56 protein-coding genes, 3 tRNA genes and 1 pseudogene (1 of these 60 only partly in view) are annotated in these 55,662 nt (G+C 67.2%); 35 read left to right on the top strand and 25 right to left on the bottom strand.

The features are described from left to right. Both CXY79_RS05600 and CXY79_RS05595 read right to left on the bottom strand, forming a co-directional pair. A protein-coding gene (locus tag CXY79_RS05600; RefSeq protein ID WP_104100163.1) for a hypothetical protein crosses the window boundary here: on the bottom strand, positions 1-310 show its 5' portion. Its footprint begins 128 nt before the window's first position; 310 of the gene's 438 nt are visible here — the first part of the coding sequence; it begins with the start codon at positions 308-310; its stop codon lies beyond the left edge, outside the window. A 169-nt stretch (positions 311-479) separates the two neighbouring features. Continuing rightward, positions 480-552, bottom strand: a tRNA-Lys gene (locus CXY79_RS05595). 119 nt (positions 553-671) lie between these two features. Between CXY79_RS05595 and CXY79_RS05590 the strand changes: the two genes are divergently transcribed. The 4 genes from CXY79_RS05590 to CXY79_RS05575 all read left to right on the top strand — a co-directional run bounded on the left by CXY79_RS05590 (position 672) and on the right by CXY79_RS05575 (position 3,949). Then, complete coding sequence (locus CXY79_RS05590) at positions 672-1,301, top strand: DNA-directed RNA polymerase subunit beta (RefSeq protein ID WP_104100162.1); 630 nt, start codon at positions 672-674, stop codon at positions 1,299-1,301. Positions 1,302-1,547: 246 nt separating this feature from the next. Next, on the top strand, positions 1,548-2,132 hold the full coding sequence (gene sigK, locus CXY79_RS05585; protein WP_104100197.1) for an ECF RNA polymerase sigma factor SigK: 585 nt from the start codon (positions 1,548-1,550) through the stop codon (positions 2,130-2,132). Next, positions 2,129-2,977, top strand: a complete 849-nt coding sequence (locus CXY79_RS05580) for an anti-sigma factor domain-containing protein (RefSeq protein ID WP_104100161.1) — start codon at positions 2,129-2,131, stop codon at positions 2,975-2,977. Before sigK ends, CXY79_RS05580 begins: the two co-directional genes overlap by 4 nt. Positions 2,978-3,046: 69 nt before the next feature. After that, positions 3,047-3,949 carry an aminodeoxychorismate lyase gene (locus CXY79_RS05575; RefSeq protein WP_104100160.1) on the top strand — a complete coding sequence of 301 codons (903 nt, stop codon included), beginning with the start codon at positions 3,047-3,049 and terminating at the stop codon, positions 3,947-3,949. 177 nt (positions 3,950-4,126) lie between these two features. Here CXY79_RS05575 and pstB read toward each other — a convergent pair whose 3' ends face one another. The 8 genes from pstB to CXY79_RS05535 form a co-directional block, all read right to left on the bottom strand. Further along, positions 4,127-4,906, bottom strand: coding sequence for a phosphate ABC transporter ATP-binding protein PstB (gene pstB, locus CXY79_RS05570; protein ID WP_104100159.1), 780 nt, complete (start codon positions 4,904-4,906; stop codon positions 4,127-4,129). 41 nt (positions 4,907-4,947) lie between these two features. After that, positions 4,948-6,048, bottom strand: a complete 1,101-nt coding sequence (gene pstA / locus CXY79_RS05565; RefSeq protein ID WP_104100158.1) for a phosphate ABC transporter permease PstA — start codon at positions 6,046-6,048, stop codon at positions 4,948-4,950. Continuing rightward, on the bottom strand, positions 6,048-6,992 hold the full coding sequence (gene pstC / locus CXY79_RS05560) for a phosphate ABC transporter permease subunit PstC (RefSeq protein ID WP_104100157.1): 945 nt from the start codon (positions 6,990-6,992) through the stop codon (positions 6,048-6,050). Before pstC ends, pstA begins: the two co-directional genes overlap by 1 nt. A gap of 144 nt (positions 6,993-7,136) precedes the next feature. Then, positions 7,137-8,225, bottom strand: a complete 1,089-nt coding sequence (gene pstS / locus CXY79_RS05555) for a phosphate ABC transporter substrate-binding protein PstS (RefSeq protein WP_369827942.1) — start codon at positions 8,223-8,225, stop codon at positions 7,137-7,139. Positions 8,226-8,401: 176 nt separating this feature from the next. Then, a complete protein-coding gene (locus CXY79_RS05550; protein ID WP_104100156.1) occupies positions 8,402-9,340 on the bottom strand; it encodes an NUDIX hydrolase in 939 nt (312 codons plus the stop codon). Next, positions 9,337-11,511 (bottom strand): RNA degradosome polyphosphate kinase, encoded by a 2,175-nt coding sequence (locus CXY79_RS05545; RefSeq protein ID WP_104100155.1) that lies wholly within the window; start codon positions 11,509-11,511, stop codon positions 9,337-9,339. The genes CXY79_RS05550 and CXY79_RS05545 overlap by 4 nt, the downstream gene beginning before the upstream one ends. A gap of 56 nt (positions 11,512-11,567) precedes the next feature. Beyond that, complete coding sequence (gene mshD, locus CXY79_RS05540; protein WP_233191277.1) at positions 11,568-12,488, bottom strand: mycothiol synthase; 921 nt, start codon at positions 12,486-12,488, stop codon at positions 11,568-11,570. Beyond that, positions 12,463-13,155, bottom strand: coding sequence for a response regulator transcription factor (locus tag CXY79_RS05535; protein ID WP_104100153.1), 693 nt, complete (start codon positions 13,153-13,155; stop codon positions 12,463-12,465). Before CXY79_RS05535 ends, mshD begins: the two co-directional genes overlap by 26 nt. Positions 13,156-13,229: 74 nt before the next feature. Between CXY79_RS05535 and CXY79_RS05530 the strand changes: the two genes are divergently transcribed. The 4 genes from CXY79_RS05530 to CXY79_RS05515 all read left to right on the top strand — a co-directional run bounded on the left by CXY79_RS05530 (position 13,230) and on the right by CXY79_RS05515 (position 16,401). After that, positions 13,230-13,493, top strand: coding sequence for a hypothetical protein (locus CXY79_RS05530; protein WP_104100152.1), 264 nt, complete (start codon positions 13,230-13,232; stop codon positions 13,491-13,493). 206 nt (positions 13,494-13,699) lie between these two features. After that, entirely contained in the window at positions 13,700-14,314 is a 615-nt protein-coding gene (locus CXY79_RS05525) for an FABP family protein (protein WP_104100151.1), read from the top strand. Between the two features lie 66 nt (positions 14,315-14,380). After that, the gene (locus CXY79_RS05520; RefSeq protein WP_104100150.1) at positions 14,381-15,568 is read left to right on the top strand and encodes a folate-binding protein YgfZ; all 1,188 of its coding nucleotides are present in this window, start codon (positions 14,381-14,383) and stop codon (positions 15,566-15,568) included. Positions 15,569-15,648: 80 nt separating this feature from the next. Further along, positions 15,649-16,401, top strand: a complete 753-nt coding sequence (locus tag CXY79_RS05515; protein ID WP_104100149.1) for a phosphoglyceromutase — start codon at positions 15,649-15,651, stop codon at positions 16,399-16,401. 86 nt (positions 16,402-16,487) lie between these two features. Here the strand turns inward: CXY79_RS05515 and phoU are convergent, their stop codons facing one another. Further along, positions 16,488-17,144 (bottom strand): phosphate signaling complex protein PhoU, encoded by a 657-nt coding sequence (gene phoU, locus CXY79_RS05510; RefSeq protein ID WP_104100148.1) that lies wholly within the window; start codon positions 17,142-17,144, stop codon positions 16,488-16,490. Positions 17,145-17,324: 180 nt separating this feature from the next. Between phoU and CXY79_RS05505 the strand changes: the two genes are divergently transcribed. Together CXY79_RS05505 and CXY79_RS05500 are read left to right on the top strand one after the other, a co-directional pair. Then, on the top strand, positions 17,325-18,479 hold the full coding sequence (locus CXY79_RS05505) for a cell wall metabolism sensor histidine kinase WalK (protein ID WP_104100147.1): 1,155 nt from the start codon (positions 17,325-17,327) through the stop codon (positions 18,477-18,479). Next, the gene (locus CXY79_RS05500; RefSeq protein ID WP_104100146.1) at positions 18,476-19,156 is read left to right on the top strand and encodes a response regulator transcription factor; all 681 of its coding nucleotides are present in this window, start codon (positions 18,476-18,478) and stop codon (positions 19,154-19,156) included. The genes CXY79_RS05505 and CXY79_RS05500 overlap by 4 nt, the downstream gene beginning before the upstream one ends. A gap of 70 nt (positions 19,157-19,226) precedes the next feature. On the opposite strand, the gene CXY79_RS05495 is transcribed toward CXY79_RS05500, so the two are convergent. Then, on the bottom strand, positions 19,227-19,703 hold the full coding sequence (locus tag CXY79_RS05495) for a hypothetical protein (protein WP_104100145.1): 477 nt from the start codon (positions 19,701-19,703) through the stop codon (positions 19,227-19,229). Positions 19,704-19,868: 165 nt separating this feature from the next. Here CXY79_RS05495 and CXY79_RS05490 point away from each other — a divergent pair, with 165 nt between their 5' ends. The 4 genes from CXY79_RS05490 to rlmB all read left to right on the top strand — a co-directional run bounded on the left by CXY79_RS05490 (position 19,869) and on the right by rlmB (position 24,319). After that, the gene (locus CXY79_RS05490; protein ID WP_104100144.1) at positions 19,869-20,351 is read left to right on the top strand and encodes a CarD family transcriptional regulator; all 483 of its coding nucleotides are present in this window, start codon (positions 19,869-19,871) and stop codon (positions 20,349-20,351) included. Positions 20,352-20,556: 205 nt separating this feature from the next. Continuing rightward, positions 20,557-21,795, top strand: a complete 1,239-nt coding sequence (ispD, locus tag CXY79_RS05485) for a 2-C-methyl-D-erythritol 4-phosphate cytidylyltransferase (RefSeq protein ID WP_104100143.1) — start codon at positions 20,557-20,559, stop codon at positions 21,793-21,795. Then, entirely contained in the window at positions 21,792-23,207 is a 1,416-nt protein-coding gene (gene cysS / locus CXY79_RS05480) for a cysteine--tRNA ligase (protein ID WP_104100142.1), read from the top strand. Before ispD ends, cysS begins: the two co-directional genes overlap by 4 nt. Beyond that, positions 23,207-24,319, top strand: coding sequence for a 23S rRNA (guanosine(2251)-2'-O)-methyltransferase RlmB (gene rlmB / locus CXY79_RS05475; protein WP_104100141.1), 1,113 nt, complete (start codon positions 23,207-23,209; stop codon positions 24,317-24,319). Before cysS ends, rlmB begins: the two co-directional genes overlap by 1 nt. Before the next feature lie 125 nt (positions 24,320-24,444). Here rlmB and CXY79_RS05470 read toward each other — a convergent pair whose 3' ends face one another. Continuing rightward, a complete protein-coding gene (locus CXY79_RS05470; protein WP_104100140.1) occupies positions 24,445-25,773 on the bottom strand; it encodes a DUF4032 domain-containing protein in 1,329 nt (442 codons plus the stop codon). A gap of 93 nt (positions 25,774-25,866) precedes the next feature. Continuing rightward, positions 25,867-26,964, bottom strand: a complete 1,098-nt coding sequence (locus CXY79_RS05465; RefSeq protein WP_104100139.1) for an ABC transporter ATP-binding protein — start codon at positions 26,962-26,964, stop codon at positions 25,867-25,869. A 252-nt stretch (positions 26,965-27,216) separates the two neighbouring features. On the opposite strand from CXY79_RS05465, the gene CXY79_RS05460 reads away from it, so the two are divergent. Together CXY79_RS05460 and CXY79_RS05455 are read left to right on the top strand one after the other, a co-directional pair. Then, entirely contained in the window at positions 27,217-28,131 is a 915-nt protein-coding gene (locus CXY79_RS05460) for a thioredoxin domain-containing protein (RefSeq protein ID WP_104100138.1), read from the top strand. A 73-nt stretch (positions 28,132-28,204) separates the two neighbouring features. Continuing rightward, positions 28,205-28,277, top strand: a tRNA-Thr gene (locus CXY79_RS05455). A gap of 16 nt (positions 28,278-28,293) precedes the next feature. On the opposite strand, the gene CXY79_RS05450 is transcribed toward CXY79_RS05455, so the two are convergent. Together CXY79_RS05450 and msrB are read right to left on the bottom strand one after the other, a co-directional pair. Beyond that, positions 28,294-28,872 carry a nitroreductase family protein gene (locus CXY79_RS05450; RefSeq protein WP_104100137.1) on the bottom strand — a complete coding sequence of 193 codons (579 nt, stop codon included), beginning with the start codon at positions 28,870-28,872 and terminating at the stop codon, positions 28,294-28,296. 3 nt (positions 28,873-28,875) lie between these two features. Then, positions 28,876-29,277: a peptide-methionine (R)-S-oxide reductase MsrB gene (gene msrB, locus CXY79_RS05445; protein ID WP_104100136.1), complete on the bottom strand. Its 402-nt coding sequence runs from the start codon at positions 29,275-29,277 to the stop codon at positions 28,876-28,878. A gap of 190 nt (positions 29,278-29,467) precedes the next feature. Between msrB and CXY79_RS05440 the strand changes: the two genes are divergently transcribed. From CXY79_RS05440 to groL, 5 genes are all read left to right on the top strand, one after another. Continuing rightward, a complete protein-coding gene (locus tag CXY79_RS05440; RefSeq protein ID WP_104100135.1) occupies positions 29,468-29,779 on the top strand; it encodes a DUF3263 domain-containing protein in 312 nt (103 codons plus the stop codon). A 62-nt stretch (positions 29,780-29,841) separates the two neighbouring features. After that, a complete protein-coding gene (locus CXY79_RS05435; protein ID WP_104100134.1) occupies positions 29,842-30,426 on the top strand; it encodes a LytR C-terminal domain-containing protein in 585 nt (194 codons plus the stop codon). A 212-nt stretch (positions 30,427-30,638) separates the two neighbouring features. Next, on the top strand, positions 30,639-30,842 hold the full coding sequence (locus tag CXY79_RS05430) for a cold-shock protein (protein WP_104100133.1): 204 nt from the start codon (positions 30,639-30,641) through the stop codon (positions 30,840-30,842). Positions 30,843-30,933: 91 nt separating this feature from the next. Continuing rightward, positions 30,934-32,013 (top strand): DUF3048 domain-containing protein, encoded by a 1,080-nt coding sequence (locus CXY79_RS05425; RefSeq protein WP_158250231.1) that lies wholly within the window; start codon positions 30,934-30,936, stop codon positions 32,011-32,013. Positions 32,014-32,144: 131 nt separating this feature from the next. Next, positions 32,145-33,764, top strand: a complete 1,620-nt coding sequence (groL, locus tag CXY79_RS05420) for a chaperonin GroEL (RefSeq protein ID WP_104100131.1) — start codon at positions 32,145-32,147, stop codon at positions 33,762-33,764. Between the two features lie 142 nt (positions 33,765-33,906). Here groL and CXY79_RS05415 read toward each other — a convergent pair whose 3' ends face one another. From CXY79_RS05415 to CXY79_RS05405, 3 genes are all read right to left on the bottom strand, one after another. Continuing rightward, positions 33,907-34,197: a WXG100 family type VII secretion target gene (locus tag CXY79_RS05415; RefSeq protein WP_104100130.1), complete on the bottom strand. Its 291-nt coding sequence runs from the start codon at positions 34,195-34,197 to the stop codon at positions 33,907-33,909. A gap of 142 nt (positions 34,198-34,339) precedes the next feature. Continuing rightward, positions 34,340-36,055, bottom strand: coding sequence for a cell wall metabolism sensor histidine kinase WalK (locus CXY79_RS05410; RefSeq protein ID WP_104100129.1), 1,716 nt, complete (start codon positions 36,053-36,055; stop codon positions 34,340-34,342). A gap of 30 nt (positions 36,056-36,085) precedes the next feature. Further along, entirely contained in the window at positions 36,086-36,778 is a 693-nt protein-coding gene (locus tag CXY79_RS05405) for a response regulator transcription factor (RefSeq protein WP_104100128.1), read from the bottom strand. Positions 36,779-36,886: 108 nt separating this feature from the next. On the opposite strand from CXY79_RS05405, the gene CXY79_RS05400 reads away from it, so the two are divergent. The 3 genes from CXY79_RS05400 to CXY79_RS05390 are packed head-to-tail and all read left to right on the top strand — an operon-like array spanning position 36,887 to position 39,778. After that, positions 36,887-38,131, top strand: a complete 1,245-nt coding sequence (locus tag CXY79_RS05400; RefSeq protein ID WP_104100127.1) for an NAD(P)/FAD-dependent oxidoreductase — start codon at positions 36,887-36,889, stop codon at positions 38,129-38,131. Between the two features lie 10 nt (positions 38,132-38,141). Next, a complete protein-coding gene (folP, locus tag CXY79_RS05395) occupies positions 38,142-39,050 on the top strand; it encodes a dihydropteroate synthase (RefSeq protein WP_104100126.1) in 909 nt (302 codons plus the stop codon). 2 nt (positions 39,051-39,052) lie between these two features. After that, entirely contained in the window at positions 39,053-39,778 is a 726-nt protein-coding gene (locus CXY79_RS05390) for a pyrimidine reductase family protein (RefSeq protein ID WP_104100125.1), read from the top strand. Between the two features lie 19 nt (positions 39,779-39,797). Here CXY79_RS05390 and CXY79_RS05385 read toward each other — a convergent pair whose 3' ends face one another. Genes CXY79_RS05385 through CXY79_RS05375 form a run of 3 tightly spaced genes read right to left on the bottom strand, consistent with a single transcriptional unit; the run spans position 39,798 to position 43,646 of the window. Then, the gene (locus CXY79_RS05385) at positions 39,798-41,453 is read right to left on the bottom strand and encodes a DNA repair helicase XPB (protein WP_104100124.1); all 1,656 of its coding nucleotides are present in this window, start codon (positions 41,451-41,453) and stop codon (positions 39,798-39,800) included. 40 nt (positions 41,454-41,493) lie between these two features. After that, entirely contained in the window at positions 41,494-43,368 is a 1,875-nt protein-coding gene (locus tag CXY79_RS05380) for a helicase-associated domain-containing protein (protein WP_104100123.1), read from the bottom strand. A gap of 2 nt (positions 43,369-43,370) precedes the next feature. After that, on the bottom strand, positions 43,371-43,646 hold the full coding sequence (locus CXY79_RS05375; protein WP_134342241.1) for a hypothetical protein: 276 nt from the start codon (positions 43,644-43,646) through the stop codon (positions 43,371-43,373). Between the two features lie 93 nt (positions 43,647-43,739). Between CXY79_RS05375 and CXY79_RS05370 the strand changes: the two genes are divergently transcribed. Both CXY79_RS05370 and CXY79_RS05365 read left to right on the top strand, forming a co-directional pair. Then, the gene (locus tag CXY79_RS05370; protein WP_104100195.1) at positions 43,740-44,120 is read left to right on the top strand and encodes a cold-shock protein; all 381 of its coding nucleotides are present in this window, start codon (positions 43,740-43,742) and stop codon (positions 44,118-44,120) included. Then, positions 44,113-44,751: a DUF3027 domain-containing protein gene (locus CXY79_RS05365; protein ID WP_233191276.1), complete on the top strand. Its 639-nt coding sequence runs from the start codon at positions 44,113-44,115 to the stop codon at positions 44,749-44,751. The genes CXY79_RS05370 and CXY79_RS05365 overlap by 8 nt, the downstream gene beginning before the upstream one ends. On the opposite strand, the pseudogene CXY79_RS05360 reads toward CXY79_RS05365, so the two are convergent. Both CXY79_RS05360 and serC read right to left on the bottom strand, forming a co-directional pair. Continuing rightward, positions 44,677-44,847: pseudogene (locus tag CXY79_RS05360) on the bottom strand (DUF2530 domain-containing protein); the annotation flags it as partial. The gene CXY79_RS05365 and the pseudogene CXY79_RS05360 overlap by 75 nt on opposite strands. A gap of 8 nt (positions 44,848-44,855) precedes the next feature. Further along, positions 44,856-45,974, bottom strand: a complete 1,119-nt coding sequence (gene serC / locus CXY79_RS05355; RefSeq protein WP_104100120.1) for a phosphoserine transaminase — start codon at positions 45,972-45,974, stop codon at positions 44,856-44,858. 73 nt (positions 45,975-46,047) lie between these two features. Here serC and CXY79_RS05350 point away from each other — a divergent pair, with 73 nt between their 5' ends. The 7 genes from CXY79_RS05350 (at position 46,048) to CXY79_RS05325 (ending at position 51,019) form a co-directional block, all read left to right on the top strand. Next, entirely contained in the window at positions 46,048-46,755 is a 708-nt protein-coding gene (locus CXY79_RS05350) for a metal-dependent transcriptional regulator (protein WP_104100119.1), read from the top strand. Between the two features lie 428 nt (positions 46,756-47,183). Beyond that, positions 47,184-47,894, top strand: coding sequence for a C40 family peptidase (locus CXY79_RS16160; protein ID WP_233191274.1), 711 nt, complete (start codon positions 47,184-47,186; stop codon positions 47,892-47,894). Positions 47,895-48,257: 363 nt separating this feature from the next. Further along, positions 48,258-48,755 (top strand): HNH endonuclease, encoded by a 498-nt coding sequence (locus CXY79_RS05340; protein ID WP_104100118.1) that lies wholly within the window; start codon positions 48,258-48,260, stop codon positions 48,753-48,755. Positions 48,756-48,862: 107 nt separating this feature from the next. Then, positions 48,863-49,891 carry a CHAP domain-containing protein gene (locus tag CXY79_RS05335; protein ID WP_146068091.1) on the top strand — a complete coding sequence of 343 codons (1,029 nt, stop codon included), beginning with the start codon at positions 48,863-48,865 and terminating at the stop codon, positions 49,889-49,891. Between the two features lie 57 nt (positions 49,892-49,948). Next, positions 49,949-50,023, top strand: a tRNA-Arg gene (locus tag CXY79_RS05330). A gap of 116 nt (positions 50,024-50,139) precedes the next feature. Further along, positions 50,140-50,451 carry a hypothetical protein gene (locus CXY79_RS16405; RefSeq protein ID WP_233191272.1) on the top strand — a complete coding sequence of 104 codons (312 nt, stop codon included), beginning with the start codon at positions 50,140-50,142 and terminating at the stop codon, positions 50,449-50,451. Positions 50,452-50,650: 199 nt separating this feature from the next. Next, entirely contained in the window at positions 50,651-51,019 is a 369-nt protein-coding gene (locus CXY79_RS05325) for a YihY/virulence factor BrkB family protein (RefSeq protein ID WP_369827943.1), read from the top strand. Between the two features lie 138 nt (positions 51,020-51,157). Here the strand turns inward: CXY79_RS05325 and CXY79_RS05320 are convergent, their stop codons facing one another. Beyond that, positions 51,158-51,943, bottom strand: coding sequence for an acetoin reductase (locus CXY79_RS05320; protein WP_104100116.1), 786 nt, complete (start codon positions 51,941-51,943; stop codon positions 51,158-51,160). 250 nt (positions 51,944-52,193) lie between these two features. Between CXY79_RS05320 and CXY79_RS05315 the strand changes: the two genes are divergently transcribed. Together CXY79_RS05315 and CXY79_RS05310 are read left to right on the top strand one after the other, a co-directional pair. Then, positions 52,194-53,048 (top strand): Cof-type HAD-IIB family hydrolase, encoded by an 855-nt coding sequence (locus tag CXY79_RS05315; protein WP_158250230.1) that lies wholly within the window; start codon positions 52,194-52,196, stop codon positions 53,046-53,048. Between the two features lie 114 nt (positions 53,049-53,162). Then, positions 53,163-55,662 (top strand): amino acid adenylation domain-containing protein (locus CXY79_RS05310; RefSeq protein WP_369827937.1); only part of this gene is annotated, 2,500 nt, incomplete at its 3' end.

Here is a 55,662-nt window from a genome sequence, read left to right as displayed (position 1 = left end):
CCCCGCGACCGATCCGCACATAGCTGCCCAGCCGCGCGGCGCTGCCGACGACGGCGTCCGCGCCGACGTGCACGTTCTGGCCGATGAACACGTGAGAACCGATGACCGCGTCCTGGTCGATCCAACTGCCGGGGCCGATCCACGCCTCCGCCCCGACCCGCGCGCCGCTCTCCACGTAGGCGGTTCGGGATACGAACGCCTCGGGGTGCACGCGTGCGCTGGGGGACACCAGGCCGCGTCCGTTGGGGTGACGCCGGTACCGGGTGATGATCCCGGTCTCGATTTCAACTTCTTCATTCACTCTGCCCACGGGGCCTCCTTCTCAGGTCGCCGGCATCGGGCGTCCCGGCACCATGTCAGAGAAGTATGGAGGAGCTACCCGAACGCCGCCCGAATCATCGCTGGGTGCTCGCCGGGAGTCCGGAGTCGATGCTGGGCCCACGCGAGACCCGGGTCTGCACCGACGCTGATCCTGTGAGTGGGCCCCGTCGGGCTCGAACCGACGACCCAAGGATTAAAAGTCCTTTGCTCTACCAACTGAGCTAGAGGCCCGCGGTTAATAATGTACAGGGGATTTCGGATCCGTTTTTCTAGGTACCGTGGGAGAGGGTTTTCTGCAGACGAGACGGATGTGCCCACAGCGAACACGAAACCGAGCCCAGGAGGATGCCATGGCCGAGAATTTCCACAAGCCGACCCAGTTCTCCGGCAGCAAATTCGAGTCCTTCCAGGGGGGCGAAGACCCGGCACTGATCAGCCGGGTGGCGCATGAAACCGCGCACGCGCTTTTGGCCCGCGTGCGCAGCGACCCTGACCCCGACATCGTCGAGCGGCTCGTGACCTACACCGACGAGAACGGCGTCGACGCGGTGGCCGAACTCTGGTCGCGGGCAACGCCGCGCAGCCTGCCCGGGGCGCTCTGGCGGATCTACCTGGTGCGGTTGCTCATCCGCCAGGATCCCGAGGGCACGGCGTTCCTCTACCAGCGCGGAACCGAAGTCACGGTGGCGATCGACCCGGTCATTGCCGGGGCCGCGGTGCCCACGGGCACGGCGGAGATCATCGTCCTGGCCGACCAGATCCTGCGGGGGATCTTCACCGGGGATTTCGCCGTGGCACTCGACCGCGCGGCGGCGTTCTGCCGCGTCATCTCCGTCGGCTGCACCAGCGTCGCGGACGACCTGGAGACGACCGAACCGCTCCGGTCCACCGAACTGACTACCCGTGCCCTCCGGTTCTCCACCACCGCCCAGGAGTTCGGCTCCTGCGCCCGGCTCTGGCGCAGTGACTCGCTGGACTGACCTGTCTAACTGATCGGCCGCGAGCCGTCCCGCCGGGTGCGCGATCCGCATCCGGGTCGTTTACACTGGAGTCTGGTCGGGCCGCAGTAACCCCGGGCTCCAATATTCGCCGCTGTGAGCGGCCTCGCGCCGAGAGGCGTTCTGCGGTCCGGCCGTCACTCCTCCTCTGCCTGGTGTGACACACCAATCCGATTCGGTCTCCGCGCCGAACCATGGACGTGGACAAGACCTGAGATGCTTGTTCTCATGAGTGCTGAATTCAACGTCAACCGGGAGGGGACTGTTCCTGTCTCCCATGAGGAATTGCTGGGCCGGGTGGCGCAGGGAGACGAAGGAGCATTTGGAGAGCTGTATGACCGGATGGCCTCGCGTGTTCTCGGTCTCGTTCGACGTCTTCTGGTTGACCCCTCGCAGTCGGAGGAAGTGACGCAGGAGATCTTCCTGGAGATCTGGCAGACGGCGACGAGGTACGAGGCCCAGCGCGGCGGGGCGGCGACCTGGATCCTGACCATGGCGCACCGCCGGGCGATCGACCGGATTCGGTCGTCGCAGGCCAGCCGCGACCGGGATATTAAAATCGGCATCCGTGATCTTGCGGTTGCCTACGACGAGGTGTCCGAAACGGTCGGAGTACGAATCGAGCACGAAAGAGTGGAAAAGGCGATGTCCAGATTGACGGAACTGCAGCGCCAGGCGATCAGCCTCGCCTACTACGGCGGCCTCAGCCAGAGTGAAGTCGCCGAGCGGTTGCAGATCCCTCTCGGAACTGTGAAAACGAGGCTGCGCGACGGCATGATCCGCCTGCGCGACGAGTTGGGAGTGGCGTCATGAGCGACAACACCTGGAATGACGAAACCCGCAACGCCGCAGGGCAGAACCCGGGCGAGCTCGCCGGCGCCTACGCCCTCCACGCCCTGGGCGCGGAAGAGGCCGCCGTCTATGAGGAGCACCTCAAGGCGTCCGAGCCGGCCCGCATCGAGGCGGCCGAGCTGAGTGACACCGCGGTGGCGCTGGGCCTTGCCGCCACCCCCGTGCAGCCCTCGGCCGGACTCAGGGCCTCCCTGATGGCCAAACTTGCCGCCACGCCGCAGCTCGCGCCCCTGCCGGCCGATCAGACGGCACCGGCCACCCCCGCGCCGCGCGTCGATCCCGCTCCGATCCGAGGCGCCACTGCAGCGGGCAGCGCCTCCGAGCGCGCCCGCCTGCGCTGGTTCCAGCGGCCCGTCGGCGTTCTCGCGGCGGCCGCCGCGGCCGTCGCCCTCTTCGCGGGCGGCACCTTCGTCGGCCAGTCTCTGGAGTCCGACCAATTCGAACAGGACCAGGCGGCCGGTCTCGTGCAAATCACGGCGGCCGCTGACATCCAGCGCGCGTCGGCGACCACCGCCGACGGTCAGGAAGCCACCCTGGTCTGGTCCGAAGAGAGCGGACTCTCAGCGCTCCTGGTCGACGACCTGCCGGACTTGCCGTCCGACCGGGACTACCAGCTCTGGTACATCGGCGGCTCCGGCCCGGTTCCCGCCGGAATCTTCGACTCGTCCGGCACCGGCACCGGCACCGTCTGGCGCGTGCTCGACGGCAGCCTCACCGCCGGCGACACGATCGGCGTCACGGTCGAGCCTAAGGGCGGCTCGGAGCAGCCCACCAGCGACCCGATCCTCGCCATCCAGAGCTCCTGAGCTGCTTGATCTGAGTCGATCCCGACCTGATCCTGACCTGCTCCTGACCCGATCCTCTATGCTCGTCAAATGACTGTTCGGCGAACGACGCTGCCCTTCACCCTGCTCCTCGACCCGGTTCCCGCCGGCGCGCCGCAGACGGAATTCGACGACACGTTCCACGAGGTGGACTCGGATGCCCCGGCGTTGCGGGTGGGGGAGTTGAGCGCCCAGCGGGGCGACGGCGTCTTCGAGACACTTGGCGTGGTCGGCGGCCACCCTCAGGCGGTCGGCCCACACCTTGCCCGGCTGGGCACCTCGGCCGCGACCTGTGAGCTGCCCGAGCCGAACACGGCTCAGTGGCTGGCCGCGATCGCGCACGTGGTCGACCGCGTCCCGCACGAGGGCGAAGTTGTGCTCAAACTCGTCTACAGCCGCGGCGTCGACTCCGGCCCGGCACCCACGGCCTGGCTTCACGCGACCCCCGCGCCCGACTTCGCCGTCGTCCGCGAGGACGGCATCCGGGCGGTCACCCTGGACCGCGGCTACCCGCACGGCGTCGCAGAGCAGGCGCCCTGGCTCCTTATGGGCGCGAAGACGCTCAGCTATGCGGTCAACATGGCCGCCCTCAGGGAGGCCCGCCGCCGCGGCGCCGACGACGCGATCTTCCTCACCCACGACGGCTTCGTGCTCGAGGGGCCCACCTCGACCGTGATGCTCTGCAGGGGCGATGTCTACGTCTCTCCCCTGCCGAGCGGAGCAATCCTGCACGGCACCACCCAACAGAGCGCGTTCGAGCACCTTCGGGCGGCAGGGGAGCGCACGGAATACCGCGACATGAGCGTCGACGAGCTACGGTCGGCGGATGCCGTGTGGCTGCTCTCCAGCCTGCGCCTGGCCGTGCACGTGACCGAACTCGATGGCAGACCAATGCCCGTCGACTCCGAGCGCACCCGCACCCTCAACGCCGCCCTGCTCGCCCGCACCGTCTGACGCCCCACCGCAGCGCGTCGCCCCGCAGCCGGCTTGCTAACCAGTTCGACGGAGATTCTGCTCTAATCGTGCCGTTTCACGCGTAATCGGCGCGTTCAGGGCAGAATCTCCGTCGAATTCGTTCGGGGCGCGGAGCGAGGGCGCAGTGCTGTCCGCGCGCCAGGCACGGAACCGGGCTTAGCCGAAGCGGCCGGAGACGTAGTCCTCGGTGGCCTGCTCGCTCGGGTTGGAGAAGATCGTGGTCGTGTCGTCGTACTCGATCAGCTTGCCGGGCTTGCCGGTGCCGGCGATGTTGAAGAATCCGGTGCGGTCGGAGACCCGGGATGCCTGCTGCATGTTGTGAGTGACGATCACAATCGTGTAGTCGGCCTTCATCTCCTCGATCAGGTCCTCGATCGCCAGCGTCGAGATCGGGTCGAGGGCCGAGCACGGCTCGTCCATAAGGATGACGTCGGGGTGCACCGCGATCGCGCGTGCGATGCAGAGGCGCTGTTGTTGGCCTCCGGAGAGGCTCGAGCCGGGCTTGTCGAGGCGATCCTTGACCTCTTTCCAGAGGTTCGCGCCCTGCAGCGACTTCTCGATCAGGTCGTCGGCGTCGGACTTGGCCATCCGGCGGTTGTTGAGCTTCACGCCGGCCAGTACGTTGTCGCCGATCGACATGGTCGGGAACGGGTTCGGGCGCTGGAACACCATGCCCACCTGGCGCCGCACGAGCACCGGGTCGACTCCCTGACCATAGAGGTTGTTGCCGTCGATGAGTACATCGCCCGTGACGTACGCCCCGGGGATGACCTCGTGCATGCGGTTCAGCGTGCGCAGGAACGTGGACTTGCCGCATCCGCTGGGCCCGATCAGGGCCGTCACGGTTCGAGGCTCGATCACCAACGACACGTCTTCGACAGCCAGAAACTTGCTGTAGTAGACGTTGAGGTCGTTGACTTCAATGCGCTTGGACATGCATTCCTTTGGATCAGACGGCCGAGGCCGGGAGGTGGAGCCTAGCGGCCGAGCTTGGGGGAGAAGATTTTGGCGATGACGCGCGCGCCCAGGTTCAATAGCATCACGATCAAGATGAGCGTCAGGGCGCCGGCCCAGGCACGGTCGAGGTAGGACTGGGTGTCTGCGCCCTGGTTGGCGTACTGGGTGTAGACGAACACGGGCAGGGTCATCATGCGCTCGTTGAACAGGTCGTAGTTCATGCTGGCCGTGAACCCGGAGATGATCAGCAGCGGCGCCGTCTCACCGATCACGCGGGAGATCGAGATCATGATCCCGGTCACGATCCCGGCGAGGGATGTCGGCAGCACGACCTTGACGATGGTCAGCCATTTCGGCACACCGAGCGCGTACGCCGCCTCGCGAAGCTCGTTGGGAACAAGCTTGAGCATTTCCTCGCTCGAACGAACGACGACGGGGATCATCAACACTGTGAGGGCGATGGCGCCGCCGAATCCGAAGCGGATGCCGGGGTCGTCGAACAGAAGAGAGAACAGGGCGAACGCGAAGAGTCCCGCGACGATCGACGGGATGCCGGTCATGACGTCGACGAAGAACGTGATCGCCCGAGCCAGCCGACCTCGGCCGTACTCGGTGAGGTAGATCGCTGCCAGGAGGCCGATCGGCACCGAAATGAGCGTGGCCACACCGGTGATCAGCAGCGTGCCGATGACGGCGTGCAAGGCGCCGCCGCCCTCGCCCACGACGTTGCGCTGGGATTGGGTGAAAAAGCTCGGGGTGAGGAACGCCGGCAGTCCGTTGACCAGGGTGGTTATGACGAGCGAGAAGAGCGGCAGAAGGGCGACCGCGAAGGCCACGGTCACGAGGGCGGTGACCAGGCGGTCCTTGGCCTTGCGCACGCCCTCGACGAAGTACGAGAGCAGGTAGATGGCGACGCAGTAGACGACGGTGCCGAAGAAGAGCGTTCCGACGATGTTGAATCCCTCGGCAGCGCCGGAGAGCATCACCACGAAGAAGAACGCGCCTGTGACCAGCCAGCTGGCCAGGAGCACGGCCAGAGAGGTGTGCCGAGGAAGCTTGCCCGCGGTGAGGGAGTTCGTCAGGGGCGCGGCCGTGTTCGAGGTCGTGGTCGTCAGGCTCATCAGTTCGCTCCGGAGAATGCCTTGCGGCGGTTGATGATGACGCGGGCGATCATGTTCACCACGAGCGTGATGACGAAGAGAATGAGACCCGTCGCGAGCAGAATATTGACGCCGACGCCGTGCGCCTCCGGAAAGTTGAGGGCGATGTTCGCGGCGATTGTGGTGGGGTTCTGCGAGGTCAGGAGCTGGAAGATGACGTCCCGGCTCGGTGAGAGCACCATGGCGACGGCCATGGTTTCACCCAGGGCCCGGCCGAGGCCGAGCATCGAGGCGGAGATGATCCCGGCACGGCCGAAGGGCAGCACGGCCATGGCGATCATTTCCCAGCGGGTTGCGCCGAGGGCCAGTGATGCTTCCTCGTATAGCACGGGGGTCTGCAGGAAGATCTCCCGGGACAACGCCGTGATGATCGGCAAGACCATGACAGCCAGCACGATGGCGACCGTGAGCGTCGTGCGCCCGGTGCCGGAAACCGGGCCGGCAAAGAGGGGGATCCAGCCGAACCACTCGACCAGGTTCGTGTAGAACGGCTGCACGAGCGGCGCGAGCACGCCGATGCCCCACAGCCCGAAGACGACGGAGGGCACGGCGGCGAGAAGGTCGATCAGGTAGCCCAGGCCCTGCGCGAGCTTGCGGGGGGCATAGTGCGAGATGAAGAGCGCGATGCCGATGGCGACGGGCACGGCCATGATCAGCGCGAGGAACGCCGCCCAGAGTGTGCCGAACGCGAGCGGCCAGACATACGACCAGAAGTTGGTGGTGTCGCCCTTGAACTCCTCCGGGTCGGCGAGGAAGGCCGGCAGGCTCTGCACAAGCAGAAAGGCCGCTACGGCGGCGAGAATTGCCAGGATGAGGCTGCCGGCCACAATCGTGCTCGTGGCGAAGATGCGGTCGCCGGGGCGTTCCTTGGCCTTGAGCGAGGGTCGCTCTACTGCGGTCGTCATGCCGGGTATCTCCCTGGGAGGGTTGGGGCAAAAGCTAAGAAAGAGAGGTTCAGGTCACAGGCCACGAACCCCAGTCTGCCCGACCCGGTGCTCGCAAGCCATGCGAGTCCCGGATCGGGCAGCTGAGGAACGGCGAAACAGGAGCTACTTGATGGTCTCGAGAACCGCTGCGACCTTGTCCTGGAGTTCGGTCGTCATCGATGCCGCGCCGGCGGATGCTACCGCTTCGGCCTGGCCCTCGGCGCTGGCCATGTAGCCGACGTAGGCCTTGACGAGCTCAGCCTGGGCGGGGTCGGCGTACTCGGTGCAAACGATCGCGTAGCTGACCAGGACCAGCGGGTACTCGGCCGGGTTGTCGGTCATGCGGTTGAGGTCGAACGCGAGGTCGTTGGCTTCGCGGCCCTCGACGAGAGGAGAACCGTCGACGACGGCGGCGGCGGCTTCGGCGCTGTACGCGACGAACTCGTCGCCGACCTTGAGCTTGGCGACCCCGAGGTCTCCGGCGCGCGACGCGTCGGCGTAGCCGATCGTGCCCACGCCGTTGGTGACGGCGTCGACGACGCCCGAGGTGCCCTGCGCACCCTCACCGGTCTGGAACGGGAAGGTGTCGGAAGCCTTCTCGGTCCACACGTCCGGGGCGTTCTGGCCGAGGTAGTCCGCAAAGTTCTTCGTGGTGCCCGAGTCATCCGAGCGGTGCACGGCGGTGATCGCGGTCGACGGGAGCGAGACGCCCTCGTTCAGTGCGACCAGGGCCGGATCGTTCCAGGTGGTGATGGCGCCGGAGAAGATCTTGGCCAGCGTGTCGGCGTCGACGTTGAGGTCGTCGACCCCATCGACGTTGAAGATCACGGCGATGGGGGAGATGTAGACGGGCAGGTCGACCGCGGTGGTGTCCGCTGCGCAAGAACCGAAGGTGCCGGCGAGCTCGTCGTCGCTCAGGTAGGAGTCGGAGCCTGCGAAGTCGGAGCCACCGGCGATGAACGCCTCCCGACCTGCGCCGGAACCGGACGGGTCGTAGTTGATGGTGACGTCCGGGTTTGCGGTCTGGAACGCTGAGATCCAGGCTTCCTGGGCTGAGCCCTGGGAGGACGCGCCACCGGCGTTGATCGTGCCGGTGAGGGCGCTGGCGGAGTCGGACCCCGGTGCAGCGCCCTCGTTCGCGGCGCAGGAAGACAGTGCCAGTGCGGCGACGACGGCGATGACCGCGGGTCGGCCAAAACGCATGAAATTCACAGATATCCCTTTCGAGGGTTGACTTCATAACAAGTGACTGCAGGTTCGAGGCCGGTGCTGGCCTCACCGTGACCATATTCCGCCTGGTTAACGACACCCCTGCGAAAAGGTTAACGGAAGGTGAACGCGGCGGGGCAGGCCGAAAGAAGCAGCGGGGCATTCACCGAATACCGTGGTCAGAGGGCAGGCGAGTGTGTTTCGATCGCGACGATTCCCGCGCTCGGATTGTCGGCGGAGAGGTGCACCACCGAGAACGACCCGGTTTCGAGGGCCGCCGCGTCGGAGATGTACGCACCGTGGGTGGTGCCGGTGGCCAGGGCGATCTCGTGCAGGATCTCGGGGAGAACCGGCCCGTGGCTACAGATCACAGCAGTCTTTCGCGACCGCACCCGCTTGCCGATGCCGGAACGGACATCCGCCAGGCCCTGCTCGAACGCGTCCTGGCTGTAGCGTTCGGTGCGCTTGATCTGGATGCCGGTGGCCGCCGCGAGCGGGGCCACGGTGGTCACGCAGCGGGTCGCCGTGCTCGACACGATCCGCAGGGGCTGCCAGGCGGTGATCGTGGGCACAATGGCGGCGGCCTGCTTGACGCCGCGCTCGGTCAGCGGCCGGCTGCAGTCGGGGCCGTCCCAGTTGCCGGGCTGCACGGTCTTGCCGTGGCGGAGCGCGATCAGGGCGAAGGTGCGGGTGACACCGGTGTCGACGAGCTTGGCGAATGCGTCGATGATCTCCACGTCGGGCGTGTAACTGAGGTAGGTGCGGGCCTTCTTGATGGTGACCCACTCGATCGCCGCGACCTCGCCGTTGGGCACGAAGGTCGAGTGCTGGATGGCCGCGGGCGTGATCTCTGCGGCCCAGTAGTGAACGATCTTCTCGCGGCCGTTGAGCAGCGAGTAGGCGGAGATGCCCAGTGGCACGCCGAGGGCCACGGCCAGGCCGGTCTCCTCCCCGATCTCGCGCACGGCCGTCTGCGGCAGGGTCTCGCCTGGGTCGACCTTCCCTTTGGGAATGGTCACGTCGCCGTACACGGTGCGATGGATCAGGAGAACGTGGATCTTGCCGTCGATCAGGCGCCAGCAGACGGCGCCCGCAGCGTAGATGGCAGGGTCGCTCATCGGCGCCCCGCCGGGCGCTTGCGGAGGGAGATTTGTTGCATGAGCCTGTTCTGCATGTCGTCGAGCGGATGGCCGGAACCGTCCAGGTGGTGGCGCGTCCATTCGCCCGAGCTGTCCAGCCACCACGATGAGGTTCGGTCGTCCATGGCCCGGGTGAAGAGGGCGTCGATTTCGGTCAGGTGGTCAGGGTCGACGAGGCGCACCAGCGCCTCGACCCGGCGGTCGAGGTTGCGGTGCATCATGTCGGCGCTGCCGATGTAGACCTGCGGGTCACCGTTGGTGTGGAACGAGAAGATCCGGGAGTGCTCCAGGTATCGCCCGAGAATCGAGCGCACCTTGATGGTCTCGCTCATCCCGGGGACCCCGGGCTTCAGGCTGCAGATGCCGCGCACCCAGATCTCGATCGGCACGCGCGCCTGGCTGGCCCGATACAGTGCGTCGATGATGGCCTCGTCGACCATGGAGTTCACCTTGATCCGGATGCCCGACGGCTTGCCGGCCTGGGCGGCCGCGGTTTCCGTCGCGATGCTCTTGAGCAGGGCGCGGCGCAGGTGCAGCGGCGCCACCAGCAGGCGCTTGAACTTCTTCTCGATCGCGTAGCCGGAGAGTTCGTTGAACAGACGGGTGAGGTCCTTGCCCACCTGCGGGTCCGCGGTCAGGAGCCCGAGGTCTTCGTAGAGACGGCTGGTCTTGGGGTTGTAGTTGCCGGTGCCGATGTGGCTGTAGTGGCGCAAAACGCCGTCTTCGTTCCGCACCACGAGCGCGAGTTTGCAGTGCGTCTTCAGGCCCACGAGGCCGTAGACCACGTGCACGCCGGCCTTCTCGAGCTTGCGGGCCCAGGTGATGTTGGCCTGTTCGTCGAAGCGGGCCTTGATCTCCACCAGGGCGAGAACCTGCTTGCCCGACTCGGCGGCTGCGATCAGCGCCTCGACGATGGGGCTGTCGCCCGAGGTACGGTACAGGGTCTGCTTGATGGCGAGCACGTCCGGGTCGGCCGCGGCCTGCTCGAGGAACGCTTGCACGCTGGTTGCGAACGACTCGTACGGGTGGTGCAGCAGGATGTCCCGGCGCGAGATGGCGCTGAAGATGTCCGGTTCCGCGTTCGGTTCCGGGGCGAGCAGCTGAACGGCCGTCGTCGGCACGTGCTTCACATAGCGCAGGTCCGGGCGGTCGATCCGCAGGTCGAACAGGCCGCCCAGGTCGAGCGGGGCCGGCAGGCGGTACACCTCCTGATCGGTGACGTCCAGCTCGCGCACGAGCAGGCCGAGGGTGACCTCGTCCATGTCTTCGGTGATCTCGAGACGGATGGGCGGGCCGAACCGGCGGCGCAGCAGCTCCTTCTCGAGGGCCTTGATCAGATTCTCGGTCTCGTCCTCTTCGATCTCGACGTCTTCGTTGCGGGTGACCCGGAAGACGTGGTGCTCGAGGATGTCCATGCCCGGGAACAGGTCTCCGAGATGGTTCGCGATCAGGTCCTCGAGCGTGATGAAGCGTACGCTGTCTGCCTTCTCGCGTCGGTCCACGCGCACGAAGCGGGGGAGCATGGTGGGCACCTTGAGCCGGGCGAACTCCTGCTTGCCGGTTTTGGAGTTGCGAACCCGGACCGCGAGGTTCAGCGAGAGCCCGGAGATATAGGGGAATGGATGCACCGGGTCGACCGCGAGGGGCATCAGCACCGGGAAGATCTGGTTCGAGAAGTAGTCGCGCAGGGAACGGCGGTCGGCGTCGTCCAGGGTGTCCCAGTTGACGATGTCGATCCCGGCTTCGGCGAGGGCCGGGCTGACGAGGTCCTGGAAGGCGTGGGCGTGCCGGGCCTGCAGAACGTGGGCCGTGGTGGAGATGTCGGAGAGGGCGTCCTGCGGGGCGCGCCCGATGTTGGTCGGCACGGCCAGCCCGGTGAGGATGCGGCGCTTCAGGCCGGCGACCCGCACCATGAAGAATTCGTCGAGGTTGCTGGCGAAGATGGCCAGGAAGTTCGCCCGTTCCAGAGCCGGGAGATCGGGGTCCTCCGCGAGCTCGAGCACCCGCTGGTTGAAGGCCAGCCAGCTCAGTTCCCGGTCGAGGTAGCGCTCGGTAAGGAGCGCCGGATCGTTCACGCCGATCAGGGGATCGAAATCATCGTCAAAGTCGCTGCCCAGGCCCGAGTCGGTCTGAATGTTATCGCCGTCCATTCAACCATCTTGACACTGCGGACCGCGCGAATGCGACGATCTTGGATGAACACTGGTCAACGCGGGCTGCGGCGGTACTGCACATCGATCGTTCGCTCGGTGAACCCGAGCGAACGATACAGGGCCACCGCGGCGGCGCTGTCGGCCTCCACATACAGGTCCGCGGTACGGCACCCGCGTTCGCGGAGGCGGTCGAGCCCGGCCAACATGAGGCGGCGGCCGACGCCGCGACCGGCGGCATCCGGGTGCACGCCGACGACGTAGATCTCGCCCACCGGGGAGCCCGACTCGATCTTCAACCAGTTGTAGCCGACCATCCGACCGGTGCCAGTGCCGGCGTCGCGGGCCACCAGGAAATCACCGGCCGAGAACCACGGTTCGGCACAGCGGGCGGCCAGATCGCTCGCGGTCAGAGCCCCCTGCTCCGGGTGCGCGGCGAACACCAGCGCGTTCAGCGCTACCCATTCCGCGTCGTCCGGCCCGGGCCGGAACGCGTCGATCTGGACGGCGGCACGGATGCCGGTGCGGGCAGGGCCTCCGGGCTCGGCCGGCGCGCTGCCGGCTGTCTCCTTCGACAGGTCCAGCCGCAGCTGCAGCAGGGTGCGCTCGGCCGTGAAAGCGAACCGATCGGCGAGCGCCCGGGCAGCGGGGTGGTCGCCGTGCGACCAGATCGTCAGCTCCCCGGGCGCGTCGGCCAGGATTTCGGCCAGGGCGGCCGTGCCGTACCCGTGCCGGCGTCGGGCCGGGTCGACGACGAGGTCGAGTTCGCCGGCGCCGAGGATGCCCGCACCCACGACGACGTTCCCGTCCTTCTCCACGACCAGGAACGGGGCGCGGTGCCCCGCGGCCACGTCGAAAAGGGACTGTTCGTTGAACGGCGCGTAGCCGTCGCCCTGGGTAGCGGTGGCGCTGACCCGGTGGAACTCGGCCGCGAAGGCGGCATCCGTCAGATCAGGCGCAAACCGGATGAATGCCACGGGTGCCGTCCTGTTCCTGCACATTGAAGCGGTAGCCCACGTTGCGCACGGTGCCGATCAAGGATTCCTGGTCGCCGAGCTTGGCCCGCAGTCGCCGCACGTGCACGTCCACCGTGCGGGTGCCGCCGAAGTAGTCGTAGCCCCAGACCTCGCTGAGTAGCTGTTCCCGGGTGAAGACCCGCGACGGATGCGCGGTGAGAAAGCGCAGGAGCTCGAATTCCTTGTAGGTGAGGTCCAGCGGCCGGCCGTGCACCTTGGCGGAATAGCTGGCCTCGTCGATGATGACCCCGGCGGCGCGGATGGTGGCGGATTCCTCCGTGCGGGGCACGCGCCCGACGGCGAGGCGGATGCGCGCATCCACCTCGGCCGGCCCGGCCGTCTCGAGGATGACGTCGTCGACGCCCCAGTCCGGGCTCACCGCGGCCAGGCCGCCCTCCGTGATCACGAGCAGCAGCGGAACGGTGTTTCCCGTGGTGCGCAGAATCTGGCAGAGCGACTTGGCCGCCATCAGATTGGAGCGGGCATCGACGAGCATGAGGTCGGCGTCGGGCGCCGTCACGAGCTGGTCCGGCTGGGCGGGGATGGTGCGCGTGCCGTGTGACAGCAGGGCGAGGGCGGGAAGAACGTCACTGTTGACCGCCGAGGTCAGGATCAACAACTGGGCCACACTCACCCTCCAAGGATTGTGCGCCCCATCCTAGCGTGCCGCGGAAAGGGTCCCGGGCAGGGCAGAATGAGAGGGTGAGCTGGCAGTGGAAGAGCGTCGTCGTGGTGTGGTTGTTCGCGTTCGCGTGCGCCGTGCTGGCCGGATGGCTGTCCCTGCCCGGCCAGCATCTGATCTGGATGAGCCTCTCCTTCGCCGGCTGCACGATCGGAACCCTGAGCGTACAGCTCGCGACCGGACGCAAGGAAGGTTACGTGGACCGGGTGACGACCAGCCTCGTCGGTGCCGTGGCCGTGCTCGCCGCCGCCACCGGAATCTTCGCTCTCGCCGGGCTCCTCTGACTCTGATCTGAGTCAGCCCGTGCTCGTGTGGTTCTGCTAAGGCGTGCCGAGGGGTTATCGCGCGCGAGCGGGCTAGAGTAAGACGTATGTCTATCCTCGCTATCGAAATCTTCTTCCTGGGGCTGCTCGCGCTGGCGAGCCTGTCGATCGCCTGGGTGTCCGGCTTGGTTCTGTTCAAGCTGTACCGGGGGCAGCGGTAGCCCTCGATGTTTGAGCTGCCCCCTCAGCTCCCCTCCGAACTGGTGCCGCTGTCGTGGCTCCTCGGGGTGTGGGAAGGTTCGGGAATCATCGACTATCAGATCGGCGAAGAGTCCGTCAGCCGGGAGTTCGGTCACCGGTTGAGCTTCAGCCACGACGGCCTGCCGCACCTGAATTACAGCTCCTACACCTGGCTCGAGCCGACGCCCGACTCCGACGGCGGTGAGTCGACGCCGCTGATGACGGAAACCGGGTACTGGCGGCTGAGCCGTGCCCAAGGGCTCGGCGATCCCGGTCCGGGTCTGCTGCCGGCCGTGGGTGAGCATCCGTTCGTCACCGCTGCTGCGGTCGAAACCCTCCGCAACGCCGACAACGGCTTCGATATCGACGTGACCATCGTGCACCCCGGCGGAGTCGCGGAAATCTACCTCGGCCAGGTCAAGGGTCCGCGCATCGACCTGGCGACGGATGCCGTGATGCGCACCCAGGGTGCCAAACCCTACTCGGCGGCGACGAGGCTCTATGGTCTGGTCGACGGCCATCTGCTCTGGGCCTGGGACATGGCCGCCTTAGGTCAGAGCCTGCGCACCCACGCGTCCGGCCGCCTCAAGCGCGTCGAATAAACCGGGCATCCCTGCGCGTCACATCCAGGTGCCCCGGCGCCGAACCGTCCGTTGGAAAGAGTTCCCATGACCGATGCACCCGTGTCCCCTCTCCCGTCCTCGCCGCTCAGATCCCCGCTGCTCGAACTCGACGGCGCGGTGCAGGCCGAGGGCATCGATGCCGGCGTGGCCGCGCACTACGGCGGACCTCTCACGGAGCAGCGCCGGCTCCTCGCCGGCGGAGCCGTCGTCGACCTGTCCCACCACGGCGTGCTGAGCGTCGCCGGACCGGACCGGTTGACCTGGCTCAACTCCATCTCCAGCCAGGAGCTGCGCCGCCTGGCGCCGGGGGAGTCCACCGAGACGCTCCTGCTCGACCCGAACGGCCACGTCGAATACGCCATGGCGGTCATCGACGACGGGGTGGAGACCTGGCTGCTGGTCGAGGCAGCCCAACTGCCCGGGTTGCACGCGTGGCTCGACACGATGCGCTTCACACTGCGGGTGCAGGTCGTCGACCACACTCTCGCCTACGCCGTGATCGGGTCGATGGGTGACCCGTCGGTGTTGCCGCTCACACCGGCCGCGCCGAGCGGAGTGCCTCTGGTGTGGCACGACCCCTGGACCCAGGTCTCCGCGGGCGGATACCAGTACGCGCCTGGACCGGCGCACCCGGCCGCCGCGTGGCACTGGACCGAGACCCTCGTCCCCCGCGCGTCCCTGCCGGCTCTGCGCGACGCCGTGCGGAACGGAGGGGTCGCCGCGGCCGGCCTTCTCGCCGTCGAGGCCCTCCGGATCGCGGCGTGGCGCCCGCGCCGGGCCACGGAGGTCGACGAGAAGAGCCTGCCGCACGAACTCGACTGGCTGCGCAGCGCCGTGCACCTGAACAAGGGCTGCTACCGCGGCCAGGAGACCGTGGCCAAGGTACACAACCTCGGGCATCCGCCCCGCCGCCTGGTGCTGCTGCACCTGGACGGCTCCGACGCGGTGCTCCCCGTGCACGGGGACGAAGTGCAGGCCGTGAAGCAGCTGGCCGACGGAACCACCGAGCACCGCGGGATCGGCCGGATCACCTCCAGCGCCATCCATTACGAGCTGGGCCCGATCGCGCTCGCCACGGTGAAGCGCACCGTTCCCGCCACGGTCACCCTGTACGTGGCCTCCCAGGACATCCTCGTCGCGGCCGCGCAGGAGGTCATCGTGCCTCAGTCGGCGGGCTCGGTGGCCGATATCCCGCGCCTGCCCCGGCTCGGCATCCGCACGCCCGGCCACTGACGCCGGTCACTGACCCCGGCCACTGACCCCGGCCGCCGACCCAGCCCCGGCGCGCTCGCCACGTCGGTAGAGTTGGACTCATGTCAGATGCATACAATCTCATCCTTCTCCGTCACGGCCAAAGCCTATGGAACCAGGAAAACCTTTTCACCGGCTGGGTGGATGTCAGGCTGAGCGAGCAGGGCGCGGGCGAAGCCAAGCGCGCCGGCGAGCTTCTCGCCGAGTCGGGCCTGCTGCCCGACATCCTGCACACCTCATTACTTACCCGCGCCATCCAGACCGCGAATATCGCTCTGGAAGAAGCCGACCGGCTGTGGATCGACGTCAAGCGCTCCTGGCGGCTCAACGAGCGCCACTACGGCGCCCTGCAGGGCCTCGACAAGGCGGAGACCCTCGCCAAGTTCGGGCCCGAGCAGTTCCAGCTGTGGCGCCGCTCCTTCGACGTTCCGCCGCCCGTGCTGGCCGACGATTCCCGCTGGTCTCAGGCGCACGACCCGCGTTACGCGGCGCTCGGCGACGACCTGCCCCGCACCGAGTGCCTCAGCGACGTCGTCGACCGGATGCTGCCCTACTGGGAATCCGACATCACCCCCGACCTGCGTGCGGGCAAGACGGTTCTCGTCACCGCCCATGGCAACTCGCTGCGCGCGCTGGTCAAGCACCTCGATGGCATCAGCGACGCGGACATCGCCGAGCTGAACATCCCCACCGGCATCCCGCTGGTCTACCGCCTCGGCGCGGACATGATGCCGCTCGGCCCCGGCCGTTACCTTGACCCCGAGGCTGCCGCCGCCGGTGCTGCCGCCGTCGCGGCCCAGGGAAACAAGAAGTAGCGTCCAACCCACCAGGAACGAGAAAGCCCCGGAAGCAACTGCTTCCGGGGCTTTCTCGTTCCTGGTGACGCCGGAGCGCCTGGACTCTAGGCGTTCGTGTTCTGCTGCCAGGCGCCGGTGCCGAGGTACTGCACCTTCTTCGCGATCGAGACCGCGTGGTCGGCGAAGCGCTCATGGTAGCGGCTGGCGAGGGTGGAGTCGACCGTGTCGGCCGCCTGGCCCTTCCAGGTCGCCCCGAGCACGGCGTCGAACACGCTGAGGTGCAGCGCGTCGACCTTGTCGTCTTCGTTGCGGATGGTTTCGGCCAGCTTCATGTCCTCATTGGTCAGAAGCGCGGTGAGCATGTGCGCGATTGCCGTGACGAGCGTGCCCATCTCGGCGAAGGTGGCGCGCAGGCTTTTCGGCACGACCTTGTCGGGGAACCGGTAACGGGCCAGCTGGGCGATGTGCGTGGACAGATCGCCCATCCGTTCGAGCGACGCGCTGATGCGCAGGGCGCTGACGACGATGCGCAGGTCGCGTGCGACCGGCTGCTGGCGGGCCAGGATCGTGATGGCCAGCTCATCGAGTTCGATGGTCAGCTCGTCGATCTTCTCGTCTTCGGAAATCGCTTCTTCCGCCAGACCGACATCGGACTCGTTGAAGGCGCGCGTCGCCTTGTCGATGGAGATCGCCACGAGTCGGGAGATCTCGACAAGGCGATCCTGCACTTCGGCGAGTTCCTGCTGGAATACTTCACGCATGGTGTGTGGTCCTTCCTGGGCGCGCGTAACACGCAGACGCGTGAGACCCACCTGGCCCCACCGAATCATGGGGGAGGGAGGTTAACGGCAGGTGCCGTGGTCTTGAACTCTACCTAAAGTAGCCTGCGCGCCGGGACGGCCCTGTCACCCACCCGGAATAAACGTCAGTATTCTTGATGAATGGAATCGACAGGGCTTGTGCTTCTGGCGCTGGCCCTCGGCCTGACTGTCGGGGCCGGTTTCATGACGCTGCTGCACGTGGCCGAGCGTCACGGTCGGCGCGCCGCCGAGGTCGTCAACCCGGCCGTCCCCGACGGAATCGACCAGGTGCTCGACGCGCTGGAGACGGCCGGTGCCGTCGTCGACCCGTCCAACAACGTGATCAAGGCATCCCAGGCCGCGGTGTCGATGGGACTGGTCTGGAACCGGCAGCTGGTGCACTCCGAGCTCCTGAACCTGATCAGCCAGGTGCGCCGTTCCGGCGAGCCGATCTCGGACCATCTGGTCCTCTCCCGCGGGCCCTTCGGTGATGCCAGCATGCGGGTGCGGGTGCGGTTGGCCCGGCTGGGAACACGGTACGTTCTGGTGCTGGCGGAGGACCGCACCGAGGCCTTCCGGCTCGACGAGGTGCGCCGGGACTTCGTCGCCAACATCAGCCATGAGTTGAAGACGCCCATCGCCGCCGTGGGGCTGCTGGCCGAGGCGCTCACCCAGGCGGCGGACGAGCCGGTGCAGGTGCGCCGCTTCGCGAACCGCCTCACCACTGAGTCCGGTCGCCTCAGCCGCCTGACCCAGGAGATCATCGAATTGTCCCGCCTACAGGCGCAGGATTCCCTGACCGAGCCCGAGATCGTCAACGTCGACGTCATCGTGGCCACGGCGGTGGACCAGAGCCGGGTCACCGCGGAGGCGGACCGGATCACGATCGCCCTCGGCAAGAAATCGGGGGCTGAGGTGAGCGGCGACGAGCGGCTCCTCGTGATGGCCGTGCACAATCTCGTGGCCAATGCAGTGAACTACTCAGCAGAGGGTTCCCGCGTCGGGGTCGGGGTGCGCAAGAACGCCGGAGTCGTCGAGATCAGCGTCACCGACCAGGGCGTGGGCATCGAGGAAGCCGATCTTGATCGGATCTTCGAACGCTTCTTCCGGGTCGACCAGGCCCGCTCGCGGCACACCGGCGGTACGGGGCTCGGCCTCGCGATCGTCAAGCACATCGTTCAGATCCACGGCGGCGACATCCGCGTCTGGTCGCAGCCGGGCAGCGGTTCGACCTTCACCATCCGCCTCCCGGAGGCGCCGCACCCCGCTTCGGCGGCGATAGGAGACACCCCATGACCCACATCCTTCTAGTCGAAGACGAGAGCGCGCTCAGTGAGCCGCTGAGCTTCCTGCTCGAGCGGGAGGGGTACGAGGTTACCGTCGCCGAAGACGGTCCGAGCGCCATCAGCGAGTTCGACCGCACCGGTGCAGACCTGATTCTGCTCGACCTCATGCTCCCCGGCATCCCAGGCACGGAGGTGTGTCGGGAGATCCGCACGCGGTCGTCAGTGCCGATCATCATGCTGACCGCCAAGGACTCCGAGGTGGACATCGTGGTCGGGCTCGAGCTCGGCGCCGACGACTACGTCACCAAGCCGTATTCGACCCGGGAACTGCTCGCCCGCATCCGTGCCGTTTCCCGGCGCCGCACCGACGAGGTCGGGGAGGACCTGAGCCTGCTGTCGGCGGGCACAGTGCGGATGGACACCGAGCGGCACACCGTGACAGTGTCCGGCGAGATCGTGAACCTGCCGCTGAAAGAATTCGAGCTGCTGGAGTTCCTGCTCCGCAATGCCGGCCGGGTGCTCACTCGAGGTCAGCTGATCGACCGGGTCTGGGGCAGCGACTACTTCGGGGATACCAAGACCCTGGACGTGCACATCAAGCGGATCCGGTCGCGGATCGAAGCCGCCCCCTCGGATCCGACCATGCTGGTCACCGTGCGCGGCCTGGGCTACCGCTTCGACGCCTGAGGCCGGGGGCGACGGAGGGCGCCCGCGCGGGAATGCGTGCCGCGATCCGGAGCGGCCGGTCGCCCTCGCCCTACGGGGCGGAGGTCGGCAGCAGCGTCGAGTACTCCTCGAGCGAGCCGTCGAGCACCGGGACGAGAACTTCGACGCCGGTCTCGTTGCCGTACTGGAAGAAGACTGGGAACAGCGATCCCGGCGCGACGTCGGCCGCGACGGTGACGGTCGGGGCATCCGGTGTGCCGAACGTGACGCTGGAGTTCGCGTCCACGTTCACCTCCTGGGTGAATTTCTCGGTGCCGTCGTCGTACTGCACGTTCAGGTTGTGTGCCGAATCGCCCGAGTTGACGACGGTGACCACGAGGTTGGCGATGTTGCCGTCGTCCGACAGAAGCATGGCGTTGCGGATGGCGAGGTCGCCGACATTGCCGCTGACTCCGTCGCTCGCGTCGTATTTCGCGGTCGTCGACTGCGGTGCCAGGAGATTGCAACCGCTGGTCCCCAGAAGGATGCCGGTCGCCACAACGACGGACACGATGATACGAGCTTTCACAACGCCTCCAACAGATCACCGTTCCGCCTGACGGCCAAACGCTGCAAATTTAGCTTTCCCCTTCAGCCTACCGGCTCCCGTCGGGCTGAGCCGCGCGCGCCCGGGCGCGGCGCACCTTACCACTGGCGGCTGTGGTATCCTCGACGTTGCTGAAGGGATACACATATGCTGTTTGAGGTTGGCGAAACTGTCGTTTATCCCCACCATGGTGCTGCGACGATCACCGAGGTGAAGACGCGCATGGTCAAGGGTGAAGAGAAACTGTACCTGAAGCTGAATGTCACCCAGGGCGATCTCACCATTGAGGTTCCCGCCGAGAACGTCGACCTGGTCGGCGTCCGCGACGTGATCGGCCAAGAAGGTCTCGACAAGGTGTTCGAGGTGCTGCGCGCTCCCTTCACCGAAGAGCCCACCAACTGGTCCCGCCGGTACAAGGCCAACCTGGAAAAGCTCGCATCCGGCGACGTCATCAAGGTGTCGGAGGTCGTTCGTGACCTGTGGCGCCGCGACCAGGACCGGGGCCTGTCCGCCGGCGAGAAGCGGATGCTGGCCAAGGCCCGTCAGATTCTTATTTCAGAGCTGGCCCTGGCGGAGAAGACCGACGAAGAGAAGGCCTCCACGGTCCTCGACGAGGTCTTGGCGTCCTAACCGGCATAGCCGGAACCGGCAGAACCAGAACCCACGTAACCAGACTTGCTTTCGATGGAGGGCGGCGCCGCGAGGTGCCGCCTTTCGCATTTCGTGCTTCCGACGCCCGCACCGACGCGGTCTTTTGCCGCAGTACCTCCCGCACCACCTCGTACTCACCGTCTCGCGTCCATTCGTCGCCGACCTCACCAGATAGCGTCCAGATATGACTGAAACCCCTGCGCCCCAGGTCGCAGTCATCGTCGTCGCCGCCGGGAGTGGCAGCCGGCTCGGGCACGCCGAGCCGAAGGCGTTCGTCTCGCTGGCCGGACGCACGCTGCTCGAACGCGCGCTTGCCTCTGTGTTCGGGATGCGGGACCCGGTGCAGGTCATCGTCGTCGCGCCCGCCACCCACCTGGCTCACGCCCGCCGGGTCGCCTCGAGGGCGGGCGGGGCAGCATCCGTCGACGTGGTGGCCGGCGGCGCCACCCGACAGGAATCGGTGAACCGCGGCCTGGCCGCGCTGCACCCCGGCGTGCGCACCGTCCTGGTGCACGACGCCGCGCGTGCCCTCACGCCCGCCGCGCTCTGCGACGCCGTCGTCGACGCGGTGCAGTCAACCGGTCACGGCATCGTTCCCGGCCTGGCCGTGGTCGACACCATCAAGAAAATCTCCGCTGCCGGCGAGATCCTGGGCACGGTGGACCGCGCCGCACTCTCGGCCGTGCAGACCCCGCAGGGCTTCCCGAGGGAGATGCTCACCGCCGCGGCCGCCGCGGCATCCGCCGGCTCGTCGCTCGCGGCGACCGATGACGCGGGCGTGGTGGCCGCCGCCGGCTACCCGGTCAGCGTGATCGCCGGGGACCCGCTCGCCTTCAAGATCACAACCCTGTGGGACCTGGGCCGGGCCGAGGCCCTGCTCGGCGCGCGCGTGCCGGCCCAGTCCGCGCCCCGCACCGACACCGCGCCCCGCGTGGGCACCGGGCTCGATGTGCACGCCTTCGACGACGACTCCGAACTGTGGCTCGCCGGCCTGCACTGGCCGGGGGAGCGCGGACTGTCCGGGCACAGCGATGGCGATGCCGCCGTGCACGCCATCTGCGACGCCCTGCTCTGCGCCGCCGGGTTGGGCGATATCGGTGGTGTCTTCGGCACATCCGATCCGCGCCTCGTCGGCGCCCATGGCGACGTGTTCCTCGGCGAGACCCTGCGCCTGCTGGCGGCCGCCGGATTCCGGGTCGGCAACGTCACGGTGCAGATCATCGGCAACCGGCCCAAACTCAACACGCGCCGGGCCGAGGCGGAGGCGCTGCTCGGATCGCTGCTGAAGGCGCCGGTCGCCGTGTCGGCGACCACGACGGATGCCCTGGGCTTCACTGGCCGCGGCGAGGGCCTCGCCGCCATCGCGACGGCGCTCATTCTCCCCGAACCCCCGGCAGACCCTGACCTAAGCTGGGAAGCGTGACCATGCGACTCTACGATTCCAGGGCCCAGGCCCTCCGCGACTTCATACCCCTCACGCCCGGCGCGGTGGGTATTTACGTTTGTGGACCCACCGTGCAGTCCTCGCCCCACATCGGCCACCTGCGCAGCGCCCTCGTCTACGACCAGCTGCGCCGCTGGCTCACCTACCGCGGCTTCGATGTCACCTTCGTGCGCAACGTCACCGACATCGACGACAAAATTCTGGCCCACGCGGTCGGGGGCACCGAGCAGTGGTGGGCGCTCGCCTACCGCTACGAGCTGGAGTTCACCGCCGGATACCAGCGGCTGGGCATCCTCGCCCCCAGCTACGAACCCAGGGCGACCGCCAGCATCCAGCAGATGCAAGACCTGATCACCCGACTGATCCAACTCGGGCACGCCTACCCGGCCGATGACGCTTCCAGCGACGTCTACTTCGACACGGCGAGCTGGCCCGACTATGGTGACCTCACCCGCCAGCGGCGCGGCGACATGGAACCGGCAGCGGATGCCGACCCGCGTGGCAAGAATGACCCACGCGACTTCGCCTTGTGGAAGGGTCGCAAAGTCGACGAACCGGAGTCCGCCTCCTGGCCGTCCCCGTGGGGAGCCGGCCGTCCCGGCTGGCACATCGAGTGCTCGGCCATGGCGTCCCGCTACCTCGGCTCCCACTTCGACATCCACGGCGGCGGGCTCGACCTGCGCTTCCCGCACCATGAGAACGAGCTGGCCCAGTCCGCCGCCGCCGGCGACGGCTTCGCGAGCTACTGGGTGCACAACGGTCTCGTCAACGTGAACGGACAGAAGATGTCCAAGTCGCTGGGCAACTCGGTCTTCGCGGCGGAGCTGCTCGACCAGGCGCGCGCCATCGTCGTGCGCTACTACCTGGGGGCGGCCCACTACCGGTCCACCATCGACTACCACGAGGGTTCCCTCGTGGAGGCCGAAGCGGCCCTCGAAAGAATCGAGAGCTTCCTCGACCGCGCCGACCGCCGCCTGGCGGACACCCGCTTCGCCGGATCCGGCGTCGAGATCGTCCCGGACGAATTTGCGTCCGCCATGGACGACGACCTGGCGGTGCCTCAGGCTCTGGCCGTGTTGCACGACACCGTGCGTACCGGCAACGCGGCGCTGGACGCCGAAGATCTGCACGCGGCCGCCGCCGCGCGTGGTCACGTGCTCGCCATGAGTGAGGTTCTCGGAATCAACCCGCTCTCACCGGGCTGGTCCGTGGCCACGGACGAACCGGCCATGATCGCACTCACCGCCCTCGTCGAGCGCCTGCTCGACGATCGCGAAATCGCAAGGCAGGGCCGCGACTATGCGGCCGCAGACCGTATCCGGGACGAGCTCGTCGCCGCCGGAATTACCATCGAAGACACCCCCTCGGGTGCCCATTGGAGTTTTGACTGATGAAGAACACAGACCGTAAGTCCCGCACCGGGGCCGTGCGCAAGGGCAGCCGGGGACCACAGGTCGGTTCCGGCGGCCAGGGACGCCAGGCGCTCGAGGGCAAGAAGCCCACGCCCAAAGCGGAAGACCGCCCCTACCACCCCGCCGGCAAACGCAAGCTCGCCCAGGACCGCTTCGTCGCGGCCGGCGGCGGCCGCAGCCGCGGTTCCGCGGGTCCCAAGAGCGCGCCGCGCAGCGCCACCACCGGCAACACCGGCGGCGGCGGAGCGTCCACCCGCCGGGCCAAGCAGATCGACGAGCATGAGGTTGTGACCGGGCGCAACTCCGTACTGGAAGCGCTGCGGGCGAAGATCCCCGCCACGGCCCTGTACATCGCCACGCGCATTGAAATGGATGAACGGGTGAAGGAGGTCCTCACCCTCGCGACGACCCGCGGCATCCCCGTCCTCGAGGTCATGCGCCCGGAGCTCGACCGCCTGGCCGGCCGGGACTCGGTGCACCAGGGTCTCGCGCTCAAGGTGCCGTCCTACGAGTACGCCCAGCCCCTCGAGCTGCTGGAACTGACGATCAGCCGCGGCCACAAGCCGCTCTTCGTCGCCCTCGACGGCATCACCGACCCCCGCAACCTCGGCGCCATCATCCGCTCGACGGCCGCGTTCGGCGGACATGGCGTGATCGTGCCGCAGCGTCGGTCCGTCGGCGTGACCGCGTCGGCGTGGAAGACGTCGGCCGGCGCCGCTGCCCGACTTCCCGTCGCCATGGCCACCAACCTGACCCAGTCGCTCAAGGCGCTCAAGGAGCGCGGCGTGCTCGTCATCGGCCTCGCCGGTGATGGCGACACCCAGCTGCCCGAGCTCGGCATCGGTTTCGCCGAGCGCCCCATCGTGATCGTGGTCGGCAGCGAGGGCAAGGGGCTGTCCCGCCTCGTCACCGAGACCTGCGACGCGATTGTGTCGATCCCGATCAGCGCCTCGACCGAATCCCTCAACGCGGGGATTGCGGCCGGCGTGACACTGTACGAGGTCTCCCGACTGCGCGCGGCTGCCAAGGCCGCCAAGGTCGCGAAGCAGGCAGCCGCCGCGACGGCGGCAGCCGCCTCCGCAGCCTCTTAACCCGACCCGCCGGCCGGGCGCCCACCAGGCAGGCCGAACCGCGAGAAAAGCCCCTTAATCCCACAATCGGCGGCCTTTTCTCACGGTTCGGCTGGGTACACGGACCAGGCGGAGCGCCGGCCGGATCAGACCTTGAGGCGCCAGTCGGCCGCGTCGTCGGCGGCCGACTCGGCCGCGTCCGCCAGTGCGGCGGTCTCATCGTCGGTCACGTCGATCGGGATCGTGATCTCGCCGGTGGCCGGCTCGATCACGGTGGCCTCGTCGCGGCGGTGCCGGAGCACGTCCTTGACGTAGGAGGTGACGGCTTCGGCCAGCGGGATGTCCCTGGACTGGTTCTGGGCCATGAACCAGCGGTGGTCGAGCAGCTGGTGGAAGACCTCGGCCGGTTCCAGCTTGCCCTTGAGATCGCGGGGAATGGCCCGGATGACGGGTTCGAAGACGCGCACCAGCCACTCGTGCGCCAGCATCTCCTCGTCGGCCTCCGGGTCGCCGTAGGAGACCCGGTAGGAGTCGAGGTCGTTGAGCAAGCGCCGGGCCTGGTTCTCCTCGGCGTCGAGCCCGGTCAGCCGCAGCAGGCGCCGCTGGTGGTGGCCGGCGTCGACGACCTTCGGCTGGATGCGCACGGTCGTACCCGTGTTGTCCGTCTTGATGGCCAGTTCCTCGATGTCGAACCCGAGGTCGTTGAGGCGTTCGACGCGTTCCGTGATGCGCCAGCGTTCGGAGCTGGAGAAGGATTCCGACCCGGTGAGCTCTTTCCAGAGCAGCCGGTAGGCGGCCACGATCCCATTGCTGACCCGAATGGGATCCAGCTCGTCGGCCGCTCGACCGCCGGCCTCGAGGTCCATGAGCTCACCGGCGATGTTGACGCGCGCGATCTCCAGGTCGTTCTCGCGCTGGCCGTTGGAGAGCCCGCCTGGATATAGCTGCCCGGTCTCGGCGTCGACCAGGTAGGCGGCGAACGCGCCGGCGTCACGGCGGAAGAGGGTGTTGGACAGCGACACATCACCCCAGAAGAGGCCGGCCATGTGCACGCGTACCAGCAGCAGGGCCAGGGCGTCGACCAGCCGGGTGGCGGTGTCGGGCCGCAGGGTCTGCGAGTAGAGCGCGCGGTAGGGGAGCGAGAACTTGAGGTGCCGGGTGACGAGCACCGAATTCAGCGGCTCGGCGTCGTCATCGGTGCGGTTCGTGATCACGGCGAGCGGCTCGACGCAGGGAATTTCCAGGCCCTGCAGGGTACGGAGCATCTCGTACTCGCGCTTGGCCATCTCGCTGGTGGTCTCCTTGATGGCGACGACACGACCGCTCAAATGAGCGAAGCGCACAAGGTGGCGGGAGATGCCTTTGGGCAGGGCTGCGATGTTCTCGTTCGGCCAGGCATCCAGCGGGAGGTGCCAGGGAAGGTCAAGTAGGGCTGGATCGGCAGTGGCCGATGTGATGTTGAGTGAACCGCTCATCCGTCGAGTTTACCGGTGTGCTCCGCAGTCGGGGAACGACAAAACGGCCGAACGGAGCATGCTCTATCCGGCCGTTCGTTGAGGAGCGGGTGCCTAGTCGGCGACTGCTCCACCGAGGCGCAGGCCGGTCTCGGCGTCGAAAACGTGCATGTGGTGCGGCGTCGGGGTGAGGTAAACGGTGTCGCCGGCGGACGAGTGCGAACGGCCATCGACGCGAGCGACGATATCGGTGCGCTTGCCCTCGACCGTGGAGTGACCGTAGAGGTAACCGTCGGCGCCGAGCTCCTCGACCAGGTCGACGGCAACTTCGAGGCCCTCGCCATGCGTGGTGGACAGGTGGATGTCCTCGGGGCGAACGCCGATCGTGACCTTCTTGCCGGTGGAGCCGGCCAGGGTCTCGCGGGGCACGGGGATTGTTGCGGTGCCGAATTTGACGCCACCGTCGACGGTGTCGGCCAGGAACAGGTTCATGGCCGGGCTGCCGATGAAGCCGGCAACGAAGACGTTGTTCGGCTTCGAATACAGGTCGCGAGGCGTGCCGACCTGCTGGAGCACGCCATCCTTGAGGACCGCGATGCGATCGCCCATGGTGAGGGCTTCGGTCTGGTCGTGGGTCACGTAGACCGTCGTGACGCCGAGGCGGCGCTGGAGCGAAGCGATCTGGGTGCGGGTCTGCACGCGCAGCTTGGCGTCGAGGTTCGACAGAGGCTCGTCCATCAGGAACACCTGGGGCTGACGCACGATCGCACGGCCCATGGCGACGCGCTGACGCTGGCCACCGGAGAGTGCTTTCGGCTTGCGGCTCAGGTACGGCTCGAGGTCGAGCAGCTTGGCGGCCTCGAGAACGCGGGCGGCGCGCTCATCCTTGTTGACGCCGGCGATCTTGAGCGCGAAGCCCATGTTCTCGGCGACCGTCATGTGGGGGTACAGGGCGTAGTTCTGGAAGACCATGGCGATGTCGCGGTCTTTTGGCGGGACATCCGTCACGTTGCGCTCACCGATGAAGATGTTGCCGTCGTTGACTTCTTCAAGGCCGGCGAGCATGCGCAGGGACGTGGACTTGCCGCAGCCGGACGGGCCGACCAGCACGAGAAACTCGCCGTCGGCAACCGACAGGTCGAGCTTGTCAACGGCGGGAATAGAGGAACCCGGATACAGGCGGGTCGCCTTGTCGAACGTGACTGAAGCCATGGTTGATTACTCCTTCACCGGCAGGTACGTGCCGGACGATCCGTTGTGATGGGTTACTACGCCTGCCACACGTCATGTGCCACAGGTCAACTATCTAAGTATGTCATGTCGGGGGATCGCGGCGACGGCGGGAATTCTGCGGCGGAGCCCGCCCACAGGCCCCGTCTGGACGTTTCCCAGAAAGGGGACCTACTATTTGGGAGGCATTCGCAAATGGCTTGCCTCTGCACTAACTACTCGGAGCGAGCATTCATGACTATTGGCGGATCGGGCGACAGCCGTCCCTCTAAGAATCAGCGACGTGACGCGGTGCGCACCAAGGCCAAGCGGATCCGCGAGGAGCAGAAGAAGAAGGACCGCCGTTACCGGGTCGCCTTGCGCAGCGGAATCGCCGTCGCCGGCGTCGCCATTGCCGCGGTCATCGTCGTGGTCATCATCAACTCGATTCCCCCGGTCGGCCCCGGTCCGGCGAACATGGCCAGTGACGGCGTGCTGATCTCCGAGGGGATGACCCCGGTCACGACCTCCGCGCTCCAGCCCGAGGCCAAGCCGATACCGTCCAAGCCGGATGCGACCGGCACGGTCGCCGACATTCGCGTCTACGCCGACTACCTCTGCCCGTTCTGCAGCGAGTTCGATGCCGCCAACAGTGACCAGATCAGCCAATGGGTCACGTCGGGTGCCGCGACCGTGGAGATCCACCCGGTTTCGATCCTGACCCACAAGTCCTCCGGCACGAAATACTCGCTTCGGGCTGCGAACGCCGCCGCATGTGTGGCCAATTACGCCCCCGCAAACTTCTACGACTTCAACGCCATCCTGTTCCAGGAACAGCCCAAGGAGGGCACTGCCGGTCACGACGACGCGGCCATCAAGGGCCTCGTGAAGGACGCCGGCGTGAGCGACCGGGTGTCGCAGATCAACGCGTGCATTGACGATACGACCTTCAAATCGTGGGTCATCGCATCCACCGACCGGGCTCTGTCCGGTCCGTTGCCGAACACCGAGGTCGAGGCCATCACCGGCACACCCACCGTGCTCGTCAACGGAAAGCAGTACGTCGGCGCACTCGACGACCCGAGGGAGTTCGCGGCCTTCGTGCTACAGGCGGCCGGTGCGACCTACTCCACCTCGACGCCGACCCCCGAGCCGGCACCGGCAGGGTAGTCGCCCCGCTTCGATGGCGGCACAGCACGGGTTCGTCATTTAGGATAATTAGTCAAGGCGTCAATCGCCTCATGCCGGCCTGGCGCAATTGGTAGCGCACCACTCTTGTAAAGTGGGGGTTACGGGTTCAAGTCCCGTGGCCGGCCCTGTTCTCTCATCGCTTCAGATCGTGATTCTCTCGGTGACGGTTTCCTCGAGGGCGCTGAGAAAATCCGTCGGATCGATCGGCGAGCGCACGCCCGGTTTTGCATCGGCCGGAATGCCCCCGACGTACAGCCAGCCGAGCAATTCTTCCGAGGCCGCGAGGCCGTGGGTTTCGTTCACCGGCTGCGTGCGGGCCAGGGCGCCGGAACGCCACATGACGCCCCAGCCCTGGGCGGCGAGGAGAAGGCTCAGCATGTGGGCGACACCGGCCGCGACGGCGTCCTGTTCCCAGACCGCCACCGTGTCGCTTTCGCGACGGCTCGCGACCACGGCGATCAGAAGTTCGGCGCGCAGCGGCTTAGCGGCCAGCCTGGCGGCTTCGGCGCCGTTCAGCCCGGCGGCCTCGACCATGGCCTCGCCCAGGCGGCGCCGGGCGTCACCGCGCAACTCGATCAGCCGCCACGGACGCAGAGCGCCATGGTCGGCGACACGGGCCGCGACAGCCACCAAAGGCAGCAGTTCCGCATGGCTCGGTGCCTGCCCGGTGACCTTGGAGTGGGAGCGTCGATGATTGACCGTATCAAGGAGGTCGGGCAACGCTTACTCGACCGGCTTGAAATTGAGCGAGATGGAGTTCATGCAGTACCGGTCGCCGGTGGGCGTTCCGAATCCGTCGTCGAAAACGTGGCCCAGGTGAGAGCCGCACTTAGCACAGCGCACCTCGGTGCGCACAACCCCGAGGGTGCGGTCTTCGAGGAGTTCAACGGCCTCGGGACGCACCGATTCGTAGAAGCTCGGCCAGCCGCAACCGGAGTCGAACTTCGTGCCGCTTTTGAACAGCTCGGCATTGCAAGCCCCGCAGGTGTAAATCCCGGAGCGGCCCTCATCGAGGAGCTCGCCGGCCCACGCCCGCTCGGTGGCGGCGCCGCGCAGTACGGCGTACTGCTCGGGGCTCAGCTCCGCGCGCCACTGCGCATCCGACTTCTCGACCTCGTAGTCCATGTTCCGTTCCTTCCTGCTCGACCCCGGAGAGGCCGAAATCTGTCCGTATCAACACTAAACTCGCCAGACCGCGGTGGTATTCCTCGATCAGGAGCCCGGCAGGATTTTCCACCTTGGACAGCACGGCCAACGGCCCAGCGAGTACGCAGGCATCGACAATTAGGATTGCAGAGATCGAGGGAGGTGGCACGTGGACGGAGCTCCCGGCTCGTCGACTCCCGCGGAGCCTGCCTCGGAGTCCTCCTCGCCGGCAGGCTTGTCCGCGCGCGACCGGTTGATCCTCGCCTTCGAGCGGCAGTGGTGGAAGCATGCCGGCGCCAAGGAACAGGCGATCCGGGCCGAGTTCGGCCTCTCGGCCGCCCGGTACTATCAACTACTGGGGGTTGTGATCGACTCGCCGCTGGCCCTGGCCCACGACCCGATGCTGGTGAAACGCCTGCAGCGGCTGCGCGACGCCCGGTCGGAGGCAAGGGGCCGCCGGTCGCTACAGTCCACCGATTGACTCCCTGACCTGCACCCTTCCCGTGTCTCATCACCACTACAAAGGATCTGACCAGCCTCACGATGCCGAATTCCTACGCTAAAGACCGCTTCGACCACTTCCCGCACTTCCTGGAGCGGGTGGGGGCCCACCGCGCGCCCGGCAAGAAAGGGCGCGGCTGGGTCGCAGTGTGGTGGTCTCTTGGCGCAACCGTGCTGCTGGTCGGAATCGGAGTCGTCGGCCTGGCCGTCCTGAACAACAACCTGAACTTCGAGTTGCCGGGCACGGCGACGACTGCTGACAGCACGGCCGAGCCGAGCGCCACTCCGAGTGACACTCCGGCGCCGGCGCCGGTGCCGACGCCGGCCGCGACCGTGGACCCTGACTCGACCGTGACCGTTTTAAACGGGACCGCCGGCGAGGGGATCGCCCGGTCCGTTGGCGATCTCCTCGAGGCGGAGGGCTGGACGATCGAAGAGCTGGACAACGCGAGCACGGAGGATGTGCAGACGACGACGGTTTACTACGCCGACGCGGCCCTGAAGGGAGCGGCCCGCGGAGTCGCGGAGTCACTGCCCGGCTCGGAGGTGCTGCTTTCAAGCGATTTCGCCGATTCCGCAGCGGACCTGACCGTTGTTGTCGGCGCCGACTACGAGCCGGCCGAATAGCCGTCGCCTATACGTCCGGCGCTCGCGCGTCAACCCCCTTTCGTTCTTCCGGAGCTTCCGTAAATTGGGCGTTGGTCCCTCATTTTGTTTGTCCGGGCGTTCTCGCAGGAGACGTATTCCATCGGTCGAATGCAATGGACGCAATCCTTGCGCCAGGCCCGGTACGGCCAGCGGGCGCGTGTCGACGAATTCACAGCAACAAGGAGTTATACATGGCGAACGGAACCGTCAAATGGTTCAACGCTGAAAAGGGTTTCGGCTTCATCACCGTCGATGGAGGTGGCCAGGACGTCTTCGTCCACTACTCGGCCATCGACATGCACGGCTACAAGGTTCTGGAAGAGGGACAGCACGTCATCTTCGAACTGGGTACAGGGGCAAAGGGGCCCCAGGCAGAAGCGGTTCGTCCGATCTGATCCAGCGGGGGATGTTCCAGCGGTCGACCGCAGGGTCGGGTCGCTCCCAGGCATGTGTGCGCGGCAGTGCAGCCGCGTTAGGGTTTGGGGCGTGACAACGAAAATAGTGGTTCAAGCGCAGCGACGAAGTGCGGCACCGAGAATCCGGTCCATCCGGATGCTCGGGGTCGTCCTTCTGCCGCCCCTTCTGCTGGTCTCCGCATGCGCCAGTGACGCGCCGAAGCCGCCGGCAAGCTCGACCAGCACGCCCTGGAACTCCACCTTCGAGTCGGCCGCAGACCCGGCGGTCGCCCCATTGCGTGGCACGAGTGTGCCGGCCGGGAGCCTCCAGAACCCTGCCCTCTCGGTGAAGATCGACAACCACGAAGCGGCCAGGCCGCAGCTCTCTCTCGAGCGCGCCGACATCGTCTTCGAAGAACTGGTCGAGGGCGGGCTGACCCGTTATGTCGCGGTCTGGCATTCCGACGTGCCTGAACTCGTCGGGCCGGTGCGATCGATCCGACCCATGGACCCGGACATCATCGCGCCCTTCGGCGGAATCGCGGCTTATTCCGGCGGCCAACAGAAATTCATCGACCTGATGGACGCGACGGATGTCGTCAGCGCCGCTTTCGATACCGACGACACCGGCCTCTTCGCGCGTTCGGATGACCGGGAAGCCCCGCACAACGTCATCCTCCAGGCCTCAGCGCTCGTCGCGCGGAACGCCACCGTGCCGCCGCCGAACCAGCAATTTGCCTACTCCGCGACCGTGCAGGGATCGTCCGCGGCCGTCGACGGCGCGCCCGTCGCGGCGATCAACTCCACCTTCTCCACCGCCCGTTGGCCCGGCTGGACGTGGGATGCGGCCGGTGCTGCCTACCTGCGCTCGCAGGAGGGCGCACCTGACCTCGACGCCACCGGTGCGCAGCTGCGGGCGACCAACGTCCTGGTCCTGCGGGTCGCGATCGACGGCACCTACGGAGATGTTCCCACGACGACAATGATCGGTTCGGGGGAAGCCTGGGTGTCGGCCGGCGGCAAGTCCGTGCATGCGGTCTGGTCCAAGGCCGACCAGACCGCCCCCATCCGTCTCGTCGATGACTTCGGCGTGACGATTCGTCTCGCCGCCGGTAACACCTGGATCGAGCTGGTGCCGTCGGACCGAGGCACGGTTGTGCTGGTGCCGTAGCCGCGGCCGCGGCACCTTGCCGTTCACTTGCACTCTCGACCCCAGAGTGCCAGAATCTACTTGGCACTCTCTCTGTTTGAGTGCCAACCCATCACCGTTTTGGTAACGTCCGGGAGGGACGAGAAACACATATGGCAAAGATCATTGCTTTCAACGAAGAGGCCCGTCGCGGCCTTGAGCGTGGCCTGAACATCCTCGCTGACACTGTCAAGGTCACCCTCGGCCCGCGCGGACGTAACGTGGTGCTGGAAAAGAAGTGGGGCGCTCCCACGATCACCAACGATGGCGTGTCCATCGCCAAGGAGATCGAACTCGACGACCCGTACGAGAAGATCGGTGCCGAGCTCGTCAAGGAGGTCGCCAAGAAGACCGATGACGTCGCGGGCGACGGAACCACCACCGCCACCGTCCTGGCTCAGGCGCTCGTTCGTGAAGGCCTGCGCAACGTCGCGGCCGGAGCAGACCCGATCAGCCTCAAGCGTGGCATCGAGAAGGCCACGGCCGCCGTGATCGCTGAGCTCATCGCCAACGCCAAAGAGGTCGAGACCAAGGAAGAGATCGCGGCCACCGCTTCCATCTCCGCCGGTGACGCCGAAATCGGCGCCATCATCGCCGAGGCCATCGACAAGGTCGGCAAGGAGGGTGTTGTCACCGTCGAGGAGTCGAACACTCTCGGCACCGAGCTCGAGCTCACCGAGGGCATGCGCTTCGACAAGGGCTTCCTGTCCGCCTACTTCGTGACCGACCCCGACCGTCAGGAAGCGGTCTTCGAAGACCCCTACATCCTGATCGTCAACTCCAAGGTCTCCAACATCAAGGACCTGCTCCCCATCGTGGACAAGGTCATCCAGACCGGCAAGCAGCTCCTCATCATCGCCGAGGACGTCGACGGCGAGGCCTTGGCCACGCTCGTGGTGAACAAGATCCGCGGAATCTTCAAGTCGGTCGCCGTCAAGGCTCCCGGCTTCGGCGACCGTCGCAAGGCCCAGCTGCAGGACATCGCCATCCTCACCGGTGGACAGGTCATCAGCGAAGAGGTCGGTCTCAAGCTCGAGAACGTCACGCTTGACCTCCTCGGCAACGCGCGCAAGATCGTCATCACCAAGGACGAGACCACCATCGTCGAAGGCGCCGGAGACCCCGAAGCCATCGCCGGACGTGTCCAGCAGATCCGCAGCGAGATCGAAAACACCGACAGTGACTACGACCGCGAGAAGCTCCAGGAGCGTCTCGCCAAGCTCGCTGGCGGAGTCGCAGTCATCAAGGCCGGCGCCGCGACGGAGGTTGAGCTCAAGGAGCGCAAGCACCGCATCGAGGATGCCGTCCGCAACGCGAAGGCTGCCGTCGAAGAGGGCATCGTCGCCGGTGGTGGCGTTGCGCTGATCCAGGCCGGCAAGACCGCGTTCGAGAAGCTCGAGCTGGTCGGCGACGAGGCAACGGGAGCGAACATCGTCAAGGTTGCCATCGACGCTCCACTCAAGCAGATCGCCCTCAACGCCGGCATGGAGCCGGGCGTTGTCGCCGACAAGGTGCGCAACCTGCCGATCGGTTGGGGCCTCAACGCCGCGACCGGTGAGTACGTCGACATGCTCGCGGCCGGAATCAATGACCCGGTGAAGGTCACCCGTTCCGCGCTGCTGAACGCAGCGTCGATCGCCGGACTGTTCCTCACCACCGAGGCCGTAGTCGCCGACAAGCCGGAGAAGAACGCTGCTCCGGCCGGCGACCAGGGCGGTGGAATGGACTTCTAAGTCCACACCGCTTCACCGCTTCACAACACAGGGCGCCTCCGCCGGGAGGCGCCCTGTGTCGTTAATGCAGGCCTCGCTAAAACAGGCGTCGGCAAAACAGATGTCGTCAAAACAGGCGTCGCCAATGCGCAGGCCGTCGCGGCTAACGCAGGAAGAGGCGCGCGTTGGCCTGCTCGATCTCGGCGTACTGCTGGCCGGCTTGGTTCAGGGCCAGATTCAATCCCTCCGCGCTCTGGGCCACCTGCTGTTGGGTGGCACGCCAGTCCGAGACCGCCGCCTGGAACGCGGTGGCGGCCTGGCCCGTCCACGAGCCCTCCAGCGCGGTCAGCTGGGCGATGAGCCCGGCGACCTCGCCCTGGATGCGCCCGATCGTGGCGCGCGCCACGGAGGTGGTGTGGAGCACTGCTTCGCTGTCGACCTGATAGCGGGTCATGGGGGTCCTTTCGGCAGGGGAAGATACCGATCAGACTACGGAGCCGCCTGCAGCCGTTCCCGTTGGCTGCCGTTGTGCCATGGCAAATCATCCTCCCGGACCGCGGGGGAGGAACCGCGGGGGTTTGACGCCGCGGCACGCGCTACGACGTGATGACGGGGGCGACGCGCTGGGGCGCGCTCGGAGAACAGGCCAGTGGGAACCAGACCCGGAACGTTGCGCCGCCGCCGGGGGTGTCCACGACCTGGACGGTGCCGTTGTGGCTGGCGACGATCGAGGCGACGATCGCCAGGCCGAGCCCGCTGCCGCCGGTCTCCCGTGCACGGGAGGTGTCCGCACGCCAGAAGCGCTGGAAGATCTTCTCCCTGATCTGCGGCGGGATACCCTCACCATGGTCGATGACGGCGATGGAGGCGCGCTGGTTTCGGCGGTCGACTGCGACCTCGAGCTCGACCGGGCTGTCCGTCGGGCTGAAGCGTAGCGCGTTGCCCATCAGGTTCGTGATGATCTGGCGGATCTTGTTCTCCTCGGCCATCACCACGGCCTGCACGGTGCCGGGCTCGGTCACCGGAGTCTGTTCCGGAGCCGGCGGCGTAACATCCGCTTTGCGTGGTTTGCGGGTGCGCAGCCGCGCGAGGGTTGCCCCGGCGAAAGAGACGGATCCGCCCGCCGGTTGGTTCGGCTCGTCGGGCTTCGAACCTGGTGCGGCAGCGGAGGGGACTTCTCCCGTTGAGTGAGCGAGGTCGATGGCGGGGCGTTCGGTGCTGTCCTCGATCTCGGCGGGGATCGGCGTGACGACGGTGATGGTGCGACCGGGGGAGGAGGCCATGGCGTCGAGGGCCGCGTCACGGGCGAGCGGCATCAGGTCGACCGGCGCGAGGGCAAGCGGCTTTGTCTCGTCGAGCCGGGCCAGCTCGAGCAGGTCTTCGACGAGGCCGCCCATGCGGATCGCTTCTTTCTCAATGCGCTCCATGGCCAGTGCGATTTCTTCCGGGGCCTGCAAGGCACCCATTCGGTAGAGCTCGGCGTAGCCGCGCACCGAGACGAGGGGAGTGCGCAACTCGTGGCTGGCGTCGCCGACGAAGCGGCGCATCTGGTCGATGGTGCGGGCGCGGTCCTTGAACAGGCGGTCGATGCGGCTCAGCATGGTGTTGAGCGATCGGTTGAGGCGCCCGACCTCGGTGTTGGGCGTGGCGCCGCCGAGCCGCTGGCTGAAGTCGCCATCGGCGATGGCCGCGGCCGTGCGCTCCACCTCTCGCAGCGGTGCAAAGGTGGTGGTCACCAGCAGCCGGGTGAGCAGGGCGCCCACCAGCACGACCCCGAGCCCGAACCCCAAGAAAATGGTGAGGTAGGTGGCCATGGTGTTCTCGGTCGGCCTCAACGAGACCGCCATGACCAGCGTGCCCAAGGTTCCCTGAGGCGAGATCACGAGCGGCACGGCGACCGCCAAGAACTCGGTGTCGTGTGCCGAGTCCACCAGAGTCATCGTCTTGCCGTCGAGCTCCATCACGGTCTGCAGGTCGAGCGGTGCGGTCAGGATCGGCAGCTCACTGCGGGGGACATCCCGCCAGGTGTGGTCCTCGAGGCTGCCGTGCTCGTCATACAGGGCGACGTAGTAGTCCGAAGAGACCACGGCTGTAGTGCCCTGGCCGAGAGCCGCCGCCGAATAGCTGTTCGAGGCGGACTGGGCGTCGATCTGCAGCTGCGAATCGACCTGCTGGACCACGTATTGGCGAAGCATGGCCATCGTGCCGATGCCGGAGACGAGCAGGCCGAGCGTCAGCATCAGGACCGTGACACCCGTGATTTTGGAACGCAGGGAAATGCGGCTCCACCGCTCCATAAGTGACTGATGCATAGGAAACCAGTGTATGAGCGCAGCCTGTGTCTACGCCTTGGCGGCCTTGAGCATGTAGCCGAAGCCGCGCTTGGTCTGGATGAGGGGTTCGGTCGAGTGCGCGTCCACCTTGCGGCGGAGGTAAGAAATGTAGGACTCGACGATGCCGGCGTCACCGTTGAAGTCGTACTCCCAGACATGGTCCAGGATCTGAGCCTTCGACAGGACCCGATTCGGGTTCAGCATGAGGTAGCGCAGAAGCTTGAACTCGGTCGGACTGAGTTCGATGGGGGCGTCGCCGACCAGGACCTCGTGGGTGTCCTGGTCCATGGTGAGTTCGCCGGCGCGGATGATCGCGTCTTCGTCGGCCTGCATGGTCCGGCGCAGGATGGCCTTGATCCGGGCCACAATCTCGTCGAGACTGAACGGCTTGGTGACGTAGTCGTCGCCGCCGACCGTCAGGCCGGTGATCTTGTCTTCGGTGTCGTCCTTCGCCGTGAGGAAGAGGATCGGGGCCGTGTAGCCGGCGGACCGCAGGCGCTTGGTCACTCCGAAACCGTTCATGTCCGGCAGCATGACGTCAAGGATGATGAGGTCGGGTTCTTCCTCGAGGACGGCGGAGATCGCCTGCGCGCCGTTTCCGACGGCTCGCACGGCGAATCCGGCGAAACGCAGGCTGGTGGTGAGGAGATCCCGGATATTGGGTTCGTCGTCGACAATAAGGATGCGTGGGCCGTCAGTCATGAGTTTATTATCTGCGCGTTAGCTGAAGGTTCACTGAAAATGCCCGGTATGCGCGCTGGCGAGTAGATTGGTGATCAAACCAGACGGCCGCGGCGTGGGGAGACCAGAATGACTGTTCCGACTTTTGCGATTGTGGGGGCCGGCTTGGCCGGGGCCAGAGCGGCCGAGGCCATCCGTTCCGAGGGGTTCGACGGGAGCATCGTGTTGCTGGCCGGGGAGACTGAGTACCCCTACGTGCGGCCGCCCCTCTCCAAGGACTACCTGGCCGGGCGGGCCGCCCGGGACACGATCGACGTGCACCCGGCACCGTGGTACGACGAGCGGGGCATCGACGTGCGGCTGGGTGCCCGGGTGACCGGGCTGGCGCTCGACACTCACGAGCTGACCCTGCGGGAGGGCAAATCCGTGCGCTACGACAGATTGCTCCTCGCGACGGGGGCGTCGTCACGGCGCTTTCCCGGCCCGGGCGCAGACCTGGCCGGGGTGTACCATCTGCGCACGGTCGGCGAGTCGCAGGCGCTCCGAGCCGAGCTGGAGCCGGGAAACCGCCGGGTCGTGATCGTCGGGGCCGGCTGGATCGGTCTCGAAGTCGCCGCGGCCGCCCGCGGTTACGGCAACACCGTCACGGTGCTCGGGCGGGACGGCGTGCCGCTGGCCCCGGTGATCGGCGACGAGGTCGGGTCGGTGTTCGCGGAGCTGCACCGCGTGAACGGGGTGGATCTGCGGATGGAAACTCAGGCCGACCGACTGATCGGGACGCAGGGGAGGGTCACCGGAGTGGGACTCCCCGGCGGCGAGGTCGTTTCGGCCGATGTCGTCGTCATCGGCATCGGCGCGGTGCCGAACACGGACCTGGCCCGGGACGCGGGCCTGGCCGTCGACGACGGCATCGTCGTCGACGCGGCGTTCCGGTCCATCGACCCGGACGTCTACGCGGTGGGTGACGTCGCCACGGTCTTCCACCCCGTGCTGCGGCACCATCTGCGCGTCGAGCACTGGGACAACGCCGAGCGGGCCGGCGCCGCGGCCGGCCGCTCGATGCTTGACCAGGCGGTCAGCTACGACGCGATCCCGTACTTCTACACCGACCAGTTCGACCTCGGGATGGAATACTCGGGGTACGGCGCACTTGCCCGGGATGCGGAGGTCGTGTTTCGCGGTGACCCGGCGAGGCGGGAATTCATTGCGTTCTGGGTGTTGGACGGCAGGGTCGTCGCCGGCATGAACGTCAACGTGTGGGACGTCAACGAGACGGTGCAGCGCTTCATCCGGACGGAGGTGCGGGTCGACACGACCCGGCTTGCGGATGAGAGCATTGAACTGGACGAACTTCTCGCCGGAGCACCCGACTGAAGGACCTGACATGGACAACGCGACCACTCGACCTGGCCCGGCGCTGCCCGACCTGATCCATCCACGGCGACTGATCGGGGAGAGACTGTTCGATTTTTCCCGTGAGGTGGCCGTGATGGCCATCGTCAACCGCACGCCGGATTCCTTCTACGACAAGGGGGCGACCTTCGCTCTTGACGAGGCCGTCACGGCCGCCCGGCGCGCCATCCTGGACGGCGCCGACTGGGTCGACATCGGCGGGGCGAGATTCGCGCCCGGCCCGTCCATTCCGATCGAGGAGGAGATCGACCGGGTCGTCCCGGTGGTCGAGGCCCTGCGCGGCTCGGGCGTCGTCATCTCCGTCGACACCTTTCATCCCGCCGTGGCGCGCGCCAGCCTGGCCGCCGGCGCCCACGTGATCAACGACACCACCGGGGTGCACGACCCGGCCATGGCTGACGTCGTCGCGGACAGCGACGCGACGCTGGTGATCACCCACAGCCTCGCGCCGCCGCGCACACCGTGGCCGGGGCCCACCTACGGCGACGTGGTGCACGAGGTCGCAACCTTCTTGGATGAACGGATCGAGCTGGCCCGGAGTCGCGGCGTCCCGGCATCCCGCATCATCGTCGACCCCGGGCACGACCTGAACAAGAACACCTACCACTCGCTCGAGCTGACCCGGAGGCTCGGCGAGATCACCGCCCTCGGCTACCCCACTCTGGTCGCAGTCTCGAACAAGGACTTCATCGGGGAGACGCTGAACCGTGAGCGGGGCGACCGGATCGCGGGATCGCTCGCCGCCGCCGTCTACAGCATCCTGCAGGGCGCCCGGATCGTGCGGATGCACAACGTCGTCGCCGCGGTCGACGCCGTGCGGATGACCGAGGCGATCCTGGGCTTCCGCGAACCGGCGTACGTGCGCCACAACCTGGTCTGACGATGCTGGATCGTGACGAGCTGATCATCCGTTACCGGGTGCCTGACCGCACTCTGCCGCACCTTCGAGTGAATTTTATCGCCAGCCTCGACGGCGCCGCCACCCGGGAGGGTGTGAGCGGCGGGCTCGGGAACGCCGACGACAGGCTCGTCTTCGATACCCTTCGGATGCTCGCTGACGTGATCGTGGTCGGTGCGGGCACGGTGCGCGCCGAGGGGTACGTCGGCATCCGTCAGGGCCCCGCGGATGCCGCGTGGCGGGTCCGGCACGGACTTCCGGCGCAGCTGCCCGTCGCCATCGTGTCCTCACGGCTGGACCTCGAGCCGAGCCACTCGCTGTTCGCGGACGCCGCCGTGCGGCCGCTGGTCGTGACGCACGCGGCGTCACCGCTGCGGCGACGCGCGGAGCTCGCAGAGGTGGCGGACGTGCTGGTCTGCGGGGAGGACGTCGTGGACCCGCGGCTGATGCGGGCGGAGCTGGCTCGGCGCGGTCTGGCGCAGATACTCTGCGAGGGTGGGCCGAACCTGTTCGGTGCGCTGATCGACGCCGACTGCGTCGACGAGCTGTGCCTCACCGTCAGCCCCGTGCTCGAGGGCGGCCCGGCCGGACGGATCTCCGCCGGTCCCGCCGCCATCACCCGGGAGATGTCCCTGCTGCACGTGCTGACCGCCGGGGACATGCTGTTCCTGCGCTATGCCCGCCGGAAGGCTTCCTCTCCGACCGCCTGACCGGCCGTTTCACCGCCGGTCAGACGGAGACGACCTGCGCGTCCAGATTCTGCGAGTCAAGGATCGTGTAGCTATAGCCCTGCTCGGCGAGGAAGCGCTGGCGGTTCTGGGCGAAGTCCTGGTCGACGGTGTCGCGGGCCACCAGCGTGTAGAAGTTCGCGGACAGACCGGACTCCTTCGGCCGCAGAAGCCGGCCGAGGCGCTGCGCCTCCTCCTGGCGTGAGCCGAAGGAACCCGAAACCTGGATGGCGACGGTGGCCTCCGGCAGGTCGACCGAGAAATTCGCGACCTTTGACACCACGAGCAGGTTCTCCTCGCCGACTCGGAAGGCCTGGTAGAGGCGCTCGCGCTCGTCGACAGGGGTCGCACCGGTGAGCTTGGGGGCATTCAGGGCCTCGGCGAGCTCGTCGATCTGGTCGAGGTACTGTCCGATCACGAGGATGCGTTCTCCGGGGTGCTTGGCTACCAGGCGCTTGACGACGTCGAGCTTCGCGGGTGCGGTCGCGGCCATCCGGTAGCGCTCGTCGTCGGCGGCGGCGGCATAGCTGAGTCGCTCGGACTGGGGCAGGTCGATGCGCACCTCGAAGCAGGAGGCTGGGGAGATGAAGCCCTGGGCCTCGATCTCCTTCCAGGGCGCGTCGAACCGCTTCGGGCCGATCAGGCTGAATACGTCGCCCTCGCGGCCGTCCTCGCGCACCAGGGTGGCGGTGAGGCCGAGGCGGCGGCGGGCCTGCAACTCCGCGGTCAGCTTGAACACGGGGGCCGGCAGCAGGTGCACCTCGTCGTAGATGACGAGGCCCCAGTCCATGGCGTCGAGTAGCTCGAGGTGCGCGTATTCGCCCTTCCGTTTGGCGGTGAGGATCTGGTAGGTCGCGATCGTGACCGGCTTGACCTCCTTGACCTGCCCGGAGTACTCGCCGATCTCGTCGGCGGTGAGGGTCGTGCGCTTCTGCAGTTCGTCGCGCCACTGACGGGCGGAGACCGTGTTGGTGACGAGGATGAGCGTGTTGGTCTTGGCGGTGGCCATGGCCCCGGCGCCGACCAGCGTCTTTCCGGCCCCGCAGGGCAGCACGACCACGCCGGAGCCGCCGTCGAAGAAGCTGGAGACGGCCTTGTTCTGGTAGTCCCGGAGCGCCCAACCGTCTTCCAAAAGACCGATCGGATGCGGCGTTCCCGGCGTGTAGCCGGCGAGGTCCTCGGCCGGCCAGCCCAGTTTCACCAGTTCCTGTTTGAGCTGGCCGCGCGCCCACGGCTCGACCAGGAACGAGTCCGGCGACGGATGCCCGATCAGGAGGGGCGCGATGCGCCGGGCCCCGGCGATCTCGGTGAGCACGGCCTGGTCGTTGCTCTGCAGGATGAGCTGACCCTCGGTGTCACGTTCGATGATGAGCCGGCCATACCGGCCGACCGTCTCGGTGATGTCCACGCTGACGGTCTGCGGGATGGCGAACTTCGAGTACTTTTCGAGCGTGGCCAGCATGTTGGAGGCGTCGTGCCCCGCGGCGCGGGCATTCCACAGCCCCAGCCGGGTGATGCGGTAGGTGTGGATGTGCTCGGGGGCACGCTCCAACTCGGCGAACACGGCCAGGTCGTGGCGCGCATCCTCGGCAAGAGGGTGGGCGACTTCGAGCAAAACCGTACGGTCACTTTGGACGATCAGAGGGCCATCAGACATAGCCGTTAATCCTACGCCCGGTCAGCGTGAAGGCCCGCACCTACGGCGCCGGCGTGATGCTGATAATGCTGGACAGAGGCAGCGTGCGTTCGATGTCGGCGCGACGGTCTCGGGCCCGGAAACGCCCGCCGCCCACACTGGCCGGCTCGAGCAGATAGTCGACCACCACACCGCCGGGCATGGCGATGCTGACGACGACGGTCTGCTTCGCCTTGATTGCCAGGTCGAGCTGGCGGGCGAGCCAGGCATCCGCTGCCTGGCCCTCGCCGCCATCGGCGGCACGTAGCCTCTCGACCAGGGTGACGGCCGGATCCGGGGCGTCCACCGGCACGACCCGAGCGAGCTGGTGGCGGCGCAGGTGCACGATCTCATGGGTGGCGTCCTCCGCGGCGACGGGGTAGCGCGCATCGCTGAGCGCCCAGAAGATCACGTCGGAGGGGAACCGGCTGGTCAGTCGGCTGCCCTCGGCGGGCACAAGGCCGAGGGAGGCGAGCGTCTGGTCCACGGCGATGGTGCTCAGCAGGGCCGCGTCGTCGGACTGGACATAGGCCTGGGCCGGGGACTCCATCGGGTCCGTCGGGCCGACGCGCACGCGCCCGTAGCGGGCGGCGGATTCCCGGATCAGGTAGTCGACGGGCTGTGGGATGCCGGTCAGGGAGACCGTGCGCAGGAAATCGAGCAGTGACTCCGCGCTTTCGCCGGCCGCCAGGGCGCGGTTCACGGAGTTGGCGGTGATGCGGTAGCTCAGGGCGAGTTCCCGGCTCTCCACGTCGGCGAGCCCCCGCAGGCGGCTGTCGATCGAGGGGGCGAGCGGTCCGGGGGACACGATCGACAGGTCGTTCTGCAGGTACACCGCGCCGCCGGTCGCCGGCAGCGCGGCCGCCATGGTGGCGACGGCCGCCTCGAGGTCACCGGCCAGCACCGATGCACCGGCCGGGCTGGTGGTCTGGTGGGCGGTGATGCCGATCAGTTCGGCGTCCTCGGCGAACTCGGTGACCCGGTCGTCCATCCACTGGCCGCCGGCCGGGTAGAGCCAGGCCACGAAGCTGCGCAGCACGTCGCCCCAGGACACGCCGGGCCGGCGGGCGAGTATCCCGCGCACATCCGGCGGCAGGGCCGCATGCCAGGCGTCGGCCAGGGTTGCCCAGCGGCGGGCGGTGCTCTCGAGCAGCCAGGCCTCGCCGGCTTCGGTTTCATTCCAGTAGCCGTCGGAATGGGCGATGAGTTCGGCTCGGGCCGCGGTCGCGACGAAGGAGGGCACGAATTCGAGTTCGACCCCCATCACGGCGGCCAGACGCTTGGTGTCGGGCAGGCCGAGCCCGCCCCGGCTGAGCTCCCTGGCCGGCTCGCGGGCGAGCTCGGTGACCAGTTCGGCGATGGAGGACACCGCGGCGAAGGCACGCTCCGCCGCGAGACGGTCTGTGAAGCGGGTATCGGTGGTGTCGACACTGGCCAGCGCCGCGGGTGCTGGCGTCGAAGCCAGCTCGAGCGCGGTCGGCAGGCCCAGGTCCGGCCAGGTCAGCAGTTGCGCGGCCACCGCCGGGTAGGAACTGAAACGCCCGTCGGTCAGGCGCGCGAGCATGAGGGAGTCCAATTCGGCGGCACGGCCGGCGACCTCGGCCACGTCGACGGGCGAACCTGCCAGTTCGGACAGGCGCTCGGCGAGGTCGAACAGCGACGGCGCGGCAGCCGTGCCGACCTCCGTTCCCTGGCTGAGCTCACCGGCGACGGCGAGAACGGCGAGGGTGGCCCGATCGAGCCGTGCCAGCACCCGTTGGATTGCGGTTGGTTCGAGGAGAGCCTCGGCCAGGTCGAAGAAATCACGGATGCCCGTGGCCGAGACCATGCGGATGTCGATCGTGCGACGCAACGTTGCGTCATCCAGCGCCCGAAGGCGCGAAGCGAGTGTGAGCATTGCTACTCCTTATTCTGTCGTGCCTCACGAGCGCGACGCATGCCGGACATCACCATGAGGACGATGATCAGCACGAATCCGAGAGGCAATCCAAACAGCGGCAAAGCAAGCACCGCCGGCCAGACCCCCTGGCCGAAACCGTTGTCCGCCCCGGCCCCGGCCGCTGTGCCGAGGATGACGGCAAGGAACGCGAGGATGGACAGACCCACCACACCCGCAACCATGTAAGCAAGGATGCGTTCGAGCCGGCTCGCGGCGGGTGGAATTTGATTGGTCACAGACTCAAGGATACGGGGCGGGAACCGGTCCGACCGAATAGGCTGGGGGTGGTTGGCGCGCAATCCGCGCGCCCGGAATCCAGCGAGGTCCAGATGCCCACCGGCAAGGTCAAGTTCTACGACGAGGAGAAAGGTTTCGGCTTCATCTCCTCTGATGACGGCCACGAGGTCTTTCTCCACGCTTCTGCACTGCCCGCCGGAGTCACGGTCAAGGCAGGAACGAAGCTCGAATTCGGCATCGCCGACGGCAAGCGGGGCGCTCAGGCGCTGTCCGTTCGCGTTCTCGAGGCACCGCCGAGCCTGGTCAAACTCAGCCGCAAGCCGGCTGACGACATGGCCGTCATTGTCGAGGACCTGGTGAAACTCCTCGACGGCATCGGAGCGAGCCTGCGTCGCGGCCGCTACCCCGACAAAACCCACAGCCACAAGATCGCGGCCATGCTGCGCAAGGTCGCGGAGGAACTCGATGCCTGAGGCCGCTGCCGACGAGCGCCTGCTGTCCGCGGTCGACCAGGCGCGCACCGCGCTGCTGGAGATCACGCCGGCCGACAGCATCGGCGAACCCCTCGGCCACCTTGTCGAAGGCGAGCATGTGCTTTCGCTGCTGTTCGACTGCAACCTGTCCGGCTACCCGGGCTGGCGTTGGACGGTCACCCTCGCCCGGGTGGACAAGAGCTCCGAGCCGTCGGTTCTGGAAGCCGAGCTCACGCCGGGCAACGACGCCCTGATCGCGCCGGAGTGGGTGCCGTGGTCTGACCGCCTGGCCGACTACCGCACGGCCCAGGAACTGGCTGCGGCCGTGGCCGACGCCGAGGCGTTGGGCGATGATGACGAATCGGACGACGACGACGAATCTGACGACGAGGACGAATCTGACGACGACGATGACGGCGACGACGGCGACGAGTCAGACGACGACGAAGACCGCGGCGAAGATGTGCTTGACGGGATCGACTTCGGTGCGGCCCTAACGGCGCCGGAACCGTACCCAGGCAATCCCGAGCAGGCCGAGGCCGAGGCCGATGAGGGCAGCCCAGAGCCACCAGCCCACCCCGGCGGCGGCGAGGTCGTCCCGGAAGACGAGCGCGAGCGCGAGCGCCACTAGCCAGCCGGCGGAGCCCGCAAGGAAAGCCTTGCGGGAATTCGTTCGAGCCGGCAGCGGGTCTGGCCGACGCTCACTGTCTCTCAGCCAGAGCCGCATGTCGAGGCCTACTTGCCCAGGTTCTGCACCACGAACTCGATCGAGCGGACGAGCTGGCGCACGTCTCCGGGCTCGATCGCGGTGAAGGTGGCAACCCGCAACTGGTTGCGGCCGAGCTTGCGGTAGGGCTCGGTGTCGGAGATCCCGTTGGCGCGCAGGGTCTTGGCGATGGCGGCGGCATCGATCGCGTCGTCGAAGTCGATCGTCGCGACCACCTGTGACCGGTGCTCCGGGTCGGTGACATACGGCGTCGCGAACGGCACGCTCTCGGCCCAGTCGTAGAGAACGGATGACGATTCAAGGGTGCGCGCGGACGCCCACGCCAGGCCGCCGCTTCCGTTGATCCAGTCGAGCTGGTTCTCGATCAAAAGAAGCGTGGCCACGGCCGGAGTGTTCAGAGTCTGGTTGAGGCGCGAGTTGTCGATCGCGTTCTTCAGGCTGAGGAACTCGGGAATGTAGCGCCCGCTCGCGGCGATCTGCTCGACGCGCTCGATCGCGGCGGGGGAGAAGAGCGCCATCCACAGGCCTCCGTCGGAGGCGAGGTTTTTCTGCGGCGCGAAGTAGTAGACATCCGCCTGGTCGGCCTCGTAGTCGATACCGGCCGCCGCGCTGGTGGCGTCGATCACCGTCAGGGCGTTGGGGTCGGCAACCACGCGGGTGACCGGAGCCATGACGCCGGTCGAGGTCTCGTTCTGGGGCCAGGCGTAGACGTCGACACCCTCGGTCACGACGAACTCGCTGCGCGATCCGGCCGGGGCCTTGACCACGTCGGGCGCTTCGAGGAACGGAGCGGCCGCGGCCGCGGCGAACTTGCCGCCGAACTCGCCGAAGACGAGGTTCTGGCTGCGGCGGAGAATAAGGGAGAACGCGGCGGCGTCCCAGAACGCGGTGGACCCGCCGTTGCCGATAATGACTTCATAACCGGCAGGGGCGCGAAGGAGGTCCGCGAGGCCGGTGCGCACGCGACCGACCAAGTTCTTGACGGGTGCCTGGCGATGGGAGGTGCCCATCACACTCGCGCTGAACTCTAAGAGGTGTTCGAGTTGTCCTTTTCGAACTTTCGACGGGCCGCAGCCAAATCGTCCATCATCGGGCAGAAGTTCCGTGGGAATTATCAGGTTCGACATAGGGCGATTCTAACGGCCGCTCTCGCGGCGATAAGGTTGGGCAGTACGTACCGAGCCGAGAGGAACGCTGGGCATGACGGATCTCATCGACACCACCGAAATGTACCTCCGCACGATTCTCGATCTCGAAGAGGAGCACATCGTTCCCCTCCGAGCACGCATCTCGGAACGCCTCGGGCACTCCGGGCCGACCGTGTCGCAGACCGTGGCCCGGATGGAACGGGATGGCCTCGTAGTCGTCTCCGGCGACCGGCACCTCGAGCTCACCGTCGACGGACGCAGCAAGGCCGTGCATGTGATGCGCAAACATCGGCTTGCGGAACGCCTGCTCAGCGACGTAATCGGGCTCGAATGGGAATTCGTCCACGACGAAGCATGCCGCTGGGAGCATGTGATGAGTGAGCGGGTGGAGCGCAAAATTCTGGAGATGCTCGATCACCCGACCGAGTCTCCGTATGGCAACCCCATCCCCGGCCTCGATGAGCTGGGCGATTCGCCGGCCGTCGCGTTCATGGCCGGGGTGACAAGCCTCGTCGACCTGGTCGCCGGATCTGCCGGTCCGGTCACCGCCGTGGTGCGCCGTCTGGGCGAACCCGTTCAGGTCGACCCCGAGCTCCTGGCCCAGCTGAAAAACTTCGGTGTACTCCCCGGGGCCACGGGGGTTTTCTCCGCCGTGGGCTCCTATGTGCTCGTGCAGGTGCATGGGTTCGAGGACGGACTGGAACTGCCCAACGAGGTCGCCGGCCACATCTTCGTCGCCACGCCGGCAGCGGTCGCCTAGCCATTCGGCGGTCACCGCCTGCCCCGTCACCATTGATCACTCGCCCCACAATTTTGTTATCAATATGTTAGAAAAAGTAGCCTGCGGCGTGACAAACGGATGAGCGTCAGTTAGCTTGGAGTCGTCCACAGTCCAGATTCCGGTCGACGGACACGGATCAAGACGCCTTTCTTGCCCGTCTCTTGATTCGTTCCTTACACACGCGACGAGCGCAGTGGACGGGGCAACTACCTAGTGTTGTCGAGGCGTCGGAGGTAATCACTTTGGCCGCATTAGGTAAGAAGGTATTTCGTCGAGCCCCGAACTCGGTAGCCACCACCGGATCCATCACCAGCCCTCCCATCACCAACGACAATGAACACGCGGAGCTCAGCCACTATCGGGCCGCCAGTCCCCGTTCCGGCCGGCGGTCACGCCGCCGAGGCGCCGTGGCGAACATCGTGTTCATGACTCTCGCCGGCGGCCTCGTCGCGACCATGGCCATCCCGGCCTATGCGTTCGCGCCGACCGAAAAGGAGTACGCGTCAACGGCCTCGGCCGAGTTGACCGAATCGGGTGCGCAGTCCGTGGCGGTCGCCGCCGCGGCCGATACCGTGAGCGTCGCGCGCGACGGGTTCACCGCCACCACCCCCGAGGAACTGGCGGCGGCAGCGGCCGCAGCAGCGGCGGCCGTTGCCGCGTCCGAGGCAGCGGCAGCCGAGGGGCGCCGACAGGAAGCCGCGGCCGCGATGACCTCCTATGCCGCGTCGTATTCCGGTCCGTCGTCGGCCGACTACCTGGCTGCCCCGGCATACCCGAATTTCGACCTGGCATCCGTCTACAGTGTCGCGGCCGGCTACCAGGGTGTCCCCTATGTCTACGGCGGGGCCACCCCGGCCGGCTTCGATTGTTCCGGTTTCATCATGTACGTCTACGCGCAGTTCGGCATCTCGCTGCCGCATTCCTCGACCGGGCAGGGCGCGGCGGGCACCCGAATCCCCGAATCTGAGGCTCAGCCGGGTGACCTCGTCATCATGGACGGCCACGACGGGTTCTATGCAGGCAACGGCAACATCCTGCATGCGCCGTATGAGGGGGCGGCCGTGCGCGTGCAGCCGATCTGGACCAGCTCGTACTACATCGTGCGGCTCGGCATCTGAGCCTGCCGGAAGATCCGAGCCGGCCGGCTGCCAGATGAATGTTTCGTAACACCTAGCACATTCGGCGTCCCGCACTTCGCGGTGGCGCCGAATGTGGGTTAACCTGATGCTCTGATGTTTTGCGAGTTTTCGGGAGAGCCCATGCGCGAGCGGCGCACGATCCACACCATGGATGTGCGCTGCCGCTCCGCGTTGCGGCAGAGCAGTCGAGCAAACTTGAGTTGCGCGTGTCAGGGACACCGTGTGGCCGGTAGGGCGTTGTCATGGTGACGGCGCCCTTTTTGTTTGCCTGTTCGCTCCTTCTCACTGACTGTCGTAGTTCGAATGGCTGGAAGCCGTCCAGCCCTTTTCGAAAGGGAACGCATGCGCACACTGGTCCTCAATGCGGGGTATGAGCCCCTTGCCGTGGTGTCCTTCAAACGAGCACTCGTGCTGGTCATGAATCACAAGGCAACGATCGTGCAGGCCGACCAGGGGCATCCGATCTGTGCCGCCTCCGGTTCCTGGGAGCGACCGAGCGTCATCTTGCTCACGCGTTACGTGCGCATCCCTCGGTCCAGGGCCGTGCCGGTCAGCCGTCGCGGCGTGTTGCGCCGGGACGAGCATCGCTGCGGGTACTGCGGCAAGACCGCCAGCACGATCGACCACGTAATGCCTCGGTCGCGCGGAGGTCGGGACACCTGGGACAACCTCGTGGCCTGCTGCCTGCGCTGCAACAACCTAAAAAGCGACCGGACGCCGGCCGAGATGGGCTGGAAACTCTTGTTCCACCCGGGATTGCCGGTCGGCACGACCTGGGTGGTGCGCGGCGCTGAGCGGCCGTTACCGCAGTGGGATGAATTCCTTGCTCCTGCCGCCTGACCCGCGAATGTAACAGGGATGTAACGCGCCAAGGTGACTTCCCGATCGCCGTCGCCTATGGTTGAGGAGCACCGAACCTCGATCTCGGTGCGTTAGAGGATCTTCTTTTGCCCCAACCCGGCGTACCCGGCACTTCTGGTTCGCCAGAGACCCCGATTTTTCCGCTCTCGCGCCGCGAACTGCGTGCGCAGCGTGAGGCGGCAGAGACCCGAGCCGACGCCACCGTGAACACTCCGGTGCGCATGGACGTGCCGGTGGCTGTGCGCATTCCCGATGCGGTTGCGGTGGCGGAAACCAAGGCTCTGGACCTCGAAAAGGCATCGATCGCGGCGCGGAGCAACCGGCTCAATCCGGTCGCTTCCCCGCGGGTCGCACCGGCCGTCAGCCGCCCGGTGCCCCGGTCGCGCCGCCGGCGGCCCATGAAAATCGCCGTGACCCTGCTGGCCATTCCGGGACTGTTCCTCACCGCCGGCCTTCCTGCCTATGCGTTCGCGCCCGGTGCGAGCGACACCGCCTCGACGACTCCGCGGGTTGCCGACACGCAGGGCGTCACGGTGGACAGTGGCGCCGCAGCCATCACCGTCGCTCGCGACGGTTTCACGGCGACCACGAGCGAGGAACTCGCCCAGCGGGATGCCGAGGCCAAGCGTGCACTGGCCGCCCAGCAGACCGCCGAGGCAGCCCGATCGGCTGCCACCGACTTCGCTGTATACAGCGTGCGTGCCAAGGGCGACGACTACCCGTGGTTCGACCGGGCCACCGACACCCAGGGCGGCGGGCTGTCTCCGCTTGGCTACTATTACCGCGAATGCGTGGACTTCGTGGCATATCGGCTCAACCGCGACGCCGGGTCGACCGGCTCCCCGTGGACCTGGACCTGGAGCAAGCTCACCCCCAGCGGCGGCAACGCGAGCAACTGGGCCAGCGCCTGGGCTGACCAGGGCTGGGCCACCGGCGACACTCCCGTCGTCGGCGCGGTCGCCTGGTTCAACTACAACCACGTGGCCTACGTGCAGTCGGTCAACAGCGACGGCTCGGTCATTCTCGAGGAATACAACTGGAACGGCAGTCACGCGTACAACACGCGCACCGTGTCGGCCAGTGAGGTTCCGCTCTTCCTGTACCCGCCGACGTAAGCGCGTCGCAGCGGTGCGCTGCGGCGCCGGCAGACAACCACTAAACTTCAGTAGCCAGCCTCTGTAGCTCAACGGAAGAGCAGTTCCGTCCTAAGGAAACGGTTGGGGGTTCGAATCCCTCCAGGGGCACCACTAATCATCGGTCGATGCCGACCGACCAGCACATCGCCCTTGTGTCGACGTGTCCACGGAGCGGTCGACTTCCTCCTTTAAAGTCGGGGAATTTCCCGTTTCGTCACGGAAATAGTGTGTTTGACCTGATGTGCAGATTTGGTTTGAATTCCTTCCCGGAGTCAATGAAACTAATCGAACTGACTCCGCGGCGGCGCAACGGATGCGCGCACGAATCGATCGCTGGCGAAGCCGAGGAGAGCACCCATGGCAAAAATAGCGTGCGCGAAAAAAGCGAGCGAGCACCGGCGCCCGACGATTCCCGCAAACCCGACTCGCTGAGCGAGATCGCCAAGCCGTCCTGGCGGTATGTGCTGCGTCAGCAGCCCCGTCCCGTCCTGGTGACGCTTGATCGGGACGTAGACCCGGCCTCGCGATATCCCCAGTGAAAGCGCTGCAGCGTCGACCGCAGCCCTGCCCACAGTTCCCCGCTCGGGCAGTTCAGCTCGTCGCCGGCGGTCGGCGTCGCCCTCGTCGTCGGGATCCTGTTGGCGCTGTGGTCGGCATCCGGGTGCGTCGGCGCGTTCAGCCGGGATCGCAATCCTGTACTAGGCAACCCCCAACGCCCAGCAGCCCAAGTTCCGATGGATCAGCCTGGGTGCGTTACTCGCATTCCTCACTCTGGTGATCTCCTCATTCCTGTTCGGCCTCTACGTCACCATTTTCTCCAACTACGACCGCACGTATGATTCCCTGACCGGCATCGTGGTGTTCCTGCTCTGGCTGTGGATAGCCAACCTCGCCCTGCTCTTCGGTGCCGAATTCGACGCCGAGCTGGAACAAGGCCGTGAGCTGCAGGCGGGCATCGCCGCAGAAGAAGAACTTCAGCTGCCGCCGCGGGACACCCGCAAGAGCGACAAGGCCGCTGACAAGGTACAAGAGGGCATCGCGATCGGCCGACGGTTGCGGCTGAACAGACGAACGAGTGACGACAGCGAGTCGAAGAAGAAGAAATAGGGCGACGGCCGGGAACCGGTTGGGGATTCGAATCCTTCCAGGGACACCCAGCCTCCGCGCACGGATGGCGAGGTCCGGATTGCTCCCAACCTCGCCTCCGGGTGTCACTGAGCGTCGTTCCCCGGGGCGCTCCAGGCCCTAGTTGTAGAGCATCCCGCCGTCGACGAGCAGGACCTGGCCGGTGACGTAGTCGGAGTCGGGGCCGGCGAAGAACGACACGATCTTGGCGACGTCCTCCGGGGTCTCGATGCGGCCGAGCGCGATGCCGTCGACGTTTTCCTTGAGGTTCTGGCCGAGCGGCTTGCCGTTGATGGCGCTGAGCTTCTCGTCGATCAGGTCCCACATGCCGGTGCCGACGATGCCGGGGGCGTAGGCGTTGACCGTGATGCCCCGAGGTGCGAGCTCCTGGGCGGCAGCCTGAGTGATGCCGCGGACGGCGAACTTCGAGGCCGAGTAGGCGCCGAGGATGGGGAAGCCCTGGATGGCGGCGATGGAGGCGGCGTTGATGATCTTGCCGGCGTGGCCGAGTTCGTCGAGCTTCGCGACCGCGGCCTGGATCCCCCAGACGACGCTGTTCACGTTGATGCGGAAGATCTTCTCCAGATCGTCCGCCGTGACCTCGAGCATGGGCGTGACCTGGGCGATGCCGGCGTTGTTGACGATCACGTCGAATCCGCCGAGCTTCTCGGCCGCGGTGTCGACGGCGGCGAACACATCATCGCGGTTGGAGACGTCGGCGGTGACGAAGACGGCCCTGCGCCCGAAAGCCTCGATTTCGGCGACGACACCGGCCCCCTTTTCTGCCTGGAAGTCGAGGTCGGCGACGGCGATGTCGAAGCCGTCCTGGGCGAGGCGGAGTGCGATGCCGCGTCCGATTCCCTGCCCGGCTCCGGTGACGAGTGCGACTTTGTTCGAAACGGTCATGGTATTTCTCATTTCTGGTTCGGGCATGCTGAGCGCCGTTTGGCGTCGTTGGCCCGCAGCCCTGACGGTGTCGGTCAGACGATCATCCGGACCCCTTCAGGCTAGGCGACAGTTCTGTCGACCGGTTCGCCGATGTTATCCGGTCACGCGGTACACGCCTCAGCAGCTAGCGTCGATGTATACGATCACCACACTCCGGTCGTCTCCGATGATGCACACGTCCCGGAGACCACCTCGTCTGGAGTGCCTCATGATTTCCCCCCGCATCGCGTTCGTCGACGCCGACGGCACGCTCATGGAGACCGGCTCGATGATCGCGGAGTCGGCGATCGACGCGGTGCGCGCCGCCCGGCACAACGGGCACCTGGTGTACCTCAGCACCGGACGGGCGTCCGTGGAGATCTACCCCGCGATCCGCGACATCGGATTCGACGGTTTCATCAGCTCCGGCGGCGGGTTCGCGGAGATCGGCGATGAGCTCGTGATCGAACGCACGATGCCCGAAGCGGCCGTGGCCCGCATGATCAGCTTCTATGAGGAGTCAGGGTACGACTTCTACCTGCAGTCCTTTGACGAGCTGTTTCCGAGCCCCGGCGTGCATGACCGCTTCGCGGACTACTACGCGTCCGGCGAAAAGCGGAAGGCGGGAGCCGGGTATGCGACGGCATCCGTCACCGGTGCCGTCGACCCGGCGCTGAAGGCCTTCGCCGATGTGCGCCCCTTCAGCCTCACGGGCATCGCGAAGTCGGTGTTCCTCGCCGGCGACCTCCGGGCGTACGACCGGGTGTCGGACGCGCTCAGCGGAGACTTCCATGTCATCACCGGAACCATCCCGCACATGGGGCGCGGCAGCGGCGAGGTGACGCTGAATGGTGTGAACAAGGGCTCCACGATCCTGCGGCTCCTCGACCGGCTCGGCCTCGACGCGGCATCCGCCCTCGGCATCGGTGACAGCAGCAACGACATCGAGATGCTGCAGGTCTGCGGGGTCGGCATCGCCATGGGCAACGCCTCGGATGCCGTCAAGGCCTACGCCGACGAGGTCACCACCACCGTGCAGGGCGACGGCGTCTGGAACGCCTTCCGCCGCCATGGTCTGATCTGACGCGTCGCGGCACCCGTCGCCGGTGTCATCGTAACCGGACACCTCCCTGTTACCTGCGGGTTCTAAACTGGTGGCGCGCGGTGGCTGGCACCGTGACCTGGACGAGGAGCCTGCGTGACCCTGACCCCGATTGAGCCCGGCCAGGACGTGCTCGAGGCCGGACACCGCGCGGCGCCGGCCCGCACCCTGGTCGACATCCTGCTCGCGACCGCCGGTCGGCATCCGGGCGCGCTCGCCCTCGAAGACGTCGACGGGGCGATCAACTACCGGGATCTGGTGCGCCTGGTCACCGAGCAGGCGGAGCAGCTCAGTCGCCGCGGGGTGCGCCGCGGCGACACCGTCGGCATCCGGATCCCGTCGGGAACCCGGGAACTGTATCTCTCCATTCTGGCGACCCTCCTGGTCGGCGCCTCCTACGTGCCCGTCGACGCCGACGACCCCGAGGAACGCGCCCGGCTCGTCTTCGGCGAGGCCCGGGTCGTGGGCGTGATCGGGGCGGGCGGCGTGTTCGAGGTGCGCACCGGCATCGACGCGGAGATGTTCGCCGAACGGATGCTGGCGCCCGGGGACGACCTGGCCCTCGCCGGCACGATCGGCGCCATGCCGGCCCCCGACGACGATGCCTGGGTGATCTTCACCTCGGGCTCCACCGGGGTACCCAAGGGGGTGGCGGTGGCCCACCGCTCCGCCGCCGCGTTCGTCGACGCGGAGGCCGACCTGTTCCTCCGGTCGGACCCGATCGGTCCCGCGGACCGGGTGCTGGCCGGCCTTTCTGTGGCCTTCGACGCCTCCTGCGAGGAGATGTGGCTGGCCTGGCGGAACGGTGCCTGCCTCGTCTCGGCGCCCCGCTCCCTGGTGCGCTCGGGGGTCGACCTGGGCCCGTGGTTGATCAAGCACGGCATCACCGTGGTGTCGACGGTGCCCACCCTCGCGGCCCTGTGGCCGGAGGAATCGCTGGAGCGGGTGCGGCTGCTGATCTTCGGCGGCGAAGCCTGCCCACCCGAGCTCGCCTCGCGCCTCGCCGTGCGCGGCCGGGAGGTCTGGAACACGTATGGCCCGACCGAGGCCACCGTCGTCGCCTGCGCCGCCCTGCTCGACGGCCGCGGGCCGGTGCGGATCGGGCTTCCTCTGGCCGGCTGGAACCTTGCCGTGGTGGACGCCGCCGGTGCCCGGGTGGCCCACGGCGAGACCGGGGAACTCATTATCGGTGGGGTCGGGCTGGCCCGCTACCTCGACGCCGGCAAGGACACCGAGAAGTACGCCCCGCATACCGAGCTGGGCTGGCACCGCGCCTACCGCAGCGGCGACCTGGTGCGCTACGAGCGCGAGGGTCTCGTGTTCGTCGGCCGGGCCGATGACCAGGTCAAGCTCGGCGGCCGGCGTATCGAACTCGGCGAGATCGAGGCGGCCCTGCGCGCGCTCCCGGGGGTGGCCGGAGCGGCCGCGGTCGTGCAGAGAACCCCGGCCGGCAACCAGATCCTGGTCGGCTACCTGGCCCAGGTGGAGGGGGCCCTCTTCGACCGGGCGGCCGCCAACATTCGTCTGCGCGAAGAATTGCCGGCCGCGCTCGTGCCGCTGGTGCACGTCGTCGACGAGCTGCCCACGCGTACCTCCGGCAAGGTGGACCGCGGTGCCCTGCCCTGGCCCCTTCCCGCCACCGGGGGTGAGCAGGCGGAGGCCTTCTCGCCGACGGCGGCGTGGCTTGCCGTCGGCTGGGCCGCCATCCTCGGGGTGTCGGCCGACGGCCCCGACGCGGACTTCTTCGCCCACGGCGGCGGGTCGCTCTCCGCGGCCCAGTTCGTGTCGACCGTCCGCGAGCGGTTCCCCGACACCCGAGTCTCCGACATCTACGACTACCCCCGGATCGGTTCCCTCGCCGACGAGCTCGACGGACGCGCACCCGCGGCGGCGAGTATCGTGCGGGAGGTTCAGCCGGTGCCCCGGCGCAGCCGCCTCGCCATCACCCTGCTGGGCGTGCCGCTGCACGTGCTGGTCGGCGCGCGCTGGCTGGTCTACCTCTCGGCGGCGAACAACCTGCTCGCGGGCTGGTCAGGCGCCTCCTTCGCGCCCACCATCTCCTGGTGGTGGGTGGCGCTCGGGTTCGTGCTCTTCGTCACCCCGCCCGGCAAAATGGCCATCTCCGTCGTCGCCGCCCGGCTGCTGCTGCGCGGCGTGGAGCCCGGCAACTATCCGCGCGGCGGATCGGTGCACCTGCGCCTCTGGCTCGCCGAACAGGTGGCACTGCTCTCGGATGCCGTGAGCCTGGCCGGTGCCCCCTGGATCAGCTACTACGCCAGGGCTCTCGGCGCCCGCATCGGCACCGACGTCGACCTGCACTCCCTGCCGCCGGTAACCGGAATGCTGGACATCGGTGCCGGGGCAGCCATCGAACCCGAGACCGACCTGTCCGGCTACTGGATCGACGGCGACGTGCTGCGCATCGGGCCGGTGCGGATCGGCGCCGGCGCCACGGTCGGCTCCCGCAGCGCACTGCTCGGCGGCGCCGACATCGGGCGGGGCGCCGTAATCGAGCCGGGCTCGGCCGTCTCCGGACCGGTGCCGCCGGGTGAACGCTGGGCCGGGTCCCCGGCCGCCCGCATGGGCGCCGCCCGCG

This window comes from Cryobacterium sp. M96 (assembly GCF_002929845.1).
GTDB lineage: Bacteria > Actinomycetota > Actinomycetes > Actinomycetales > Microbacteriaceae > Cryobacterium > Cryobacterium sandaracinum.
This window is presented reverse-complemented; position numbering and strand designations above follow the sequence as displayed.

Coding starts and splice junctions, on each gene's coding strand:
- CXY79_RS05500 (WP_104100146.1), top strand. CDS start 18,476: ATGACCCACATCCTTCTAGTCGAAGACGAGAGCGCGCTCAGTGAGCCG.
- CXY79_RS05415 (WP_104100130.1), bottom strand. CDS start 34,197: ATGACCCGCTATCAGGTCGACAGCGAAGCAGTGCTCCACACCACCTCC.
- CXY79_RS05350 (WP_104100119.1), top strand. CDS start 46,048: ATGACGGATCTCATCGACACCACCGAAATGTACCTCCGCACGATTCTC.
- CXY79_RS05410 (WP_104100129.1), bottom strand. CDS start 36,055: ATGCATCAGTCACTTATGGAGCGGTGGAGCCGCATTTCCCTGCGTTCC.
- CXY79_RS05315 (WP_158250230.1), top strand. CDS start 52,194: ATGATTTCCCCCCGCATCGCGTTCGTCGACGCCGACGGCACGCTCATG.
- rlmB (WP_104100141.1), top strand. CDS start 23,207: ATGAAGAACACAGACCGTAAGTCCCGCACCGGGGCCGTGCGCAAGGGC.
- CXY79_RS05505 (WP_104100147.1), top strand. CDS start 17,325: ATGGAATCGACAGGGCTTGTGCTTCTGGCGCTGGCCCTCGGCCTGACT.
- groL (WP_104100131.1), top strand. CDS start 32,145: ATGGCAAAGATCATTGCTTTCAACGAAGAGGCCCGTCGCGGCCTTGAG.
- CXY79_RS05400 (WP_104100127.1), top strand. CDS start 36,887: ATGACTGTTCCGACTTTTGCGATTGTGGGGGCCGGCTTGGCCGGGGCC.
- CXY79_RS05580 (WP_104100161.1), top strand. CDS start 2,129: ATGAGCGACAACACCTGGAATGACGAAACCCGCAACGCCGCAGGGCAG.
- pstC (WP_104100157.1), bottom strand. CDS start 6,992: ATGACGACCGCAGTAGAGCGACCCTCGCTCAAGGCCAAGGAACGCCCC.
- CXY79_RS05370 (WP_104100195.1), top strand. CDS start 43,740: ATGCCCACCGGCAAGGTCAAGTTCTACGACGAGGAGAAAGGTTTCGGC.
- CXY79_RS05490 (WP_104100144.1), top strand. CDS start 19,869: ATGCTGTTTGAGGTTGGCGAAACTGTCGTTTATCCCCACCATGGTGCT.
- CXY79_RS05520 (WP_104100150.1), top strand. CDS start 14,381: ATGACCGATGCACCCGTGTCCCCTCTCCCGTCCTCGCCGCTCAGATCC.
- CXY79_RS05470 (WP_104100140.1), bottom strand. CDS start 25,773: ATGAGCGGTTCACTCAACATCACATCGGCCACTGCCGATCCAGCCCTA.
- CXY79_RS05545 (WP_104100155.1), bottom strand. CDS start 11,511: ATGGACGGCGATAACATTCAGACCGACTCGGGCCTGGGCAGCGACTTT.
- CXY79_RS05365 (WP_233191276.1), top strand. CDS start 44,113: ATGCCTGAGGCCGCTGCCGACGAGCGCCTGCTGTCCGCGGTCGACCAG.
- ispD (WP_104100143.1), top strand. CDS start 20,557: ATGACTGAAACCCCTGCGCCCCAGGTCGCAGTCATCGTCGTCGCCGCC.
- pstB (WP_104100159.1), bottom strand. CDS start 4,906: ATGTCCAAGCGCATTGAAGTCAACGACCTCAACGTCTACTACAGCAAG.
- CXY79_RS05405 (WP_104100128.1), bottom strand. CDS start 36,778: ATGACTGACGGCCCACGCATCCTTATTGTCGACGACGAACCCAATATC.
- CXY79_RS05380 (WP_104100123.1), bottom strand. CDS start 43,368: ATGCTCACACTCGCTTCGCGCCTTCGGGCGCTGGATGACGCAACGTTG.
- pstA (WP_104100158.1), bottom strand. CDS start 6,048: ATGAGCCTGACGACCACGACCTCGAACACGGCCGCGCCCCTGACGAAC.
- CXY79_RS05590 (WP_104100162.1), top strand. CDS start 672: ATGGCCGAGAATTTCCACAAGCCGACCCAGTTCTCCGGCAGCAAATTC.
- CXY79_RS05385 (WP_104100124.1), bottom strand. CDS start 41,453: ATGTCTGATGGCCCTCTGATCGTCCAAAGTGACCGTACGGTTTTGCTC.
- CXY79_RS05320 (WP_104100116.1), bottom strand. CDS start 51,943: ATGACCGTTTCGAACAAAGTCGCACTCGTCACCGGAGCCGGGCAGGGA.
- CXY79_RS05550 (WP_104100156.1), bottom strand. CDS start 9,340: ATGAGCGACCCTGCCATCTACGCTGCGGGCGCCGTCTGCTGGCGCCTG.
- CXY79_RS05460 (WP_104100138.1), top strand. CDS start 27,217: ATGACTATTGGCGGATCGGGCGACAGCCGTCCCTCTAAGAATCAGCGA.
- CXY79_RS05525 (WP_104100151.1), top strand. CDS start 13,700: ATGTTTGAGCTGCCCCCTCAGCTCCCCTCCGAACTGGTGCCGCTGTCG.
- sigK (WP_104100197.1), top strand. CDS start 1,548: ATGAGTGCTGAATTCAACGTCAACCGGGAGGGGACTGTTCCTGTCTCC.
- folP (WP_104100126.1), top strand. CDS start 38,142: ATGGACAACGCGACCACTCGACCTGGCCCGGCGCTGCCCGACCTGATC.
- CXY79_RS05515 (WP_104100149.1), top strand. CDS start 15,649: ATGTCAGATGCATACAATCTCATCCTTCTCCGTCACGGCCAAAGCCTA.
- CXY79_RS05340 (WP_104100118.1), top strand. CDS start 48,258: ATGCGCACACTGGTCCTCAATGCGGGGTATGAGCCCCTTGCCGTGGTG.
- CXY79_RS05575 (WP_104100160.1), top strand. CDS start 3,047: ATGACTGTTCGGCGAACGACGCTGCCCTTCACCCTGCTCCTCGACCCG.
- CXY79_RS05435 (WP_104100134.1), top strand. CDS start 29,842: ATGCCGAATTCCTACGCTAAAGACCGCTTCGACCACTTCCCGCACTTC.
- CXY79_RS05465 (WP_104100139.1), bottom strand. CDS start 26,964: ATGGCTTCAGTCACGTTCGACAAGGCGACCCGCCTGTATCCGGGTTCC.
- phoU (WP_104100148.1), bottom strand. CDS start 17,144: ATGCGTGAAGTATTCCAGCAGGAACTCGCCGAAGTGCAGGATCGCCTT.
- serC (WP_104100120.1), bottom strand. CDS start 45,974: ATGTCGAACCTGATAATTCCCACGGAACTTCTGCCCGATGATGGACGA.
- CXY79_RS05430 (WP_104100133.1), top strand. CDS start 30,639: ATGGCGAACGGAACCGTCAAATGGTTCAACGCTGAAAAGGGTTTCGGC.
- CXY79_RS05390 (WP_104100125.1), top strand. CDS start 39,053: ATGCTGGATCGTGACGAGCTGATCATCCGTTACCGGGTGCCTGACCGC.
- msrB (WP_104100136.1), bottom strand. CDS start 29,277: ATGGACTACGAGGTCGAGAAGTCGGATGCGCAGTGGCGCGCGGAGCTG.